We start from the raw sequence: 55,479 nt of genomic DNA, 5'->3' as shown, positions 1-55,479 counted from the left end.
GGAGAGCGCCCGGGTCGCCGTCCAGGTCGACGTGATCCCAGCGCAGTTCCCTGGCCTCCTCGGTGCGGATCCCGACCGTGAGGCTCAGCACAATGTAGGCGTTGAGCCGCGACCCACGGGCAGCGTCAAGCAGCGCAAGTGACTGCTCCAGGGTCAGCGACCGGCTCGGCCGCCCGGCCGCCCCCTTGGGCGGATCGGTGAGCGTGGCCACGTTCCGCCCCACCAGGTCGTGCGCCTCGGCGTACCTGATCGTCCGGGCGAGCGAGGTCTTGGCGATCTGCAGGTACCGGGTCGAGAGATGGCCGCTGAGCGCCTCGAGCCCGGTGCGCACGTCGCCGGCCGTCAGCTCCCGCAGCGGCCTATTGCCGATCTGTCCCATGAGCGGCTGCAGGGCCTCCCGGTACACCGAATGGGTGCGCTCCGACCGTCCGGGCAGGCCGCCCTGAAGCCAGTCGTCGACGGCCTGCCGGACGGTATAGACAGCGGACGTGCGCAGGCCGCGATCGAGCTCGGCGTGCAGCGCCTTGAGCTTGTCCCGAACTTCGGCCTTGGTGCGTCCGGTGACCTTGCGCCGGTTCCGCTTGCCGTCCGGCCCGAAGCCGAGCGAGACGGCACCGACGTACCGGTTCTTGGCGGCGTCGAAGTAGATCGCGTCCTCGCCGTGCCCGCGACGGCGCGCCGTTGAGTCAGCCATGACAAGGAGCGTAACCCTTTGGCTCCCCGTTTGGCTCCCCGTGCGAAGCCCGAATCGCCCGAAAGGGCCTCTGAACTGGAGCCGGTGAGCGGATTCGAACCGCTGACCGTCCGCTTACAAGGCGGATGCTCTGCCAACTGAGCTACACCGGCGTGACACAGCGCCCCGCGGGCGCCGAATCCCTGCCAGGTTACCGTTTCCCGGCCGATGCCGGTGACGGGTTGCCCGGCGTTAGACTCGCGGGGTGCCTGGGGACGACGTTCGTGCGCTTGTCTCGGAACTCGTGGCGGCGGTCCACCCTTGCGACGAGCGTGAAGCGGCCGACCAGGCCGACATTCTCGCCTGGGTGGCTTCGGGGAAGCCACTTTTCAGGACTGCGTCGCCCGCCACGCCGCCGAAGCATCTTGTTGTCTACTTCATCCCCGTCGACACGGCCAACGGCTGCCTGCTCCTCGGAGATCACCGCAAGTCAGGCCTGTGGCTGCCGCCCGGCGGTCATGTCGAAGAGGGAGAGGACCCGCACCAGGCCGTGGTCCGCGAGACGCGTGAGGAACTCGGCATTGCGGCGCAATTCCATCCCGCATTCGGCGGCGGAAATCCGTTCTTCCTCACGGTCACGCCGACCAACAACGCTAGCAGCCACCTCGACGTGGACTTGTGGTTCGTCTTGCGCGCCGAACGCGATGCGCCGCTATTTCCTGACCCCAGGGAGTTCAAGGGGGCCCGCTGGTTCGGGTTTGACGAGCAGTGTGACTGGCCGGCCAGCACCTACGACCCGGAGATGCGCCGTTTCGCGGGCAAGCTGAAATGCGCGATCGGCGGAATACCGGCGTTATACCGCTTCCGCGCGTCCCTTGGCGCCGGCTGTCTCAAGTGCGAGATACCCGCGCGTCTTCTTTCCGGCGATCGCGGCCACCGCGCCGGCGAAGACGCCGGTCCAGGTCACGGTGAGCGTGAGCCGCACCCCGGCCGGCGTCTGCTCAAGGCGATGGCTGGCCACGGTTTCAACGCCAGGGGTGTGCGCGACCCAGGTGAACTCGGCGCCCGCAGTGAGGTCGGTGACCTGCCAGACCAGGTTCGGCAGGCCGGGCTGCTTGATCCTGGCCCGGCTTCCGAAGCGCAGCGGGCCGTTATCAAGCCGCTTCACCGTCGTCATGGACTTGGTCCATTGCGGCCAGGATTCCACATCAGCGATAACCTGCCACACGCGTTCCTGGGTGGCTGAGATGTCAATGGAAAGGGTTTCTGATGCCACGAAACAAGGGTATCCCGCCACCTCGGCGTGCCCCGTGGCCAGGCCCGGCCGACAACATATACTGACTTTGGGTTGGACAAATCGGTCCAAAGAGGATGATCAAATACCCCGAACTCGGGTATATGTTCTTTCGGATCTCGGGCACGCGTCGGAAAACGCCTAGCCGACGCGCTTGAGCGCCAGTTCCCTGATTCCGGCCGGCATCGCGTCGGCCGCGAGGAGTCGGGGAAGCAGGGCCGGCGAGGTAGTCAGCGCACGGAAGGTGAGCGCGACGGTGACGTCGTGCGCCGGCCGGTGCTCGATCGCCACCGGATCTCCGCCGGAGATCAGCCCGGGCGAGACGACCCGGAGATATGCCCCTGGCACGGCGGCCTGCGTGAACCGCTTGATCCAGTCCGACCTTGCCAGCCACCCCTGGAAGGTACCGCAGGGAATCCGGGGACAGCTGACCTCAAGGACAACGGAGGCGCCGATCCGCCAGCGTTCGCCGATCAGCGCGCCATTGACGTCAAGTCCCGCCGTGGTGAGGTTCTCGCCGAACATCCCGTTCGGCAGCGAACTGCCGAGCGAGGCCGCCCACGTGTCGAGGTCCTCCCTGGCGTACGCGTAGACAGCCTGGTCGGTGCCGCCGTGGTGCTTCACGTCGTACACCCGGTCACCCGCGAGCCCGACGGCGCCCGTTCCCTTGGGGCCAGGTTCCGTCACCATCACCGGTCCGCTGACGGGCTGCTTGTCAATGCCGGTGGTAGCGACCGGCTTCCACGGATTCGGCCGCGGCCTGCCGACATTCACCGAGAGCACCCGCATGCGCCCACCGTAGACCGCACCGTCCGGTGTTGGCGAAGGGTTTTCGCCGCCCTAGGAATTCACCCAGAACGGGTTCGGCTTACTCGGCCGGCCCGCCGCTGACGCGCCACGGCGGGCCGGCCAGCCACGCGGCAACCTCAGTCGACGGGGAACGGCCGCTTCGCGACCGTCGCGCGGATGGTGGTCTGCGTGTGCCGTTCCACCAGCGGTTGCCTGAACCGCCGTCCGGCTCGCCCCAGGTCAGCTCGACCTCGTCGCCGTACGAGACGTCGGCCTCGTCGATCATGGCCAGGGAGATCCAGCCGCGCACGTTGGAGGAGTAAATGGCGAGGGGCGAAACGCCGATGAGCCGGCCGTCCTTGTCCACCCGGTCGGCATGCGCGCCGCCGTAGAACGCGGCGGGCATCTCGATGTACTTGAACCGCTTGTCACCCTGCTCGTACAGGCTGGCGAAGATCTTCGCGACGTCGTCGCGATTCCATAGCAGCCACACCTTCTGCCGGTGCGGTTGCGGCGCCATGCGCTCAAGGGCCTCGCGGCCGATGAAGTCGTGGTCGAACTTGACCGACTTCCCGTAACCGAGATCCCACGGCGTGACGTACAGGTCCTCCACCCGCTCGGGCACGTAGCTGCCGGCCAGCGCCAGGTTCGCCTCGAAGCCCCGCTGCGGCAGCCACTCACGGTAGGCCTTCATCTTCGCCCCGGTGTAGATCGCGGGCACGGTGTTGGCGACCCAGCCGGACTCGGTCGCCACCGACGCGTAGGCGCGGGCGCCGATCTGGCGCAGGCCGTACTCGGCACCGGCCTCGAGGATCGTGTCCCGCACGCTCTCGAACTCCGCGTACGGTCCGAAGAACTCCAGGCCAGGAAACCCGGACATGCGGTGGTTCAGCGCCGTCACCTGGTGCGACCCGACGTTGAACCTGCCCATGTGGAAGAACGGGATCTCCGGCATCGGCCCGCCGTTGATCTTCTCGAAGATCTCACCGGCGGACGGCCCCTGCAACTGCAGGCGGAACATCTCACGGCCCTTGGGGTTGTTCGCCGTCCGCGGGTCCAGCCGCACGGTCACGTCGTAGGAGCCGCTTTCCGCGTGGTACTGCACCCAGTTCAGCGCCGGCGGCCGCCCGACCAGCCGGACATGGTTTTCCTCCAGGCAGAACAGGATGGCGTCGCCGATCATGTAGCCGTCGTAGCTGACCGCGACGAACTGCTTGGCCTTCATCGCGCCGAAGCCCTTGAAGCTGTTCGCGCCGAGGTCGGCGAACAGCCGGTAGGTGTCAGGCCCCTGGACGGTCAGGTCGTTCATGTGGTGGGACAGGTCCATCAGGGCGGCGGTGGTCCGCCAGCTCTCCTGCTCGTCCCGCCAGTTGGTGAACTCGGACTTGATCGGCAGCGGGAACCCGCCTGAGCCGCCGCGCAGCAGCGCGAGCGGACCGCCCGCGGCATTGATCGCGTCTTCAAGACTGGGCATGCTCTCTCCTTCATGGGCGGTGTTCTCCTGCCTGCCTGGCGGTGCCGGCGGGCAGTGCCCCCATGCTAGGAGCTTGGCAACCGCTTAACAAGCAATTGACAAGTGATTGTTTTCGGTCGCACAGTGATACGCTCCTGCCCATGGCCGACCGACAGGCCAGGGAGGCCCTGGCGAGCGCGCCGCAGGCACCGGCGCACGCCTGGCCAGGCGACAGCGTCGGCTACCTGGTCTGGCGTGCCCACCTGGTGTTCCGGCGCGCGTTCGACGACGGGCTCGCCGAGCTGGATGTCACGATGGCGCAGGTCGGACTGGCCGCCGAGCTCATGGAGCGCGGCCCGCGCACGGTCGCCGACCTGTCGCGCGTTATCGGGCTAACGCCGCAGGGCGCCGCACTCGCGATCGGGCACCTGCGCAAGATCGGCTGGGTCACCGAGAGTCAGGCGCGCGGCCGCGGCCGGTCCATCCTGCTCGAGATCACCGACAAGGGCCGCGACGGCTATCTGCAGGCCGCGCGCGTCGTCGAACGTGTCGACCTAGCGCTGACAAGCGGCATCACGGACGCGGAAAAGAAGCGCACCTCGGCGGCCTTGAAGGTCATCGCCAAGTCGGCGCCATAATCCCCGGAGGGACGCCCCCCCAACCCCCCGGAGAAGGACGCGTATAACCGGCCGGCGCGCGCACCGGCGATCTCATAGAGGGCGATCGACGCCGCGATGCCTGCGTTGAGCGACTCGTTGCCCGACACCATCGGGATGGACACGAGCATGTCGCAGGCCCCGGCGACCACCCGGGACAGCCCGCGGCCCTCGGAACCGATGACGAGCACCATCGGGCCGTCCGCGATCGACATGTCGTGCACGTCGGTCGTGCCCTCGGCGTCCAGACCCGCCACGAAGAAGCCGGCCTTCTTGTAGGCCTCAATAGCCCGGGTCAGGTTGACCGCCTGCGCGACGGGCAGCCGGGACAGCGCACCGGCCGACGCCTTCCACGCCCCGGCGGTCACCCCTGCCGACCTGCGCGTTGGCACGACGATGCCCGTCGCGCCGAACGCGGCAGCCGAGCGCACGATGGCACCGAGGTTCCGCGGGTCGGTCACGCCGTCCAGGGCAACGATCAGTGGCGGAGTCGCCCCAAGCCGTTCGGTGAATTCCTCCGGGTGCGCGTACTCGTACGGGCGCACCCGCAATGCGACACCCTGGTGGATCGCGCCGCCCGTCATCCGGTCGAGCTCGGGCACGCCCGCCTCGAGCACCGCGATGCCCGCGTCCGACGCCAGTTGCACGGACTCCGCGACCCGGTCGTCCTCCTGCGCCCGGCCCGCGACGTACAGGACCATGGCCGGGATCCCCGCCCGCAGCGACTCCACGACGGAGTTGCGTCCCGCGACCATCTCCGGCCCCTCGCCGCTGCCTCGCGGTCCCTGGCTCTCATAAGACGATTCCGAACGGTTGCGTGTTTCCCCGCCCCGCCCCGTTCCTCGCTGGCCCGGCCGGCCACTCGCGGCGGCCGCCGACCTGGACGCCGCCCTCTGCGCGGGATGGCCCGGGCGCATGTGAGCGGGGGGCGTGGGGCCCTTGCCCTCGAGCTTGTCGCGGCGGAAGCCGCCGGTGCCCGGGCGCGGCTTGCCTCGCTTTGAGAAGCCGCCACCGCCCGCCGCCCTGCCGTCCTGCCCGCCCTTTTTCTGCCCGCTCATCGCCTGCTCCGCCGCTTGATCACGTTCACTCCTCGCGAGCGCAGCTCGCCTCCGGGGGTCCGGGGGGTCGTCCCCACCGGTGGCATGGTGTCCTGCGCGTTCATCGCGCCTGGTCCGCTGCTCCCCGCGCCTTAAAGGGTAGTTGCCGCGGCGCACTGTCGCGTGCGGCGCGACGATCCGGTGCACGTCGAAGCCTTTTTGATCTTCCTTGATCAGGCGAAGCATGCGACATCTGGACGGAATGGTCCGCTCCGACACACCACGCCAACGCGGGAAATCGTTCCAATCTATTACGAACACCGATAGCGTGGTCATCGCGTAACAGGGAAATTAATCGCGAAGGCCCCCGGCAGGGTCCCTCCTGGCAAACGGAATGACGTCCCGATGAACAGCCCCCTTCCGGCGCCGGAATCCGCACCGGCACCACCCCGCCGCAACTGGACTCGCCTCCTGGTGAACCTGCTTGTCGCGCTCGTGGTGGTCGCCGTGGCCGCGGCGACCTTCGTCTTCTCGTATTCGGGCGTGCACGCGATCGCGCTGCTCGGCGGCGTATCTACGCAGCTCGCCCGGTATTACCCAGGGCTGTTCGACGCCGTGCTCGTCATCGCCTGCGTGGCGGCGGTCACGCTGCGCGACGGACGCTGGTTGGCCCGCCTGTGGGCGTGGCTGGTGATCGTCGTCCTGCTAGCCGCGATCGCCGTCACCGACGTGCTGCATGCCATGAACTACGCGCTTCGGCCACGGCCGACCGAGGGGATCGTCGCGGCGGCCCCCGTGGCGGCGGTACTGCTCGCCTTCAGCCTGCTGCTCACCATGCTGCGGCAGTCCAGGTCGCAGCCGCAGCAGGCGGCCGGTCCCGCTGACCGCCAGTCCCGTCGCGGCGGCCTGGAGTCTGTTCCTGGCACGCTCGATATCCCCGGACTGTCGCTGCCCCTGTCCGCGGCCGAGGCGTCCACCGTGGAGATCCCCGCGCTCGCCGCCAGCGGGCAGCTCCGGCCGCCCGCGCCGCCGATTGCCCTGCCCGCCGCCTTCACGCCACCGCCGCCGGTCGCCGAGGCCGCCATCCCGATGCCGGCTCCGGAGACGGACAGCGTGCCCGACATCGCGCCTGACACCGCGCCAACCCGGGAGGAGCCGGTGGTCGCCGACGCCGGGGAGGCGGAACCGCCGACGGTGCTCACGCCGGCTGCGGCGGGAGCCCCGCCCGTGCCGGAGGCCCCGCCCGTGCCGGAGGCGGCGCCTGTTCAGGAGGCGGCGCCTGTCCAGGAGGCACCCGCGGCGGAGCCGACGCCTGTTCAGGAGGCGGCGCCTGTCCAGGAGGCACCCGCGGCGGAGCCGACGCACCCGGAAGCCGGGTCAGCTGAGGCGCCAGACGCCGCAGAGACCGCAGCGGCCGAAATGGCGGCGTCGTCCGCGACGGCTGAGCCACCGACCGTGCCCCTACCCGTGCCGGCCAGGACGCCGGCGGGGATCAGGTACGCGGGCGGCGCGGCGCCGCGGACCGGGCGACCCGACTACTGGGACTCCGAGGAGGCTGGTGGTCCCTACGCGGGCCAGGTCTACCCGGCGCACGAGGAGCAAGCGGACGCCGACGGCAACGGTCACAACGGCGACAAGGGTGCAGACAAGGGTGACGCCGACGACTCCGTGAGCGACCAGCCTCCGGGCCGCAGGCAGCCTCCGGAGCTCGATGACGACGCACCGCCATTCGCGACGGCCCCGGTTCCCCGGCTCAACCGGGTCCGCTCGATGCCCGCCCCGCCCGCAGACGACGAGGAATAGCCGCCGGGCGAACTCTAGGCCGGGAGCACCAGGGCGGTCGCCATCGCGGCGATGCCCTCACCGCGTCCGGTAAGTCCGAGACCGTCGGTCGTGGTGGCGGACAGGGATACCGAGGCCCCCGACAGTGCCGCACTGAGCACGGAAACGGCCTCGGCTCTGCGCGACCCGATCTTCGGCCGGTTCCCGATCACGTACACCGCCACATTCCCGATGACGTAACCCGCCTCGGCCACCAGCCGGGCGGTCTCCCTGAGCAGCGCGACCCCTGGCGCACCCGCCCACTCGGGCCGCGACGTGCCGAAGTTGGCACCGAGATCCCCGAGCCCCGCCGCGGACAACAGCGCATCGCAGGCGGCATGCGCGGCGGCATCCCCGTCAGAATGCCCAGCGAGCCCCGTCTCCCCCGGCCACTCAAGCCCGGCAAGAAACAGCGTCCGCCCCTCAGCAAAGGGGTGCACATCCACCCCAAGCCCCACCCGCGGCATCTTCTCCACGCCCAAACCCTACCGAGAAGACCCGCCGACCCCGCGTCACCCCTTAAAAAGAGAGACCCTGCCCGCCCCAGCCCCACCAAGGATCATTGTTAAGCCCCAGGTAGAGCGTCAAGCCCCCCGGCGCGTGGCCGAAGGCCCATGCGCGCTGGTTTCACTCGAAGCCCCGGAGACGGCGATGGGCCGCCGGGGTGATTTCCTCGCGGCCTTCCGAAGGAGTGCGGCGAGAAATCGACCCCGGCGGCCCATCCACCGCCAAGCTTTTGACTTGAGAACATCCCTACGAAGCAAGAACCTCGTCCAGAAGCGCCTCGGCCTTGTCCTCGTTGGTCTTCTCGGCGAGCGCGAGCTCGCTCACGAGAATCTGCCGGGCCTTCGCCAGCATCCGCTTCTCACCGGCGGAAAGCCCGCGCTCCTTGTCCCTGCGCCAGAGGTCCCTGACTACCTCGGCGACCTTGTTCACGTCACCGGAGGCAAGCTTCTCCAGGTTGGCCTTGTACCGACGCGACCAGTTCGTGGGCTCCTCGGTGTGCGGTGCGCGAAGCACCTCGAACACTCGCTCAAGCCCTTCAGCGCCTACCACGTCCCGCACACCGACGAGTTCCGCGTTGTCCGCGGGGACTCGCACGGTAAGGTCGCCCTTGTCGACCTTCAGGACCAGATAGGTCTTCTCCTCGCCCTTGATCGTACGGCTCTCAACGGCTTCGATGCGAGCAGCCCCATGGTGGGGGTAAACGACGGTATCGCCGACCTTAAAAGACATCTGGCAAGTACCCCTTCCGCTGAAGGCTATCTTACCACGGCCGAGACCACCGATAAAATGCCCTTGCCGGCAAATATGCAGGTCAATACGCTAATTTCGAGCACAGCAAGTATGCTCAACTGGCATCTACGACGGTTGGCACGGCCGACTACGCGCCCATAACCGGGTGCACTGCCACCGCGCTGACCCGCCGCCTAGGCCCCGGTCCCGGTGCGTCGTCGCTAACGATCCATACCCAGTCTACCTGAGGGATCCAGCAGACCTCCGGAAATCACCGGGCACGAGGTCCGCGCGCACCCCGGACGGGCTCATACTTGACTGAAAGGGTCAGTGGCCGCGGCCACCGACAGAAGAGGTGCCAGTGAGCTTCGCCAGCGAACCGGGGCGGGATGACGGCAACCTGCCTCCGGTGAACATCGTGATCCCCGACGATGCGCGGGAACTCGATCGCGACGTGCTCGCTTACCATCGCGAACAGCGTGCGCGGCGTCGACGGCAGCGGGCACTGCGGCTCTTCCGTCCGTTCCGGGTGCGGGACGCCGGCGGGCAGGCAGCGATCATCCCGCTCATCGCGGCTTGCCTGGCCATCTCCCTCATCGGCGGCGTGCTGCTGTCGGTGGTGACGATGAGCCCCGCGCTGGCGCCCACGGTCAGCGCCAGCCGGCCGGCGACGCCGTCGGCGGTACCGTCCGCCAGCGTGAAGACGCTGCCCGCGGGCGACATTCAGCTCGACGGCCGGACCGCACCGGTCAACTCGCTGGCAAGCTCGGTGGTCGCGCTCATCCCTGCAGGCTGTCGCTGCGACGCGAGATTGAGCCGTCTGTCCCGGCAGGCAGCCGCGGCCAAGGTCCGCGTGTACTTCGCGGGGACCGGGCCGGTGATCCGCGAGCTGACCGGCTACACCAAGAATGACGGCGACGGCGTGGCGATCGGTGCGGCGGACAGCGGCAACGTACTCGGCGCCGCCTATCACCCGGGCAGTCAGCTGACCGTTCTTCTCGTCTACCGGGACGCCTCCGCCAGGGTCTACCGGGGCCTTTCCGGCAACTTCCAGCTCACGTCGGCCATGGGGAAACTGGCCCAGGCCGGCACCGGTCCAGGTCCGGCGTCTTCGGCCGCCCGCTGACCCGCCCCGCGACGCCTGACCCCGGAAAGCCAGCCCCCGCGTTTTGGTCATTCCGTGGACCGATACGATTTCTACCGCCTGTAGTGGACCGCGAGGCCACGTGGCCGTACCGGGAGTGAGATCACCTCCCGCACCACTGAACGAGGAGGCATCCGCCGTGATCCGCGCAAGCTCACGGAAGACCGCAGCCGGCCGCCTGCTTTTCTGTGGCGGCGTCCTGGCCTTGCTGATTCCGGCCGTCGCCGGCTGCGAAGCCGGCAGCGACGCCCCGACACTGCAGTTCCACTCCGCGTCCTCGGGAGCGCACACCGTCCAGAACGGAATCCAGATCACCAACGTGTTCGTACTCGGCGGGCCGAGCACGCCCACGATGGCGTCATCGCTGCCGCCCGGCTCGTCGGCCGGCCTGTTCCTCTCGCTGTACAACGGCGGAAGCCGGTCGGACACGCTAGAGAGCGTCACGGCGCCCGGCACGGCCGCGAGCGTCTCGCTGCCCGGCGGCTCTGTCGCGCTCCCCGCGGGCGCCACGCCGGTCAACCTCACCGGGCCGCAGCCGGAAATCGTGCTCAACAACCTGAAGACGACGCTCACCGGCGGCTCCAACGTCACGCTGTTCCTGCAGTTCCAGCGCGCGGGCCAGGTGCGGCTCGTGGTTCCGGTGATGGCCCAGTCCTTCTACTTCGAGACCTACTCGCAGGCGCCGAGCACGGCGCCCTCCACGCCGGCTGCGTCGGTGTCGGCCACCCCGTCGCCGACCGGCACCTGACGGGCACAGCAGCAAACGCCGCGGCCCCCGCACCAGGCTGACCTGGTGCGGGGGCCGCGGCGTTTGACGGTCCTGGCTGGCCTCAGCCCGCCGATTCGAACTTGTAGCCCAGCCCGCGCACGGTCACGATGTGCCGCGGCTTGGCCGGGTCGGTCTCGATCTTGGCGCGCAGCCGCTTGATGTGCACGTCGAGCGTCTTCGTGTCGCCCACGTAGTCGGCGCCCCACACCCGGTCGATGAGCTGCATCCGGGTCAGCACCCGGTCCGCGTTGCGCAACAGCACCTGGAGGAGCTCGAACTCCTTCAGCGGTAGCTGAACCTGGTCACCGCGGACGCTGACCACGTGGCGTTCCACGTCCATGCGCACCGGCCCCGCCTCGAGCGTGGCGTCCGCGACTTCCTCGACGTCGCCGCGCCGCCTGAGCACGGCCCGCATCCGGGCCACGAGTTCCCTGGAGGAGAACGGCTTGGTGACGTAGTCGTCGGCGCCGAGTTCGAGGCCGACCACCTTGTCGATCTCGCTGTCCTTGGCGGTCAGCATGATCACGGGCACGCTTGACCGCTCGCGCAGCGAGCGGCATACCTCGCTGCCCGGCAGGCCGGGCAGCATCAGGTCAAGGAGCACCAGGTCGGCACCGGTCCGGTCGAAAGTTTCGAGCGCGTCCGGGCCCGTCGCGCAGACAGCGACCTCGAAGCCCTCCTTGCGGAGCATGTAAGAGATCGCGTCGCTGAACGATTCCTCGTCCTCGACCACGAGCACGCGTGTCACTGAACTCCCCTCCTGAGGGGTAGGGCGGATGGGCGGGATCGGGCGCGGAAGGGATTATGCGCGCGTCCGGTCGGCGCTAGAGCCGTCATTGTCGCTCCGCAGTGGTAGCCACAGGGTGAAGGTAGAGCCCGCGCCCTCCACGCTCCGCACGGTGACGCGGCCGCCATGGGCGACCGTCACGTGCTTCACGATGGCGAGCCCGAGGCCAGTGCCGCCGGTGGCCCGCGAGCGGGCCGGGTCGACGCGGTAGAACCGCTCGAAGATCCGTTCCAGGTCACGTTCGGGTATGCCGATGCCCTGGTCCGTCACGCTGATCTCGACACCGCCGTCACCCGGCTTCTTCACGCACACGACGACCCGTGTGCGTTCCGGGCTGTACACGACGGCGTTCTCGAGCAGGTTCCTGACCGCGGTCACCAGCAGGTCTTCCTCGCCGAGGACGCTCAGTCCGCGCACGCCGATCGAGGCGAGGGTGATGCCGCGGGCGTTCGCCTTCATCCGGCACCGGTCGAGTGCCTCGGCGACCACCGCGTCGATGGGAACAGGCACCGGGTCGGGCACCGGCTCGGCGGCCTGAATCCTGGACAGCGTGATCAGGTCCTGCACCAGGAAGGTCAGCCGCGCTGCCTCCTGCCGCATCCGGCCGGCGAACCTGCGCACTGCCTCGGCGTCGTCGGCCGCGTCCTCGATCGTCTCCGCGAGCAGGGCGAGCGCCCCCACCGGAGTCTTGAGCTCGTGGCTCACGTTGGCGACGAAGTCCCTGCGGACCTCTTCCACCCGGTGCCTGTCGGTCTGGTCCTCGGCGAGCACCAGGACGAGCCCGCCGCCGCCGACGGTCCCGGACAGCGGAGCCACCCGGACCGCGAAGGTAGTTGTCCGCCCGCCGAAACGGGGCACAGGCACCTCGAACTCGGCCTCGCGGATCTCCCCGTCCCTGCGCACCTGCCTGGCAAGCGCCGCGAGCTCACTCACCATGAGCCGGTCACCCTTGACGATGCCGAACGCGCGGGCCGCGGCGCTTGCCCGGAGCACCCGGTCTTCGCTGTCGACGACAACGGCGGATGATGAGAGTACGGAAAGGACTGACGCGATACCTGGAGGCAGCTTCGCCGGCTGCTGCGCGGCCCTGAGCCGAGCGCTCCTGGGCTGCCGCACTCCGTTCCCCGCGCGGGTCCTTATCGCCATACCACGTACCTTGCCTGCGGGGATTTACCTCGCGGCGGTGGCGCGCACGGGTGTGACCAGTCCATACTCACGTATCTGATGGTATGCGGACCTTCCGGGGCGTCCACAATCGGCAGGTTGTCGGAAATTTCACTCTTTTCGCGATGTTCACCTTGCCGACAATTTCCGGCTACCTTCCTGGCGCGGTCCATTTACCTTCTCTCCGATTTCAGCGGCCCTGGTTCTTTACGGCCTCTGCGGCGGCCTTGGCCGCCTCCGGGTCGAGGTACCTGCCGCCGGGCACCCGGGGCGCGAAGGCGTCGTCGAGTTCGTAGAGCAGCGGTATGCCGGTCGGGATGTTCAGCTCGGCGATCGCCGCGTCGCTGATCCCGTCCAGGTGCTTGACCAGGGCGCGCAGCGAGTTGCCGTGCGCGACCACGAGCACGGTCCTGCCCGACGCGAGGTCGGGAACGATGGCGTCGTACCAGTAGGGCAGCATCCGCACCACGACATCGGCAAGGCACTCGGTGCGCGGCATGAGCTCGGGCGGCAGCGTCGCGTACCGCGGGTCGCCTACCTGGGAAAGCGGGTCGTCATCGGCAAGCGGCGGCGGCGGCACGTCATATGACCTGCGCCACATCATGAACTGCTCGTCGCCGAATTCCTCGCGCGTCTGCGCCTTGTCCTTGCCCTGGAGCGCGCCGTAGTGGCGCTCGTTCAGCCGCCACGAGCGGCTGACGGGCAGCCAGCTAAGCCCGGCCGCCTCGAGTGCGCCGTTCGCCGTCGAGATCGCTCGAGTGAGCACCGAGGTGTGCACGATGTCGGGCTGCAACCCGGCCTCGAGCAGCATCCGGCCGGCTGCCGCCGCCTCCTGGTGGCCCTTCTCCGCGAGCCCGACGTCTACCCAGCCGGTAAACAGTCCCTTAGAGTTCCATTCACTTTCACCATGACGCAGCAGCACGAGGGTTCCCATGTGGGCCAGCCTAATGGGCGCTCTCCCGCTGCCCATAGCGTGTCCGCCAGTACCGGCCGGCAGCGCGGGAACACGAACAACCCCGGCGCGGTTGGTTACATCTGTGTCCAGCCTGCCGAATGGCCTTCCGCAACGGGTCGCCACGCTCAGCGTCCACACCTCCCCACTCGACCAGCCGGGCACGGGCGACGCCGGCGGCATGAACGTTTACGTGGTGCAAGTCGCCAAGCGGCTGGCCGCTCGCGGCACCGAGGTAGAGATCTTCACCCGCGCCGTCTGCCGGGACACGCCGCTGCTCGCGGAAATCTCCCCTGGCGTCCTTGTCCGCAGCGTCCCGGCTGGCCCGTTCGAAGAGCTGGACAAGCAGGAGCTGCCCGGCCAGGTGTGCCAGTTCACCCTCGAGGTGCTGCGCGCGGAAGCCGCGTCGGAGCCCGGCCGGTACGACCTGGTGCACGCGCATTACTGGCTGTCAGGCAAGGTGGGTGCCGCGGTCAAGGAACGCTGGGGCGTCCCGCTCGTGCAGTCCATGCACACCCTGGGCATGGTGAAGAACGCCGCGCTTGCCAATGGCGACGCCGCGGAGCCCGACGAGCGGATCCGCGGCGAGCTCGAGGTGGTGGCGGCGGCGGACCGGCTGATCGCAAACACGGCCGAGGAGGCGCGCCAGCTGACGCGCCTGTACGGCGCCGACCCGGCCAAGGTGCAGACCGTCAATCCGGGCGCGGACCTGAGCGTATTTACCCCTGGCGGCCCCCATGGCAGGGCCGAGGCACGCCGCAGGCTCGGCATCGCCGCGGATGCGGCGGTGCTGCTTTTCGTTGGCCGGGTGCAGCCGCTCAAGGGACCAGACGTGGTGCTCAGGACGGCGGCACGGCTGCTCGAGGCGGATCCAGGGCTCAGGAGGACCCTCCAGGTCGTGCTCGTCGGCGGTCCGAGCGGCCGCCAGGAACGCGCCGATCCCGACCGGATGCGCGAGCTAGCGGCGCACCTGGGGATCGCGGACATCGTCCGCTTCGAGCCGCCGTGCCCGCAGGCCGAACTGGCCGACTGGTATCGCGCGGCGACGATCATGCTCGCCCCCTCGCACTCGGAGTCATTCGGTCTCGTCGCGCTCGAGGCGCAGGCCTGCGGAACCCCCGTGGTGGCGGCGAGCGTCGGCGGGCTGCGCACCGTGGTCAGGGACGGTGACTCGGGCGTGCTTGTCGACGGCCACGATCCCGGGGACTGGGCCCGCATCCTGCGACGCCTGCTCGGGGCACCGCAGCGGCTTCATGAGCTCTCGGCGGGCGCGCTCAGGCACGCGTCCGCCTTCGGCTGGTCCGCGACGGTGGACGGGCTAGTCAGGGTGTATACCGGTGCCATGGATGAGGTAGCCGCGCGAGTCGGGGCGTAACCCCCGTGACGGCCGACGAAGCTTCCGCCTGTGCCGCCGTCCAGGCAGCCCTTGACGCGCTTGGCCTGTCCTACGAGCGTCCAGAGCCGGCCGCCTTCCTCGTCCGTCTGGAAGGTCAGCACAAGCTCGCCACCATGACCTGGCTCATCGCCGGGCAGCACAGCCTGCAGGTCGAGGCGTTCTTCTGCCGCCAGCCCGACGAGAACCACGCGGGCTTCTACCGGTTCCTGCTCGAGCGCAACGCCCGGATGTACGGGGTGCACTTCGCACTCGACAGGACCGGCGATGTCTACCTGACCGGACGCCTGCCGCTTGCCGCGGCGACTGAGACCGAGATCGATACGCTGCTCGGCTGCGTGCTCACCTATTCCGACGAGACGTTCAATGAGGCGCTTCGCATCGGTTTCGCGTCCGCCATCATGCGAGAATGGGCCTGGCGGGAGAAAAGGGGTGAGAGTCTCGCAAACCTGCGGCCCTTCGCGTCCCTTGTCTCCCGGGAACTCGATCCCCGTTCCGCGTCTGATGCCATCAACGCCGATGGCCAGGCAGACGTGAGCGATGAGAAGAAGAATCCGGCGTGACAACGATGGACGAGGCCGCACTTAACGTGCACCTGCACACCATTGGCGTGCACACGCTGCTGTGCGTCTTCTTCGCGCTGCTCACCGCGGGCAGCAACGCCTGTGCCGCGGTACTTCAGCGCAAGGCGGCGGCCCAGGTACCGCCCGAACGATCCATGCATGTGTCGCTGATCGCCGACCTGATCAGGCGCCGCGTCTGGCTGGCCGGCATCGGCATGGTCGTCGTCGCCGCGGTGGCCCAGGCGGCGGCGCTCGCCACGGGGCCAATCGCCCTCGTGCAGCCGATCTTCATCATCGAGCTGCCGCTCACGCTCGTGCTCGCCGCCCTCGCGTATCACAACCGCAGTGCGCTGCGGCGATTGCCGTGGGCCGCTATCGGCACGGTGACGATCGCGCTCGGCGCCGGGCTCGCCATCGCCCAGCCGAGCGGCGCCGTCGATTCCGCACAAGACACGAGCTGGATGATCGCGCTCATCGTCACGGCCGCCTTCGAGGCCGTGCTGATCGGCGCCGCCACCAGCGTGCGGGGCGAGCTGCGCGCCGCCCTGCTCGGCCTGGCCGCCGCCTGCGGTTACGCGCTGACCGCCGCGCTGATGAAGAACGCGATGTCCGACCTCGACCAGGGGGCGGTGGAGTTTTTCACGAGCTGGCACATCTACGCGGTCGCCGTGGCGGGCGTCGGGTCGCTGTTCCTGCTGCAGAACGCGCTCCAGGCGGGCAGCCTGGTGGCCTCGCAGCCGATGCTCACCGTCGGCGACGCGCTGATCAGCATCAGCTACGGCGTGACTCTCTTCAGCGAGCAGCTGCGCGTCGGCTGGTGGCTGGTCCCTCAGATCGTCGCGCTTGCCTGCATCATCGTGGGCTGCGTGCAGATCGCGAAGTCGCCCCTTGCCGCTGAGGCCACCGGACTGGTCACGGAAACCGCGTCGCCGGTACTCTTATGGTGTGAATAGGCTTGGCGACCTTGAGCGTGCCATCATGGAAGTTCTCTGGCGGACCGATACATCGCTTACGGTAAGACAAGTCAGCAACGGGCTCAACCAGAGCCTGGCTCACACCACAGTCATGACGGTGCTTGACCGGCTGGCGAAGAAGGGCTTCGCGCGCAGGGAACGGGACGGCCGCGCCTGGCGGTACCGCCCCGCTGCGACCCGCGAGGCCTATGTGGCCGAGCTGATGCTGACCGCGCTCGCACAGACCGGGGACAGGGACGCCGCGCTCGCCCGGTTCGCGCAGAGCGTGTCCGGAGCGGAGGCGGAGGTCCTCCGTGACGCACTGTCGGGCCTGGAGCGGGAGCGCCAGGGGAGCGAGACCGAGGGAGACAGCGGAGTCGGATTATGGGGGCACTGGCCGACGCGGTACTTCTGGCCGCGGTCGCCGTGGGAAGCGTGCGATGCGCGCGCGGCATGCTGCGCGCGCGCTGGCCGCGCAGGTCTCCGGCGGCCGCGATTTTGCTGTGGCAGGCCCTCGGCCTAGCCGGCGGCCTCGCCGCGGTCGGCGCACTCCTCGCGATCGGCGCGAGCGGCCAGCCCACACGACAGGGAGTCGCCGGCGGCCTGGCCTCGCTCGCCAGGCGGCTCGCCTACGGTCAGCTTGTCGCACCCGGTCAGCCGCTCGCTCTCACCTGCATCAGGCTCACTGCCCTAGTCGCCGGATTCGCCCTGCTCACCGCGCTGTGCGGCGTTCTGGTGATGGCATTCGCCGACGCTGTGGCCGCCCGACGGCGGCAGCGGGAACTCCTGGCCCTGCTTGCGCACGGCGATCCCAAGGTGCCAGGCGCGCTGGTGATCGACTATCCGGCGGCAGCCGCGTACTGCCTGCCGGGCATCCGCTCGCAGATCGTGGTGAGCGTCGGCACCCTTGACCTGCTCGCACCGGCCGAACTGACCGCGGTACTCGCGCACGAGCGCGCCCACCTGCGGGCCAGGCATGACCTGGTGCTGATCCCGTTCACGTCACTGCGGCGCGCGCTGCCGAAGTCCCGGGTGATCGCAGAGTCCTATCGGACGGTCGCGCTGCTCGTCGAGATGATGGCCGACGATCGCGCCCTGCGCGTCCGCGGCCTGCTGGCACGGGAACTCGCCACCGCACTGCTCCGCTTCGGTACGGCGGGAAGCGACGGCGCCCCGCCGGGAGCCCTGGCCGCCGCCGAGGGCGAACTGACCGCCAGGGTCAACCGGCTGCTCGCACCGCCGCCGCCGCTTCCGCGCGCCGCCCAGGCCACTGTCGTGCTGGCCGCCGCCGTCCTGGTAGCTACGCCCCTGCTGCTGCTGGTAATCCCGTAGCCCGGTTACCAGGGGCCGTACGGTCCAGCCGAGGAACGATTGCCGCGCTTGCTGTACTCGCGGACCTTAGGCCGGACTCCGGCCAGGTAGACCGCCGCGGCGACGAACGCGAGGACCGACAGGAAGCCGACGGCACCGCCGTAGGCGGCCGAGTACAGCCCAATCACGAACGCCACACCCAGGATGATCAGCCAGATCGGCTTGGTCAGCCGGCCCGCCGCGTTATCGGCCATGGTCGCCGCCGCCGCGAACGCCGACTTGGGCCTGATGATCGCGTCGATGAACGCCCATGCCTCGACGACGAATGCCGCCATCGCGAGCGCCACGAAGAAATAGTTGAGCGGGCCGTATACCCCGCTGCCCAGAACTGACTCCACGGAACTAAGTTACCTCCCCCCGCTGTCACGCGGGCTCGCCGTCGGCAGGCTGGCCGCCGGCAGGCTCGGAAGTGCTCGCCGACCAGGCGTTATCGGCTGGAGCGGACGTCTCCTCCGGCGCGGGTGTGTCCCTGACCACCGCGACGACCTCGGCGGAGTGCGAATCGCGGCTCTCCCTGCGGAATGACTCGTAGATCTCGATAAGGACCTGCTTCTGCCGCTCGGTGAGCTGCGGGTCGGTGAGCAGGGCCGAACGGACACCAGAGTCGCCCGGGCGGTCCTCGAGAATGCCCGCCTGCACGTAGAGGGCCTCGGCGGAGATGCGCAGCCCCTTGGCGATCTGCTGCAGGATCTCGGCACTCGGCTTGCGCAGCCCGCGCTCGATCTGGCTCAGGTAGGGGTTGGAGACACCCGCCTGGTCGGCGAGCTGGCGCAGCGAGATCTTCGCCTGCTCGCGCTGCTGCCTGATGTAGTCACCGATGCTGTTCATGTTCGCCATAACTTTCATGCTAGCTCGGCTGCTTGCAATTGCAAACCCACTGCAAGCACTACACGCGCCCGGCGGTCAGATGACGGGGACCGACGAAAGGTGCGTCCGCGCGAAGGAAAGCGTCTCCGCGAGGTCGGCGAGCCTGTCCTCGGCAGTCGCGGCGCGCCGCGTGTTCACCTCGGCGACGACCATGCCGCGGTAGCCGGTGGCGGCGACGCCGCGCAGCAGCTCGGCACACGGCTGCTTTCCGCGCCCTGGGACCAGGTGCTCGTCGGGAACCGGGCCGCTTGACACGCCGGTGCCGTCCGCCAGGTGGATGTGGGAGAGCCTGGCGCCGAGGTCGTTGGCCATCTCGATGGCGTCGGACGCGCTCGCGGCGGTGTGCGACAGGTCGAGGGTCACGTTGGGCACGTCGAGCCTGATCGGATCCCAGTGCGGCGCGTAGCCGGAGACCTCGGTGGCACCGGCACGGATCGGGAACATGTTCTCCACCGCGAAGGTGACGTCGGTCTCTTCCGCCATTCGCCTGATGCCCTCCTCGAAGCCGCGGGTGTACTCCCGCTGCCAGCGAAAGGGCGGATGCACCACGATGGTCTTCGCGCCAAGCCGCTCGGCGAGCTCCTTGGCGCGGACCAGCTTCGCCCACGGCTCGCGGCCCCACACGAGCTGGGTGAGCAGCAGGCCGGGCGCGTGCACCGCGAGCACTGGTACCTGGTGATAGTCGACGAGCCTGGCCAGGGCGTCCCCCGACTGGCTCACCGGGTCCGTGTAGACCATCACCTCGAGCCCGTCATAGCCGAGCCGCGCGGCGGCGGCGAACGCGTCGGTGGTCCGCTCCGGATAGACGGACGAGGTGGAAAGCACGACGGGAATCGCTGGCAGTCCTGGCAACGCCTTCGTCCCTCCTCCGTGCGGCAGTCGTAGACCCAGCTTATTCCGCAATCCGAATGTCGGTGCCCGCCGATATGGTGCGGTCATGGCAAAGTCGACGGCGGCCTTCCGGTGCTCCGAGTGCGGCTGGCAGGCGGCGAAGTGGGTCGGCCGGTGCGGCGAATGCCAGGCATGGGGCACCGTCGAGGAGACGGCGGTGCCCCGCCTTGTCCGGGCCGGGATCAGGGCCGCGGGCTACGCGGGCGCGGGAGGCGGCGCACGGCTCGGCGGCGGCCCGGTTTCCACCGCGGCGACGCCGATAGGCCAGGTCGACGCGGCGCACGCCGCCGCGCGGCCGACCGGCCTCGACGAGCTTGACCGGGTCCTCGGCGGCGGACTCGTTCCCGGCGCGGTGCTGCTCATCGCGGGCGAGCCCGGCGTGGGCAAGTCGACACTGCTGCTGGAGGCGGGTGCGCTTGTCGCCGCGTCGGGTCCGGTGCTCTACATCACCGGAGAGGAGTCCGCCGCCCAGGTGCGGCTGCGCGCGGACCGGATCGGCGCCGTGCACGAGAACCTCTATCTGGCGGCGGAGACGGACCTCGACGCGATCATCACCCATGTGTCGGCGGTCCAGCCGAGGCTGCTGATCATCGACTCGGTGCAGACCATCGCCGCGGGCGACGTCGACGGCGTGCCGGGCGGCGTGACCCAGGTTCGCGAGGTGGCGGCCGCGCTGACCGCGGTGGCCAAGGACAAGGCCATGGCGACCATCCTGGTCGGTCATGTCACCAAGGACGGCTCGGTCGCGGGCCCGCGCACCCTTGAGCATCTGGTCGACGTGGTGCTGCACTTCGAGGGCGACAGGCACTCGCGGCTGCGGATGGTCCGCGCGATGAAGAACCGCTACGGCCCGACCGACGAGGTCGGCTGCTTCGACCTCGGCGAGTACGGCCTGATCGGCCTGGCCGATCCGAGCGGCCTGTTCCTGTCCAGGCACCGTGAGCCGGTGCCAGGTACCTGCGTCACCGTCACCCTGGAGGGGCGGCGGCCGCTGCTCGCCGAGGTGCAGGCCCTTGTGGGCCACTCGGTGCTCGAGGTGCCGCGCCGGGTGACCTCGGGACTCGACGCGTCACGGATCGGCATGGTGCTCGCGGTGCTGCAGCGCCGTGCCGATGTCAAGGTCGGGAAGTCGGACATCTATGCGGCGACCGTTGGCGGCGTAAGGCTCACCGAGCCGTCGGTCGACCTGGCCGTGGCACTCGCCATCGCGAGCTCAGTGGCCAACCTGTCCCTCCCCCAGGGGATGATCGTGGTCGGTGAGGTGGGCCTCGCCGGAGAGGTGCGCAACGTCGCGGGCGTGCCCCGTCGGGTGGCGGAGGCCGAGCGGATGGGTTTCCGCCAGGCGATTGTGCCCGCCGGTTCTACCGGCGGCTCCTCCTCCGGGTCCGCGGTGGAGATCATCGAGGTGGAAGACGTGCGAGAGGCGCTCAAGGCGGCCTTCCGCGGCTAGGCACGTTGCTTGGCGATCTTGAAGGTGCGGACCGGGCTGGACTGGCCATGGCTCTGGGCAACGGCCCGCAGGGTGCCGGTGAAGCCGGCTGGCAGGGAGCCCGCGCAGCCCGCCGGCCTCGCTGCCTTGCGATTCCAGGTCACGGTCAGCAGCTGTGGCACGCCGAGCGTGAACCGCACCGGCTTGGCAGCAGGCGGGTCGCATGCGGCCGAGTTCCACACCACGTGACCCTGACTGGTGACGATCACCTGCACCGCGCCGGAACCGTAGGTCAGCGTGCAGCCGGGCGCGGCGGTTGACACGGCGTAGACGTTGAATCGCGGCCGCGCCTTCTGGTCATAGCTCGCCTGGCCGGTGAACAGGCTGAGCACGATGTCGGCGGGCGCGCAGGCGGCACCCGCGTTGCCGTCCGCGGTGGAAGTGGCAGTCGCGAGCTTCGCCGAATCCGCCGGCGAGGGGCTCGGCGAAGGAGACGGCGTGGGACTCGACCACGCCGGCCCGTACGCGGCCGGAGGCAGCGACTGACGGGTGGCGGCGGCCGCCATGGACTCCGGCGCCGTGGCCGAGGTGCTGTGGGCCTGGCGAGCTCCGGGAAGCAGCCAGGCGCATACCCCGAGCGCGACCACCCCGGCGCAGAGAATCAAGAACCTGCGCCGCCAGTAAGCCCCGTAATCCGTCAGGTCCCAGGCGCCCTCATCCGATGCGTCGCTGTCCTTGCCAAACCCCTCATCATCACGCTCCGCATCCATCCACATCCACTAAGTATGCGATCCCTCACGCCTAGCCCTCGGTAGGACGCGCCGGCCCCTCGCGCGCTCCGCCGTCCGCCGCCAGGCGGACATCGGGGGGTACGGGGGGTCGTCCCCCCGGGAGAAATGCGGCTGGCTAGCGCGCGATACGATGGCGCCTTTTGCGATCGCGCGCTAGCCAGCCGGGGGGTACGGGGGGACGACCCCCCGGAGACAGGCCGTTCCTGCGGACCCGATACGATCGCGTCCTTTGCGATCGGTCCGCAGGAACGGCGATAATTTCCTCATGTCCTCGCCTTACGCCGACCGGGTGCTCGGCTGGTACGCGCAGCACGCGCGCGATCTTCCGTGGCGGGCGCCCGGCGTGTCGCCGTGGGCGGTGCTGGTCAGCGAGATCATGCTGCAGCAGACACCAGTCAGCCGGGTACTGCCCGCCTATCAGGCTTGGCTCGCCCGCTGGCCCACGCCAGCGGCACTGGCCGCCGACGCGCCAGGCGAGGCTGTCCGCCAGTGGGGCCGGCTCGGCTATCCCCGGCGTGCGCTGCGGCTGCACGAGACGGCCACGATCGTGACGAAGAAGTACGCGGGCGAGCTTCCGACGACGCGGGAGCAGCTGCTCGCGCTGCCCGGCATCGGCGCGTACACGGCCGCCGCGGTAGCCGTCTTCGTCTTCGGCGGCAGGCACGCGGTCCTCGACACGAACGTCCGCAGGGTCCTGGCCCGGGTGGAGACCGGACGCGAGTTCCCGGGCGCCCAGCCGTCTGCCGCCGAGTACCGGCTAGCGGAATCGCTGCTGCCGCAGGACGAGGCGGTGGCGGCGCGCTGGTCGGTCGCCGTCATGGAACTGGGCGCGCTGACTTGTACCGCGGCGGCGCCGCGCTGCGAGGAGTGCCCGGTGACCGCGGCCTGCGCCTGGCTCGCCGCGGGCCGGCCCGCGGCTCCCGTGCGCCCGGCGGCGCAGTCTTACGAGGGCACTGACAGGCAGTGCCGCGGCCGCCTGCTCGCGGTGCTGCGAGACTCACGGGAGCCGGTCACGCAGGCCCGCCTGGACGCCGTGTGGCCGGACGCGGTACAGCGCGCCAGGGCCCTCGACGGCCTGGTGGCGGACGGCCTCGTCGACCCGCTGCCCGATGGCCGCTTCGCCCTGCCCGCCTGAATCCGCCGGGCTTGAATCCGTCGGGCCCGCCCGCCGCACCCGACCTCGGCGCGGGACAGCGGAACGCGAAAGCGGGCCGGGGACGTGATGTCCCCGGCCCGCTTCGCGTTTGCGGACTGAGCCGTTAGCCGACTGCCTGGGCGGTACCCGGGCCGTCGCCCGACGACGAGCTGGTCGGGTTGGTCCCGCTCACCGGCTCGCTCGCCGTGGCGGCGACCAGCGCCGCCGCGTCGGGCACCGAGTCGGGCTTGGGCCGGCTGCTGAAGGTGAACTTCGCCTCCTCGCCGGTGCCTTCGGTGTCGACCGTCACGATCGTCCCCGGCCGGAGCTCACCGAACAGGATCTTCTCCGACAGCATGTCCTCGATCTCCCGCTGGATGGTCCGGCGCAGCGGCCGCGCGCCGAGCACCGGGTCGTACCCGCGCTCGGACAGCAGCTTCTTCGCCGCAGGCTGGAGCTCGATGCCCATGTCGCGGTCCTTGAGCCGGTCGTCGAGCTTGGCCATCATCAGGTCGACGATCTCGAAGATCTCGCTCTGATCCAGCTGGTGGAACACGATGATGTCGTCGACGCGGTTGAGGAACTCGGGCCGGAAGTGCTGCTTGAGCTCCTCGCCGACCTTCGTCTTCATCCGATCGTAGGACCCGCGGCTCTCGCCGGCCCGGGCGAAGCCCACCGACACGCCCTTGGAGATGTCCTTCGTCCCCAGGTTCGTGGTCATGATGATCACGGTGTTCTTGAAGTCCACCATGCGGCCCTGCGCGTCGGTGAGGCGCCCGTCCTCAAGGATCTGCAGCAGCGAGTTGAAGATGTCCGGGTGGGCCTTCTCGATCTCGTCGAACAGGACCACGGAGAACGGCTTGCGGCGGACCTTCTCGGTGAGCTGGCCGCCCTCCTCGTAGCCGACATAGCCGGGCGGGGAGCCGAACAGCCGGGAGACCGTGTGCTTCTCCATGTACTCGGACATGTCGAGCATGATCAGCGAGTCCTCGTCGCCGAACAGGAACTCCGCGAGCGTCTTCGACAGCTCGGTCTTGCCGACGCCTGACGGGCCGGCGAAGATGAACGACCCGCCGGGCCGCTTCGGGTCCTTCAGGCCGGCGCGGGTACGCCTGATGGCCTGCGACAGCGCCTTGATGGCGTCGTTCTGCCCGATGACCCGCTTGTGCAGCTCGTCCTCCATGCGGAGCAGCCGCTGCGACTCCTCCTCGGTGAGCTTGAAGACGGGAATGCCTGTCGCGGTCGCGAGAACCTCAGCGATGAGCTCCTCGTTGACCTCGGCGACGACATCCATGTCGCCGGCCTTCCATTCCTTCTCCCTGGTGGCCTTCTTGGCAAGCAGCTGCTTCTCCGTGTCCCGGAGCGCGGCCGCCTTCTCGAAGTCCTGGGAGTCGATGGCCGACTCCTTCTCCTTGCGGACCTGGGCGATCTTCTCGTCGTACTCCCGCAGGTCCGGCGGAGCCGTCATGCGGCGGATCCGCATCCGCGACCCGGCCTCGTCGATCAGGTCGATCGCCTTGTCCGGCAGGAAGCGGTCGCTGATGTAGCGGTCCGCGAGCTGCGCCGATGCCACCAGGGCGCCGTCGGTGATGGACACCCGGTGGTGCGCCTCGTACCGGTCGCGCAGGCCCTTGAGGATCTCGATGGTGTGCGCGATGGTCGGCTCCGCGACCTGGATCGGCTGGAAGCGGCGCTCGAGGGCGGCGTCCTTCTCGAGATACTTGCGGTACTCATCGAGCGTGGTCGCGCCGATGGTCTGCAGCTCACCACGGGCGAGCATGGGCTTGAGTATGGACGCCGCGTCGATCGCGCCCTCGGCCGCGCCCGCACCGACCAGGGTGTGGATCTCGTCGATGAACAGGATGATGTCGCCGCGAGTGCGAATCTCCTTGAGCACCTTCTTCAGCCGCTCCTCGAAGTCACCGCGGTAGCGGGAACCGGCGACGAGCGCGCCCAGGTCGAGGGTGTACAGCTGCTTGTCCTTGATCGTCTCAGGGACCTCGCCCTTGACAATCTTCTGCGCGAGCCCCTCGACCACCGCGGTCTTGCCGACACCGGGGGCGCCGACGAGGACCGGGTTGTTCTTGGTGCGGCGGGACAGCACCTGCATGACCCGCTCGATTTCCTTCTCCCGGCCGATCACCGGGTCGAGCTTGCCCTCACGCGCGCCCTGGGTCAGGTTGCGGCCGAACTGGTCGAGCACGAGCGAGGTGGACGGCGCCGCCTCGGTGCTGCCGGCGGCGGCCGATGTCGGCTCCTTGCCCTGGTATCCGTGGAGCAGCTGGATGACCTGCTGGCGGACCCTGTTCAGGTCCGCGCCAAGCTTGACAAGGACCTGAGCGGCAACACCGTCGCCCTCACGGATCAAGCCAAGCAGGATGTGCTCGGTTCCGATGTAGTTGTGACCGAGCTGCAGCGCCTCACGCAGCGAAAGCTCAAGCACCTTCTTGGCACGCGGGGTAAATGGAATGTGCCCGGACGGCGCCTGCTGGCCCTGGCCGATGATCTCCTCGACCTGCTGCCGCACCGCCTCTAGGCTTATCCCAAGCGACTCGAGCGCCTTGGCCGCAACACCCTCGCCCTCATGGATGAGACCGAGGAGGATGTGCTCCGTGCCAATGTAGTTGTGATTGAGCATCCTGGCTTCTTCTTGCGCCAGGACAACAACCCGCCGCGCCCGGTCGGTGAACCTCTCGAACATGTCGTCGCTCTCCTCACAGCGGGGATCCGGCAGGTTTCGGCGTTCCTGCCTGCTCCGCATGGTAGCCGCGTGCCCGACCCTGTACGTAACGCGATTATGCGCCAACTACAGGAAACGTTCCCCGGACACACCGCCTTCACCCCATCCAACAGCCTCAAATGGCGACGTAGTTCCAAGTACGCCACCAGCGAACGGGGCTGGCTACGCCCCCAGCGAACAGGGGTTCTGCTGCGGGAACGGCCGCGTGCGGCGCCGGGCAGTCGGTGACCGGAGGGGAGGACCGCCTCCGGACCACGGACCGGCGACCTGACTTGCCTCGCGGCGAGAAGCCGGGAGGAGCGTGGCGACTGGCGCAGGAGGTGGAATCGCGGTCCGCCGTATGGTCTATCCCGGAAGAAGAGAGCCGGATTGCCGTCTAGTGCGCCGCCTCGTACTCGGCAACGATGTTCGCGGGGATCCGGCCGCGCTCATTCACCTTGTGCCCGTGAGACCGGGCCCACTCGCGGATTCGTGCGCTCTGCTCGCGCCCGGCCCCGTTGCGCTGCCGACGGCGGCGAACCAGTGCGCCACCGGATTTGCGTGCGTGTTCCACATACTGGGCCAGTTCGGTGCGCAGCGCGCCCGCGTTGCCTGAACTCAGGTCGATCTCATAGGCGACACCGTCGAGTCCAAAGCTCACGGTCTCAGTTGCCTCACTACCGTCGAGGTCGTCGACCAGTAGCACCTGTACCTTCTGCGCCATGAAGTTTCAGCCCTTCCGCGGAGAGACCATTTTCGGATGCTAAACATATACCCAGGTCTTGACCCAGACAATTCACGGGTACGCACTTTCCGCGACGCCGATAGGCGAGCGCGAACTGCATGACGGGCCACCCGCTCGGGAAGGTTCACATCTTGTGCCGGCTAAGTGACGTATCGAACAATGCACACACACTTGGCATATCGCCCAGACGTGGACGCGGATGTGTGCAAACTCACGAGAACGCCGGCGCAAGCTGCCGTACGCAAGTGCGTATAGCCCAAGCCGACTCTAGAGAAAAAATGCTCAGATGCGACGAAATGTCAGCTTCCGCCTTGCTGGCGGTCCTGGCTGCGCTCCGCACTTGCCGTTGCCTCTCGGCTGCGCTGTCGGCGCTTTGGCGCCAGTTCCTTGCGCACGAGTACCCACGCGCCGACCAGAAAGGCGGCACAGACAATCGCCGGCGCGGCAAGCGCGGCGAGATCCTGCAACATGTAATGCACTGTACCCGCAGCCGCATGGCGGCCTGTTGGCCGCCGGGTGCCGCCACTGCATACGCCGGCCCGGCCGCGAACGCGGCACGCCGCGGCGAGCGGGGCGGGCCGGATTGCCGATTACAGTCGAAGCAGCATCCGGGTGTTTCCGAGTGTGTTCGGCTTCACGCGATCCAAGTCAAGGAACTCCGCCACGCCGCCGTCGTAAGAGCGGAGCAACTCTGCGTACACCTCAGGCGCCACCGGCGTGCCACTGATTTCGGTGAAACCGTGACTCGCGAAGAAGGGCACGGCGAAGGTGAGCACGAAAACGCGCGACACGCCAACGTCCCTGGCGCGGTCAAGCAACTCATCCACGATGAGGTGCCCGATGCCCGCGCCACGCCTGCGCTCGTCGACCGCGACCGTCCTGATCTCCGCCAGATCGTCCCACATAACGTGCAGCGCGCCGCATCCGGCAACGGCGCCGTCCGCGGTGGCCTCGGCGACGGTGAACTCCAGGATGTCCTCGTAAAGATTCACCGTGGGCTTGTCGAGCAGCCGTCCAGAGGCGACGTTCTCATCGATCAGCCGCCGGATTACCGGTACGTCTCTGGTGCGCGCATGCCTCACTATGTACTCCATCGCGGCATCACTGTAGCGCTTAAATACAATCGCGCGGCAACGCTGGGTATCGGCGCGGGAACACAGAAAATGTTTCGCCCGGCGATCAGTCCGTCACAACGCGGCGTCTCCGCAAGGGCCCCTTACCACAATCAGGCAATCGGCGCGACGGAACGGTTGCACCGTCAGAATGGCAAAACTTCTCCCGAGTCGGTGGTGAGCGGGATCTGTATCTAATATCGTCCATCGACGTGCGTATAGTCTCTCGGCGAGTAGTGCCGCTAGCCGTAGCTGCGGCCACCGTGGCCGTCCTGCTGCAGGGCGGCGCAAGCGATGCGCAGACGGTCCGCTCCCAGCCAACCCTCACCCAGCTGGTCGCGCAGGCGAAGAAGCTGACGAACGAGGTCGACTCGCTGGGCCAGCAGTATGACGGACTGCGCATCCAGCTGACCCATGCCAAGTCCGAGGTCCGCATCGCGGAGCTGGCAGCCGTTAGGGCCCAGCGGGCGATGGAGGGCAGCCAGAAGGCCGTCGCCCAGCTCGCCGCCATGGGCTACATGAACGGCGGGATGGACCTCACACTCCAGATGCTCACCAGCGGCAACCCGGAGCATATTCTCGGTCAGGCGTCCACCGTCGAGCAGCTGAACGCCGAGGCGGGCATGCGGCTGAGCACGCTGCAGAAGGAGCAGATCGCCGCCGCGCGTGCGCAGGTGACGGCCAAGGAGCAGATCGCCACCGCGGCCCAGCTCCAGTCGGAGATCAACAGCAAGGTCAAGACCATCCACGCCAAGCTCGCCCTGCTGAACAGTTCGGCGATGACGCAGGCGATGGCCATCTTCGAGAAGACGGGCTCCTACCCCGACGTAGTGCTGCCGGAGGCCACCACCGTCGGCACCACGGCGCTGCGGGCCGCGCTGTCGCAGCGCGGCAAGCCCTATGTCTGGGGCGCCGCCGGCCCGGACTCCTATGACTGCTCGGGCCTGGTCGTGTGGGCGTTCGCCCAGGAAGGCATCTCGCTGCCGCACTACACCGGGTCGCTGTGGAACTCCGGCATGCACGTGTCGCAGGCCGACCTGGAACCCGGCGACTTGGTCTTCTTCGGTGCCGACATCGGCCACGTCGGCTTCTACGTCGGCAATGGCCTGATGCTCGACGCGCCAGACACCGGGGCGGTCGTCCGGGTCGAGCCAATCTGGTGGAGTTCCTACGTGGGCGCCGTCCGCATCGCCTGAGCCCGCGAGCATCGCCTGAGCCCGTGAACCGGGCTCAGGCGCGAGGCCCAGGCGAGCGAGACGAAGGCTTAACCGCCCGGCCTGACGAACGGGAACAGGATCGTGTCCCTGATGTTCTCGCCGGTCAGCATGATCATCAGCCGGTCTATGCCCATGCCCATGCCGCCCGACGGCGGCATCGCGTACTCCAGGGCGAGCAGGAAGTCCTCGTCGAGTTCCATCGCCTCCGGGTCGCCGCCCGCCGCGAGCAGAGACTGCGCGGTGAGCCGCTCCCGCTGCACCACCGGGTCCACCAGTTCCGAGTAGCCGGTGCCGAGCTCGGTCCCGAACGTGACCAGGTCCCAGCGCTCCGCCAGCCGCGGTTCGCTGCGGTGCTGCCTGGTCAGTGGCGACACCTCGACGGGGAAGTCGCGGTAGAACGTCGGCTCGACGGTCTGCTTCTCCACTAGCCGCTCGTACATCTCCAGGATCACCTGGCCCCGGTCCCACGACGGCTGGAGCGGGATGTCGAACTTCTCGCAGTAGGCGATCAGCGCGGGCAGTTCGGTGTCCGGCGTGATCTCCTCACCGAGCTTCAGCGAGATCGCCTCGTGCACCGTGAGCGACCGCCACTGCCCGCCGATGTCCCACTCGGAACCGTCGGCACGGCGGATCACCGTGGAACCGAAGGCGGCGACCGCCGCGTTCTGCACCAGCGTCTGGGTGAGCTCGCCGATCCCGTTGTAGTCCGAGTACGTCTGGTACGCCTCGAGCATGGTGAACTCGGGGTTGTGCGTGGTGTCCACGCCCTCGTTCCTGAAGATCCTGCCGATCTCGAATACCGACTCGATCCCGCCGACGACCAGGCGCTTCAGGTAGAGCTCAAGCGCGATGCGCAGGTAGAGACGCGAGTCGTACGCGTTTCCGTGGGTGATGAACGGCCGCGCGTTGGCGCCGCCGTGCAGGCCGGTGAGCACCGGCGTCTCGACCTCGAGGAACCCGCGGGAGATCAGGGTGGACCGCACTGACTGCACGACCGCGGAGCGCATCTCCGCGAGTTGCCTGGCGCGCGGGTTGATGATCAGGTCCACGTACCGCTGCCGCACCCTCGACTCTGGGTCGGTGAGACCGGCGTGCTTGTCCGGCAACGGCCGCAGCGACTTCGCGGTGATCGCGAACGAGTCGGCTAGCACGGAGAGCTCACCCGACCTTGAGGTGATCACCTCGCCTGTCACGCCGACGTGGTCGCCGAGGTCGACGTCTCGCTTCCACCGGGCCAGTTCCTCCTCGCCCACCTTGGCAAGCGAGATCATCACCTGGATGTCCCCTGTGCCGTCGCGCAGTGTCGCGAAACACAGCTTCCCGCCAATCCGGAACAGGATCACCCGTCCCGTCACGCCCACGGTCTCGCCGGTGGCGGTGTCCGCGGCGAGCGCCCCGTGCCTGGCCCGCACCTCGGCGATGCTGGCGGTGCGCGGGTAGCTCACCGGGTACGGCTCGATGCCCGCCTCAAGCATCCGGGAACGCTTCTCCAGCCGGACACGTACCTGCTCAGGAATGTTGTCGTCAGCAACCACGACCGAAGGTTACCGGGGATCGCTCGCTGCGGTCACATCGGTTTCCCGCGCGCCCGCGCCGTGGTTTCGCTCCCAGACCAGCCGCAGGCCGATCAGCGTGAGCCACGGCTCGTGCGCGTCGATGAACGGCACCTCGCCGATCACCAGCGGCGCGAGTCCGCCGGTAGCGATCACCGTGACGGCGCTCGGGTCTTCAGGTGACAGTTCCGCTGCCATCAGCCGCGCGATCCAGTCCACCTGCCCGGCGAACCCGTACACGATCCCCGACTGGAGCGCCTCGACCGTGTTCTTGCCGACCACCCGCGGCGGCCTGGTCAGCTCGACCTTGAGCAGCTGCGCCGCGCGCCGCGACAGCGCGTCCACCGAGATCTCGATCCCCGGCGCCAGCGCACCGCCCACGAACTCGCCCTTCGAGCTGACCGCGTCGAAGTTCGTCGAGGTGCCGAAGTCCACCACGATGGCGGGCCCGCCGTACAGGTGCACCGCGGCGAGCGAGTTCATGATCCGGTCGCTGCCGACCTCCTTGGGGTTGTCCATCCGGATCGGCACCCCGGTCTTCACGCCAGGCTGCACGATCACCAGAGGCAGCTTCGGGTAGTACCTGCGGCACAGCTCCCGCATCTCGTGCAGCACGGACGGCACCGTGGAGCACAGCGAGATCCCGTCAAGGTCCGTCTCCTTGACCACGGTCGACTGCGCGAGCAGTCCGTGCAGCAGCGCCGCGATCTCGTCCGCAGTCCTGTCGGGCACCGTGGCGATCCGCCAGTGCTCGATGATCGTGTCCCCGTTGAACACGCCGAGCACCATGTTGGTGTTCCCGATGTCAATCGCCAGCAGCATGCCGCTCCGTCCCGAATTCGATAACCACATTGTCGATAAGCCGGGTGCTTCCGATTCGCGCGGCAATGGCGAGCACGGCAGGCCCGTGAAAATCTTCATCATCCCGAACGGGTTCGTAACTTCGCGCGTCGGCCAGTGCGAGATAGTCCACGGCGAAGAGGGCGCCCTCGTCGGCAAGCACCCGTCCCGCGGCGTCAAGCACAGCGCGCGGACCACCGCCGGCGGTAGCCGCACCCGCCGACAGTGCCCGGTACAGCGCCGGCGCCGCCATCCGCTCCTGCTCGGACAGGTACTTGTTCCTGCTCGACAGCGCGAGCCCGTCCGCGGCCCGCACCGTCGGGGCCGCCTCGACCTCGATGCCGAGCCCGAAGTCGGCGGACATTCGCCTGACGAGCACCAGCTGCTGCGCGTCCTTCTGCCCGAAGACGGCGATGTCGGGACGGACCAGGCTGAACAGCTTGATCACCACGGTGAGCACCCCGCGGAAGAACCCGGGCCTGAACTCGCCCTCGAAGATCTCGCCCGGCGGCCCTGGATCGACCGTGACCAGCTGCTCCTGCGGGTACATCTCGCCGACCCCGGGAGTGAATACCAGGTCCGCGCCCTCGGCCTCGCAGGCCGCGAGGTCGTCTTCGAGGGTGCGCGGGTAGCGGTCCAGATCCTCGTTGGGGCCGAACTGGAGCGGGTTCACGAAGATGGAAACCGCCACCGCGCCGCCTGGTCCGGCGAGTTCCCTTGCCCGGCGCAGCAGCGCGCGGTGCCCGTCGTGCAGCGCACCCATGGTGGGAACGAGCACGAGGGGTGCCCCCAGCTTCTCCCGCGCGGCGGTGAGCTCGGCGCGGGTGCTTGCGATGATCATCGTTGGTCTCCGAGTACGTCGAGCAGCCGCTCCGCGTCGCTCGCGCTGAGCATGCCCGCGGCGAGCGCCCGGTCCGCGGTCAGCCGCGCGAGCGCGAGATAGGCGGGGAGTGCGCCCGGCTCGGCGGCCGCGATGGCGGCCACGTGCGCGGCGACGGTGCCGTCGTCGCCGCGGGCCACCGGCCCGGTGAGCCCGGCGTCGCCGAACCGCAGTGCGTTGTCGAGCGCCGCGCCGAGCAACGGCCCGAGCATCCGGTTGGGCGCCTCAGCTCCGGCGTCCCGTAGCAGGGTGGCGGCCTCAGCGACGAGCGTCACCAGGTGGTTGGCGGCGAAGGCGAGCGCCGCGTGGTACAGCGAGCGGTTCTCCTCGTCGATGAACACCGGCTCGCCGCCCATCTCGATCACCAGTGCCTCGCCTGCAGGCCGCAGCGGCTCCGGGGTGGTCACGCCGAAGCAGACGCCCTTGATCCTGTCAACGTCGTCCTCCCGGCCGGTGAACGTCATCACCGGGTGCAGCGCAAGCGGCAGCGCGCCTGCCCGGGTGGCGGGGTCCAGGACGCGGATGCCGTGCGCGCCGCTCGCGTGCGCGATAAGCCGGCCGGCGAACGGCGCCCCGGTGGCTGCGAGCCCCGCGACGAGACCGCCGAGCACGTCGTCGGGAACGGTCAGCAGCACCAGGTCCGCGTCTGCGAGAACCCGCGCCGGCTCGGTGAGCCTGGCCCGCGGAAAGTGCTTGGCGACCCGCTGGCGCGATGGCTCAGAGACGGCCGCGGCGGCGGTTATCTCGTGGCCGGCCCGCGCGAGCGCGCGCGCCAGCGCGGTCCCGGCCCGCCCGGGGCCGATGATCCCTATCCGCAGCCGAGCCGGATGCTCGCTCGTTCCAGTCTCCACAAGTACCGGACAGCCCCCTCATAGCCGGGCCCTCTTACCCTGGCCCCTCACGCCTGGGCAACGCCCTGACAAGGATAGCCACCCGCCCGGTGCTGCTCCGCCCTCTCTCGTCGTCGCCGCAGAGCCAGATCGAATTGGCTCTGTGGCACACAGCGCCAATAGAGCCGACCCTGTGTGCCACAGATCCCGAATAAATTGGCCCTGTGTGCCAGAAGGCTTGAGGTGATGCAGCGGCTAGGGGTGGTACGGGGACTGGTGTGGCGGGGGCGGCACCTCATCGTCGTGACCGTCGGGCTTCTTCGGCACCCGGCAGCAGTACTCGAGGAAGAGCGCCGCGGCCAGCAGCACGATGCAGGCGCCGAACGAAAGGCTGGCGTCGACCAGGTCATCGCGCGGCGTCGGGGCGCTCGCCATCCCCGACAGGTAGATCATGAACCCGGCGCAGATCCCGGCGAGCAGCGCGGCAGTCTGTGAGCTGGCCTTGGCGAGCGCGACCATCCGCGCGACGAACAGCGGCGGCGCGGGCCGTGTCCCGCGCTTTCCCTGGATGCGTGCCCGCAGGTCACGGCCCATCCAGGCCTCCGCGCCCGCGGCGATGAGCAGGGCGGGCACGCCCGTCCAGGTGAGCGGCGGCAGCCTGGCGTACACGGCGGTAAGCACCGCCCAGGTCACGGCGGCGGCGATCACCAGGATGACGCCGAGTGTCCATGGCCGGGTGGGCTTCATGATCCAGCCTCCTGTAGCACGAGAGGGACAGCGGAGCGGCGGATGCCCGCCTGGCCGACCGCGGCGGCTAGGTCCGCGACCGCGCCGTGTCCCGGCAGCACCGCGTCCGGTTCGGCGTCATGCCACGGCGCGAGCACGAAGGCGCGCTCGTGTGCCCGCGGATGCGGCAAAGTGAGCTCGGGGTCGTCGCTGCGCTCGCCCGCCACGGTGATGATGTCGATGTCGAGGGTGCGCGGCCCCCAGCGCACCAGGCGAACCCGGTCGAACGCCGCCTCCACCTCATGCAGCCTGTCAAGCAGCTCGCGTGACGGCAGGCTGGTGGTGACCAGCAGCACGGCGTTCAGGTAGTCCGGCTGCTGCGGCCCGCCCACCGGCGCGGTCTCGTAAACGGGTGAGGCCGCCACCACACGGACGCCGTCAATCCGCTCGATGGCGTCCACCGCCCCCTGGAGGATGTCCCGCCGTTCGCCGAGATTGCTGCCCAGAGCGAGCACCGCGGCCCGCTGCTCCCCGTTCATGACCGCTGTGCAGAGCGGTAGGCGGCGGCAACCCGGACGGCGTCGGCGTTGGCGGGCACCTGGTGCACCCGCACGCACCACGCCCCGGCCGCCGCGGACAGCGCGGTGATCGCGGCCGTCGCCGCGTCGTTCTCCAGGAACGGCCTGCTGGCGCCCTCGTCGTCGAACAACTTGCTGAGGTAGCGCTTGCGGGATGCGCCGACGAGCACGGGGAAGTCACGGCCGCCGATGCTGGACAGCTCGCCGAGACTCGCGAGCAGCTGCCAGTTGTGCGCCTCAGGACCCGACGCGGCCGGATTCTTGCTGAACCCGAGGCCGGGGTCGAGCACGATACGCGACGGCTCGACGCCCTCCGCGATCACCGCCTCCACCCGCTGCGCCAGTTCGTCGTGCACCTCACGCACCACGTCGGCGTAGATCGCCCTGGTCTGCATGTCATGACTGTGCCCGCGCCAGTGCATCACGACGTACGGTGTGCCCGCCTTCGCCACCAGCCTGGGCATGTACGGGTCGGCGAGTCCGCCGCTGACATCGTTGACCAGGCTGACGCCGGCCTCAAGCGCCCATTCGGCCACCTGGGCGCGCATCGTGTCGATGCTGACGACGGCGCCCGCCCTGACCAGCTCGGTGATGACCGGCCGCACCCGGCGAAGTTCCTCGTCGGCAGGCACCCGCTGCGCGCCTGGCCGCGTCGACTCGCCGCCGACGTCGACGATGTCCGCGCCCTGCGCCACGAGCTCGAGGCCGTGCTCGATGGCGGCCGCGGCCCCGAACCACTGCCCGCCATCGGAGAACGAGTCGGGCGTGACGTTCACGACACCCATGACCAGGCATCGGCCGGCCGGCGGTGCCCCGGCGAGACCAGGCAGATTGACCATAACGGGAATGTTAGCCAGTCCGCGGCCGTGAACGAGGGGATCGTCCCCCCGGGCTAGGGTTCTCTGCGCTGGTGAACGCGGCGCCTGAGCTTGCCGATTCCCAGGGCGCGAGCGGCGCGCCTGGCGTGCCGCCTTATCCCGAGCCTCGGCCAGACCAGGAAGGCCTCGGCCTCGAGAGCGGCGAACGCGATGCGCGGCGCGTCCCTGCCACCGGGGAAGACAAAGAAGCGCGGCTCCCACACCGGGGAGAATTTCGCGTTGAACTTGTACAGCGACTCGATCTGGAACCAGCGGGAGAGGAAGACGAGCAGCCCGCGCCAGGCCTTGAGCACCGGGCCCGCGCCGATCCGCTCGCCGCGCTCGAGCGCGGCGCGGAACATGGCGAAGTTGAGCGATACCCGCTTGATGCCGAGCGCGGGCGCGGCCTTGATGGCCTCCACGATCAGGAAGTCGTTCAGCCCCGCCTGCGCGGTCTTGTCGCGCCGCATCAGGTCGAGCGACAGCCCGTCGTTGCCCCAGGGCACGAAGTGCAGTATGGCCCGGAGCACCCCGTTCTCCTTGGCGGTCACCAGGACGCAGGCCTCGTCGCCAGGAGCGCCAAGGCGGCCGAGCGCCATGGAGAATCCCCGCTCGACCTGAGTGCCCCGCCACAGGTCCGCCTCCCTGATGATCCCGTCGAGCTCCGGCCGCGGTATGTCGCCGACCCGGCGGACCTCCGCGGCGTACCCGTTCTTGGCGACGCGGTTCACCATCTGCCTGACGTTGCGCATCTGGCGTCCGGCGAGGCTGAACTCGCCCACGTTGACGATCGCCTCGTCGCCGAGCTCGAGGGCGGTGAGACCGCCCTCCCTGCACCACACCTCGGCGCCCAGTTCGCTGCACCCCATCACGGCGGGCCGCCATGCGTGGCGTTCCGCCTCGGTCAGGAACGCGCTGATGGCGCCTGGCCATGCCTCGGAATCGCCGAGCGGATCGCCTGAGGCGAGCATCACGCCCGCCACCACGCGGTAGCAGATTCCCGCCTTGCCCGACGCCGACCAGATCACGCTCTTGTCGTCGCGCAGCGCGAAGTAGCCGAGCGAATCGCGGTCGCCGTACCGGTTGAGCAGGTCCCTGATGCGGACCGCGTCCGCCGCGGCCAGGCGCGCCCTGGGCTTGGCCGAGCGCAGGAACAGGTAGATGGTGGCGACCAGGGTGAACGCGCCAAGCGCGCTCGTCAGGATGTGGTACAGGTCGGCGCGCCCGTCCACGGCCCACTGGACGCGCCCGTAGACGCCGAACAACTCGTAAAGCACGTCCTGGAACCGCTCGGTGAATGTGTAGGTCCCGGCGAGCGGGCCCACCGCCAGATAGCCGAGTCCGATGGCGAAGTCCATCACGACGAGGACGACGAAGACCTGGAGCACGGTACGCCGAGACCGCGGGTCGCCGACCGCGTAGAAGTCGCCGTGCCGCCAGAGCAGGACGCCAAGTAGGACGATTCCCACGAATGCGGAGATCGAGAGCAGGTGCGGGAAATGCAGGAAGTGAACGACGATGTTGAATGCGAGCAGCGCGATTACCGCCTGCCACGCCGACCGCTTGCGTCGCCGCAATCCCCTGGCCAGCATGAGCAGCAGCAGGCCGATGATGACGTCGGAGGCGCGCGCGGCGTTGGTTAGCGACCCCGGCACTACCTCACTGAACTTGTGCAGCCGTTCATGCCAGTCGGGCTTGAATACCGCGAGTACGTCGGATACGCCGATGAGAAAGGTGAGCAGGGCGGCGACCACGGGAATCCAGGTCAGCCGCGTGCTGCTCTTGATGGCCGGCGGGCCGGGCTTGATGTCCCGGTCCGAGCGCTCGGCGGAAGTACTCTCGGTCATGTGCAATCTCTTGTCAGGCCCCGGATCACGGTGCAGCAGCGTAGTCATGACCGTCCCGCCATGTGCCGCTTCCCGGATCCGCTGAGAATTTTCCTAAATCCCACGGCAACGTCGCACCGCGCGGGACGGCGGTGTGCCGCCACTGCACGTTCCCCACACACGGTACCCCCAAGGGTTCCCCGATGGACTAACGACTAGTAAAGACAAGTCGGCAATTAATAATACGGACAGGACAACCCACTCGGTTCGCTCAATAAGCGCCGTTTTCCGCTGCCCCGTCACAGCCCGATTAAACCCTGACATATCGGCCGGGCCAAATACGGAGGACACCTCCGGATTAACGCTCTGCTACCTATTTCCGAAGAGCAGCGACATCGCCTCGGCACGGGTCCGCGCCTCCTTGCGGAAGATGCCGCGAACGGCGGAGGTCACGGTCTTGGCGCCCGGCTTGCGCACGCCGCGCATGGACATGCACAGGTGCTCGCACTCGAGCACCACTAGCACGCCGCGCGGCTCGATGATCCGCATCAGGGCGTCGGCGATCTGGCAGGTCATCCGCTCCTGCACCTGCGGCCGCCGCGCGTAGACGTCCGCCAGCCTGGCCAGCTTGGACAGGCCGGTGATCTCGCCCTTCTCGTTCGGGATGTAGCCGATGTGCGCCTTGCCGAAGAACGGCACCAGGTGGTGCTCGCACATGCTGTAGATCTCGATATCCCGCACCAGGACGATCTCGTCGTGCTCGGAGTCGAAGACGGTGGTGAGCACGTCCTCGGGACGCTGGCGCAGGCCGGCGAACTGCTCGGCGTACATCCGCGCGACGCGCGCGGGCGTGTCCGCGAGCCCGTCCCGCTCCGGGTCCTCGCCGACCGCGATCAGGATCTCCCTGACCGCGTGCTCGATCCGCGCCTGATCGACGGGCCCCGTCGCGGAGCCAGGGGACAGCCGCCCCGCCTGCGGCCGATCGAGCTCGAACTGGTCAGCCACAGGCTTATCGCTCATCGCCACGCCCTAATCGTTCTCTGACGAGCCGCCGTCAAGCCCGTAGCCGAGCGCCTGCCCGTTCGCCGGGCCGGGGATGCCGTCGAGACCTGAGCTCGCGGATAGCGCAAGCTCCTTCGGCGACATGACCGGCGGCCGGTCCGACGGCAGCCGCTTGCCGTAGCCCGTGTAGGTGCCGCGCACTGAGCGCCTCTGGACGGGGGCGAACACCTCGAGCACCTGCTTGCGGGAGAGCGTCTCGTGCTCAAGTAGCTGGAGCACCAGGTTGTCGAGGACGTCGCGGTACTCGACGAGCACCTCCCACGCCTCATCGTGGGCGGCCTCGATCATCCGCTTGATCTCCTCGTCGATCGCCGAAGCGATCTCCTCGGAATAGTCCCTGGCGTGCGAGCGGTCCATGCCGAGGAACGGCTCCGCGTCGCCGCTGCCGAACTTCCGCGCGCCGAGCCGCTCGCTCATGCCGTACTCGGTGACCATCGCCCGGGCGATCTGCGTCGCCTTCTCGATGTCGTTGGCCGCGCCGCTAGTCGGCTCGTGGAAGATGATCTCCTCCGCGGTCCTGCCGCCGAGCAGCATCGCCAGCTGGTCCTGCATTTCGGCGCGGGTGGTGAGGAACTTGTCCTCGGTCGGCAGCGCCATGGTGTAGCCGAGTGCCCGGCCGCGGGGAATAATCGTGACCTTGTGCACCGGGTCGGCGTTGGCCATCGCGTGCCCGACCAGGGCGTGGCCGCCCTCGTGGTAGGCGATCAGCTTCCGTTCCTTCTCCGACAGCAGCACGCTCTTGCGCTCGGGTCCGGTCATCACGCGGTCGATGGCCTCTTCGAGCGCGGCCATGTGGATCTGCTTGCCGTTGGTGCGCGCGGTCAGCAGTGCCGCCTCGTTGATCACGTTGGCCAGGTCCGCGCCGGTGAAGCCGGGGGTTCGCCTGGCGATGATGTCCAGGTCCGCGTCGGGTGCGATGGGCTTGCCGCGCGCGTGCACCTTGAGGATGCCCTTACGCCCGGTCAGGTCCGGCTGGGCCACGACGATCTGCCGGTCGAAGCGGCCCGGGCGCAGCAGCGCCGGGTCGAGGATGTCCGGCCGGTTGGTGGCGGCGATCACGATCACGCCGCCCTTGGTGTCGAAGCCGTCAAGCTCGACGAGCATCTGGTTCAGCGTCTGCTCGCGCTCATCGTGCCCGCCACCGAGGCCCGCGCCACGGTGCCGTCCCACGGCGTCGATCTCGTCAACGAACACGATCGACGGAGCGTTCGCCTTCGCCTGCTCGAACAGGTCGCGGACGCGGGATGCGCCGACGCCGACGAACATCTCCACGAAGTCGGAACCGGAGATCGAGTAGAACGGGACGCCAGCCTCGCCCGCGACCGCGCGGGCGAGCAGCGTCTTGCCGGTTCCTGGCGGCCCGTAGAGCAGCACGCCCTTGGGGATCTTCGCGCCGATCGCCTGGAACTTAGCGGGATTCTGCAGGAACTCCTTGATCTCCTGGAGCTCCTCGATGGCCTCGTCGGCACCGGCCACGTCCGCGAAGGTGGTCTTCGGCGTGTCCTTGGTGATCAGCTTGGCCCGCGACTTGCCGAAGTTCATCACCCGGGAGCCGCCGCCCTGCATCTGGCTGAGCAGGAAGAAGAAGAACAGCGCGATGATCAGGTAAGGAATGAACGTCTCAAGAATCGAAAGCAGCGCGCTCGACTTGGGGATCTGCACGTCGTAGCCGCCGGGCAACTGTCCCTTGTCGTACTGGGACTGCAGCAGGTTCTGCAGCTGGATGCCCTGGCCGTTAATGAAGTCGGCCTCGTACTGCTTGCCGTCATTCGCGGTGACCTGGATCGTCTGGTTCTTGTCAGTGAGGACGGCGGACTTGATCTGACCCTTCTGGATCATCTGGACGATCTGCCCGGTGTCCTTCTGTGTGTAGCTGCTACCGGAGTTGGCCCAGCCCAGGGTGATCGTGATGACAAGCACCGCAAGCAGCACCAGCAGTAGCGGTCCGCGGAAAAAACGCTTCAATTCCATTGTGAGCGACCCCCTCGGCCCGGGGCCGTTCCCTCCTGACCAGCCTCACGTCCCGCCGACCACCGGCGGCACTGCCTGCGTGCCATGCTTTATTCCCTCACACCGCCGGCCCGCAAGGCCGACCGTGCACAACGCACAGTGATTACCTGACGGTACATCAACGCTTTCTTCAGCGGGATGTGTTCCCCCCGTACACCTCGGGGGCCAGCGTCCCGATGAAAGGAAGGTTACGGTAGCGCTCGGCGTAGTCCAGCCCGTAGCCAACCACGAACTCGTCGGGCACGTCGAATCCGGTGTACGCCACCTCGATGTCCATCTGCGCCGATGACGGCTTGCGCAGCATCGCGGCGATCGCAACGGAGGCGGGATCACGCGACTTGAGGTTGCCCACCAGCCAGGACAGGGTCAGGCCGGAGTCGATGATGTCCTCGACGATCAGCACGTGCCTGCCGCTGATGTCCGCGTCCAGGTCCTTCAGGATGCGGACGACGCCGGACGACTTGGTGCCCGAGCCGTACGACGACACGGCCATCCAGTCCATCTGCACCGGCAGGTGCATGGCGCGGGCCAGGTCGGCCATCACCATGACCGCCCCCTTGAGCACGCCGACGAGCAGCAGTTCGCGGCCGGCGTAATCGGCGTCGATCTGCGCGGCCAGTTCCTCGGTCCGCTTGCTGAGCTGCTCGGCGGTGATGAGCACCTCTTTCAGCGCGGGCCCCATGTCACCAGCGTCCACGTTCCCGCTCCCTTCATCAAGTCACAGGCCAGTCGAAAGCACTGCCAGTCGGAAACAATTCAGCCGAAGAGAATCAGGCCGGACCGGCGCTGTGCCCGGACGCCGCCCGGTAGGTCAACACCGCGCTGGCCGTGCCAGGCGGTGACCAGTTCCTCGATGCTCGCGACGTGCGCCGCGGTCAGCGCACCCGCCGGGCACCCCGCCGCGAGGGCAGCCGAGCGCAGCACCCGGGTCCGCACGGCCGCGGGCAGCGCCGCGAGCGAGGCTGCGGACAGTGGGGAGTCACCACGAACCCGTTCGGCGTCTGCGATCTCTTCCAGCACCTCCGCATCATCCCGCAGCTGGCCGGCGGTCCGCGCCAGGGCCTCCGCCACTCCGGGACCGAGCGCGTCCTCGAGCGCGGGCAGCGCGTCGAGCCTGACCCGGACCCTGGCGAACCGGCGGTCAGAATTATGCGGGTCCGTCCACGGGCTGAGGCCGAGCGCCGCGCACGCCGCGTCGGTGACCGTCCGGCGCACGCCGAGCAGCGGCCGCAGGAAGATACCGCGCCGCGCCGGCATGCCCGCGAGCGACCGCGGTCCCGAGCCCCTGGCGAGCCCGAGCAGAACCGTCTCCGCCTGGTCGTCGAGGGTGTGGCCGAGCAGGACGGCGTTCGCGCCGAGGTCCGCCGCCGCCTTCTCGAGCGCGGTGTACCTGGCCGCGCGCGCCGCCGCCTCCGGGCCTCCAGGACCGTCGACGGTCACGGTCACCGCGCGCACCGGGTCGAGGCCGAGGCCGCGCAGCGCCGCCGTCACCTCCGCCGCACGGTCCGCCGAGCCCGGCTGCAGGCCGTGATCGACGGTGACCGCCCCCGCCCGCAGGCCAGCGCGCGGTGCCACGAAGCCGAGCGCGGCGGCGAGCGCCAGCGAATCGGGGCCGCCAGAGCAGGCGGCGAGCACCAGGTCTCCGGGCGCGAGGCCGTCAACCGCGGCGCGTACCGCGTTGCGCACCGAGGCCACGGCCGGGGACAGGGCGCCGCCCACGGTCAGGCGACCCGCTCAAGCCATTCGCGCGGGTTGCTGATCTCGGCACGGGTGGGCAGCGTATCCGGCGAGGTCCACACCTTGTTGAACCCGTCCATCCCCGCCTCCGCCACCACCGTGGCGACGAACTGCGAGCCCTGCTCATACTGCTTCATCTTCAGGTCGATGCCGAGAATGCGGCGCAGGATCTGCTCCATCCGGCCGGTCGAGCCGCGCCGCTGCGAGAACTTCTCCCTGATCTCGGCCACCGACGGGACCACCTGCGGCCCCACCGCGTCCATCACGTAGTCGCCGTGCCCCTCGACCAGGGTCATCACGGCGGTCAGCTTGTCGAGCAGCGCCCGCTGAGCCGGCGTCTGCATCGCCTCGACGAGGCTCTCGCCGTCGCCGCCGCGCACCGCGCCCGCGACCGCGCCCGCGGCCGACCGCAGCCTGTCGATGATCGCGCCCGGGTCCAGGTCGGAGGCGAGCAGGAACTCGGTCATCATGCCCTGGACGTAGCCGCGCAGCCACGGCACCGAGGTGAACTGCACCCGGTGCGTCTCCTCGTGCAGGCAGACCCAGCGCCTGAAGTCGTGCGGGTCGACGCCGAGATCGCGCTCGACCATGACGATGTTGGGCGCGACAAGGGTGAGACGGCCGACACCCGGGGAGCTGCCGTTCGCCGCCGCGCCGTTGAGTCCGTTGGCGGACGGCGTGCCGCCTCCCTCGCCCGGCGGCAGGAACAGCTCGTACTGGCCGAGCACGCGGGAAGAGAGGTAAGCCAGGATCAGGCCCGCCTGCGCGCCGGTGACCCGGGAGCCGACCGTTCCGATGACGGAACCCGCCGCGGGCACGGCATTGCCGCGCTCGGCGAGCTTTTCCGCGAGCGGTTCGAGCACCACCCGGAACCCGCCCACGTTCGCCCTGATCCAGCCCGGCCTGTCAACCACGGCGACCGGCCCGACGGAACCCTGGCTGGTCAGCCCGGTCACCTCGCGTACTGGCTGTTGGACAACGGCGGTCAGGCCGCGCAGTTCCGCTACCACCGCGCGGGCGTCCGCGAGGCTTACCTGAGGCCCTTGCTTGGCGAACCGGACGCCGGTGGAGATCGCGGTGTCCCAGTCGATCATCTGTGCGCTGCTCACGTTCCTACCGTACGTGCTCGCCGGAGTGAGTGGCAGAGGCCACCCAGTGCCTGCCGTGTCGCGCCTGCCGCGTGCGCCCGCGGTGTCGCGTCAGCGGCAGCCGCACGTGGCGAGCCCGGCGGCCGCCGCGTCGATGTCGTCTGCCGCCTGCTGCAGCTGCAGCGCGGTCGGCACCTGGGGTGCCATGATCGCGAAAAACAGCAGCCTGCCGTCCTTGTCGTAGGCGAGGCCCGCCAGCGTCGCCACGGTCGCCAGGTTGCCGGTCTTGGCTCGCACGACGCCGCGCGCCGACCCGCGGGCGATGCCGCCGATTCCGCCGAAGACGCTGCCGCCCTTGGACAGCGTCCCGTTGAAGCCGGCGACAGGCAGGCCGGTGATGGCGCCCGACAGCCTCGGCGTGCGCGCGGCGACCGCGATCGCGCGCACCAGGGTCTGCGGCGCGATGCCGTCCTGCGGCGACAGGCCGCTGCCGTCGACCAGGCTGACCGGCGTCGTGATGCCAAGCCGCCGCAGTTCGCGGACCTCGGCGGCGGCCGCGCCGGTGAACGTGGCGGGCATGCCGAGTGCGATCGCCACGTGCCGCGCCAGGTTCTCCGCGATCACGTTGTTCGACTCGAGCAGCATCTGCTCGGCGATCTGGACAAGCGGCGGCGAGCTGACGCGCGCGAGCACCCGGGCGGACGCCGGCGCGGTGGCCCGCTCCGGTGCGCCGGTGACGGTGATGCCGTTCTTTTCTAGCTGCGCGGCGAATGCGCTCGCGGCCATGCCCGCCGGGTAGGTCGTCCGCGGCCGGAAGTTCACCGGGTCGTCCTTGTCCTGAGGCTCGCCGCCGGTCGTCAGCCGTCCCTGGTCGACCTCGAGAGAGACGACCGGTGTGACATTTCCCGTGGAGACCAGCCCGTAGGTCCATCCCGCCGCCATGTCGGACCCGGTGTACAGCGAGGTGTCATACCCTAGCCGGACGGACCGGTGCCCCTGTGACTTGAGTGCCTTAGCGGTGCTCGTCGCGAGCCGGGCGAGAGTGGCCGGCTGCGGGTAATCGGAGGAGGGGTATCCATGCACGGCCAGCGTGGGGTCGCCGCCTCCCGCCAGCACGATGCTGCCGCCAACCTGGCGGACGACGGTGCTGAAGCGCGCGTCGGGCCCGAGCGCGGCGAGCGCGGCCACCGCCGTCAGCACCTTGGTGGTGGACGCGGGGGTGGCGGTCGCGGTCGCGTTGGCCGAGTAGAGCACTCGCCCGGACGCCGCGTCGGCCACCTCAATGCCGACGTTTCCGCCGGTATCGGCCGCGGGCAGCGCCGCAGAAAGCATGTCGAGCAGTCCCTTGGCGGTGGGCATCCCGGCGGCCTGCGCCTGGCCCCCGGCCGTCCCCGCGGGGGCCAGTACCGATGTGGCCTTGATTACAGGCGCCGCGGCGGTCAGCGGGACATGCAGCCGTGCGAGACGCGGCGGCAGCATGTGCGCCACGACCAGCCCCGCGGCGAGCGTGAACACGTTTACCAGGGCGAGCGTAGCCAGGGCCGTGATCCGGGTACGGCGCACGAACATACCTTTCACGGGATGCGGGTGTGCACAGCTTAGAGCGCGCACCGCGGGCTGTCGTCCTCCCCGGAGGACCCGCCGTCCTCGTCCGCCGCTGCGACGGGCGACAATGGAGTAAATCAGAAAACTAACGCGTGGAGTGATTCATGAACGTCGAAGTGGTTATCGAGATCCCCCGAGGTCAGCGGAACAAGTACGAGGTCGATCACCGGACCGGCCGGATCAGGCTTGACCGCATGCTGTTCACCTCGACCAGGTACCCGGCCGACTACGGGTTCATCGAGGACACCCTGGGCGGAGACGGTGACCCGCTTGACGCGCTCGTGCTGCTTGAAGAGCCGACATTTCCCGGTTGCCTGGTCACCGCGCGGGTCATCGGGATGTTCCAGATGACCGACGAAAAGGGGCCGGACGACAAGGTCCTTTGCGTCCCGGCGAGCGACCCGCGGATGGCCCATCTGCAGGACATCACGGACGTGCCTGAGTTCGACCGGCTGGAGATCCAGCACTTCTTCGAGGTCTACAAGGACCTGGAGCCCGGCAAGTCCGTCGAGGGCTCGCACTGGGCGGGCCGCGACGCGGCCGAGGTTGAGGTGGAGCGCTCCCGCAAGCGCTTCGTCGATCACGAGTCGCTCTAGCTTCAGGCTTCAAACACCAAGATCACTCTGAACGGGTGCGTGCGCCGCCTTCCCGGCTCGCACGCACCCGTACGCGTGCTGGCCCGCTTCCGCGGTTATCGCGGCCGCCCGTGCGGCGATCGCGGCGTGCACGTCGCGCAGCAGGTCGCCGCCCAGGTCCGCGAGACCGCCAGAGACGAGGACGGCGGTCCTCGCGGCCGTCGCCGCCAACGCCAGCTGGCCATCGGCGGCGAGCAGGGTCATCGCACGGACGGCGGCGGCCGCCCAGTCCGGTGCGGCGAGCTGCAGGTAGCGAGGCGCCGCGACAAGCCAGCCGGGTTCCCGGGTGACGACCGCTTCCGGGGGGTACGGGGGGTCGTCCCCCCGGGTGACAACCGCCAGCCGCTCGAGCACGCCCGCCGCGAGTTCCAGCCCGGCCTCCGTCTCGGCGAGTCCGTCGCCGTGCTGGCCGCTGGCAAGCAGGCAGCGGCCGAGGTGAAAGCGTGCTCTTGCCAGGCCGATGTCCCGCTCCTCCTGGTCGGCGGCGGGCGCCTTCAGGTACATGCCGACGACCTCGCGGAGCAGCCCGATCGCGTCGCCCGTGTTTCCGGCCGCGTCAGACGCGAGGGCGATCCTGGTGAGCACGTCGATCCGCGGCACTTCGTATGCGGCGGGGTCGGCCTCCGCGAGTGCCGCGTAATGCCCGGCCGACTCGGTAAGCATGGCGATGGCCTGCCAGGCGCCGCCGCCGTAGCGGGCGTGCGCGCATAGCGCGGCGGCGAGTTCCGGCGCGTGCAGTGCTGGATCCGCCGCGTCGGCGCACAGCTTCCTGCTGATGAGCAGCGCCTGCCCGGAATGGCCTGCCGCCTTGTCGTGACTGCCCTGCAGCCCGGCCCTGATCGCCTCGCCGAAGTGGAAATCGTAGCGGCGCTTGAGTGTGTCGAAGCGGTCCGGCTTACCGCCGGACACAGCTGGCACGACGCGGGCCGCCGTGTGGCGGTCCTGCCGCCCCTGACCCGCCATGAACATACCGCGAACCCCTCACAGGGAAATCAAGCCCTTAGAAAGATCGTGACATAACAGCCGGTAACAGGCAATACACGGATTGAAGCGGAATGTCCGTCTAAAAATTACGGCCGTGACAGTCGCTATTTCTTGAGCGCAAAGCAATTCCGTGGTGCTGCTGTGACGCGGGGATGCGGCCGGTTAGCCGGCCGCGGCGTCAGCCTCCGCCTTCGCGGTGCTCGCCACGAGGTCAAGGAAGCCCGAGGTCTGGCCGAAGGTCTCGCCGACCGTGTGGTCGGCCAGCAGGTCCTGGTAGGCCTCGTAGCGGCTCAGCTCCCACTCCTGGCCGCGGGGCGGCAGCGTCTCAAGCGCGGGCACCGGAAGCGAGCGCCAGTTCCACTCGGTGATCGGCGCGTCGCCGCCCGCCTCCTCATCGGGGCACGGCTGGATGAAGTCGGCGTGATCGGCGTAGTAGCCCATCCGGTTCCGCACGAACCGCAGCCCCGCCAGCATGGTCTCGAGCGTACGGCGCTGCGCGGCAGGCATTCTGGCAAGGGCCTCGTCATACTCGTCCGGGTAGTACCTGACCAGGGTCGCGTCCACGATCGTCACCCACCAGACGGCCTCGCCGATCACCGCGAACGCCTCGGCCCGGTTGCCCGCCTTGGTCCTGCCCAGCCGCCCCGTAGTGTCCTGCATGGCCGTGATGGCCCAGCCGAGCGCGCTCGTCTGGGTGCCCTGCCGACGGCGGGTCTCCCAGTTCTCGCTGCCCCACTTCTGCTGGTCCCTGTTGACCCGGTTCCAGTTCTCGCGGTTCCACGCGACCCGGCAGCGAGCGGAACAGAAGCGGGCATGCTCACGCTTCGGCTCGAATTCCGAGCCGCAGCGCTCACATCGCCTAGTCTCCGCCATTTCGCCATGTTACGCGTAACATCGAAGGCCACCTAGGCGAGCTTGCGGAACTTCGAAAGAACAACTGGTAACCACGGGGCAACAGGAACCCCACGTGAGCAGCCGGAACGGTGTCAGGTAACCAGCCCGAGGCGGATGGTTGCGGCAGCCGTACGGCCATCGGCGGATGGTTGTCACAACCATGCGGGCGCCGCGCTCCCGGTCACCGCGCTCGCCATCGACAGGGACACGATCGCGACGACGGCCAACCACACCAGGCCGGCCGCGGCACGGTGACATCGTTGGCCCATCCATCCCTCGTGCGATCATTTGGCTACACAGCGTAGTCAAGGAGGACGGGAAAGCTAGGGAGATCCGTGCACCTTTATCGGCGTAGGCGGGAATACTTTGCTTGCCAGGCACGGAGCATGACGCCCCATGAGTCACACTTAGTAATGCAAGGTTGGCAGCAAGGAGGATCCGGTGGAGAACACCGAAGGAGTGCTGAGACGAGCACCCCTGTTTGACGCGCTTGACGATGAGGGCGCACGCGTGCTTCGCCGTCAGATGTCTGAGGTAAAGCTTTCCCGTGGTGAGCACCTGTTCATGGAGGGCGACGACGGCGACGCGCTTTACGTGGTGATCGAGGGCAAGATGAAGCTCACCCGGGCCGCGGCGGACGGGCGCGAGAACCTGTTGAGCGTCGTCGGCCCCGGCGAGATGTTCGGCGAGCTGTCACTGTTCGACCCGCGGCCGAGGACATCATCGGCGAGCGCGGTGACTGACGCGGCGCTCGCATCGCTCAAGCACGAGGCGCTGATCCCCTGGCTGCGCGAGCGGCCGGACGTGTCGCTGCACATGCTGCGCCAACTGGCACGCAGGCTGCGCCGCGCCAACGACGTCAATGCCGACCTTGTCTTCACCGATGTGCCCGGCCGGGTTGCCAAGAACCTGCTCGACCTCGCTGAGCGGTTCGGCAACCAGGAGTCTGACGGATTGCACGTGCACCACGACCTCACCCAGGAGGAGCTCGCTCAGCTGGTCGGCGCGTCGCGCGAGACGGTCAACAAGGCCCTCGCCGACTTCGCGGCCAGGGGCTGGCTGCAGATCTCCGCCCGCTCGGTCCTCATCCTCGACCAGGAGCGCCTGCGCAAGCGCGCCCGCTAGCGGGCGTGCGGCCGCCGGGTCACACCGTCCCATGAGATCGTGGGTCACTTGCGGCAGTCGGCACCTAGGGCAAGCCGGTCATTTCGGTGATTGTGGATCATTTGCGACGAATGCGCACTGCGACTACTAGCGCACAGCCGGGAACGGGGGGACCGACCCGGCTGGTCACGGTCCAACAGGTCATCGCGTAAGAAAGGGGGCGTGATAGTGCCCCCTTTCTTACGCGATGCGGAATCTGCTAGGGGACCACGGTGACCGGCCATTTGCCCGCCCGGACCAGGCGGGCTGCCTGGCCTGATGAGCCGAGCGCGCGGGGACGGCCGACTGTCGAGGAAGGGTCTGCCGGCTTTGCTTAACCGCCGGTGGGAGAAAGGGTGCAAAGCGGACCGGAATGTGGTCGCCGGTTAAGCAATGATGGGAAAAGTGGTCGGCGGTTAAGCAAAGAGATCTGATCGTCGCGGGCGTCCGCACCAGTGGGACAACTACCAGGCGGAGTCAGGCGCCGAGGTAGTCGAGCTGGGCGCGGACTGACAGCTCGGCGGCGGGCCACAGCGACCGGTCCACGTCCGCGTACACGATCGCCACGACCTCGGGAGGTGTGCGCGCTCCCGCGGCAAGCGCGGCGCGCACCTGCTCGAGCCGTTCCCTGCGGTGCGCGATGTAGTAGTCGAGCACCCCGGCCGGATCGCTGAGCAGCGGGCCGTGTCCGGGCAGCAGCACCCGCAGTCCGGCCACGTCGGCGAGCGCGCGCAGATCGTCAAGCGTCCGCAGGTAGTCGCCGAGCGACCCGTCATGGGCGATCACGGTGGTGCCCCTGCCGAGCACGGTGTCGCCGGTGAGCAGCGCGCCGTCGGCGTCGAGCAGCAGGCTGAGCGAGTCGGCGGTGTGCCCAGGCGTCGCGATCACCCGTAGCGTGCACCCTCCGGCGTCAAGCACCGCGCCGGCGGTGAACCCCTCGCTGCCGAGCCGGTGCGCCGGGTCGAGCGCGCCGACCGGGGCGCCGGCCAGTTCCGCGAACCTGGCTGCGCCCGCCGCATGGTCGGGGTGGCCGTGGGTGAGCACGATCTGCGACACCCGGCGGTCCGCCGCGGTTGCCTCGCCGAGCACCCGCCGCAGGTGCGCCTCGTCATCGGGCCCGGGGTCAACCACGAGCACGTGGGTCGAGCCCGGCTCGCCGATCACCCAGGTGTTGGTGCCGTCGAGGGTCATCGGCGAGGGGTTGGGCGCCAGTACCGACCAGGCACGCGCGGTGCCCATGCCGGTGACCGCCTTGCCGTCCGTACCCGGCCTGATCTCGCTCATAGGGGGTACCCCGCCTCGTCGGGGATGACCAGCCATGCCTCGCCGTCCTGGAGGACCAGGCGCGGCTGGACCGGCGCTATGGTCCGCGTGGTGCCGAGGATGTCCGCGACGCCGCCGCCAGCCGCGACGGTGGACGCGAAGTCGTTCAGAGTGGTCGCCGTCGGCGGGAGCAGCGACATCTCGCCGGACTTGGCCGCCGCGATAGCGCCAGCGGGGCGGACCCACGCCACGTGATCGGACTCCGCCTCGTGCCCGGTCGCCTGCTGGCCGTCGGGCAGCGCCGCCGCGAAGAACCGCGCGTCGAACCGGCGGGACTCACCTTCCGGCGTGATCCACCGGGTCCACGGGACGAGGAGGTCCGCTCGCAGCACGAGGCCGCGCCGACTGAACAGCTCACCGAGTGTCAGCGTGCCCGCGGTCAGCCCCGCACGGTCCGCGTCCCAGGACGGCCCCGATGGCGTGGCGGTCGATCCGTCGGGCGTCCCGGCAAGCAGCACGCCTGATTCCTCGAACGTCTCCCTGACCGCCGCGCACACCAGCGCCCGCGCCACCTCGGCCGACGCGCCGAGCCTGGCGCCGAATTCCGCCGGCGTCGGCCCTTGCCAGCCGATCTCCGCACCGTAGTCGGCGGGATCCACCGAGCCGCCCGGGAAGACATAGGCGCCGGGAGCGAACTTCATCGCCGCGGTCCGCCGCAGCATGAGCACCTCGACGTCCTGGTCAGCCCTGTCCCGGGGGGTGCGGCCAGGGGGGATGGGGGGCAGGTGCCCCCCATGCCTGGGAGCAGTCGTCCCCCCGGGAGACCTGAGCACCATGACCGTCGCCGCGTCGCGCGGCACGACGGGAGTAGCACGTCCCTGTTCAATATCGGCGAGCCGCGCGGCGGTCTTCTCGCCGAACCATTCCAGTTGTATCCGCACGCCTTCCCCGCCTAGTCGCCGACCTCGGCGATGAGCTCGACCTCGACCGGGGAGTCGAGCGGCAGCACCGCCATGCCAACGGCGCTGCGCGCGTGCCGCCCCGCGTCGCCGAGCACCTCGATGAGCAGTTCGCTCGCGCCGTTGGCGACCTGCGCCTGGCCGGTGAACGAGGGCGCGCTCGCCACGAAGCAGGTGACCTTGACGATCCGCTTGATGGCGTCAAGACCGCCGGCCACGCTCGCCGCGGCCGCGAGCGCGTTCAGCGCCGCGGTGCGGGCGAACGCCGCCGCCTCCTCCGGCGCCACGCCGTCGCCGACCTTGCCGGTGCCCCGGAGCTTCCCGTCCGCCAGCGGCAGCTGGCCCGAGGTGTAGACGTAGCTGCCGGTGCGCACCGCTGGCACGTAGGCGGCTACGGGCGCCGCCACCGGCGGCAGCGTCAGGCCCGCCGCCGCCAGCCGTTCCGACGGCGTGCCGCTCATTCCTTCGGCCGCTTCATGTAGGCGACGAGCTGCTCGGCGTTCGGGCCGGGCACCACGGCGACGAGCTCGTAACCATCATCACCCCAGTTGTCGAGTATCTGCTTGGTCGCGTGCGTCAGCAGCGGCACGGTCACGTACTCCCACTTGGTCATGCGGATCACACTAGCGTTCTGTAGCGGGAACTTCCTCGCCGGGCGCGAGCTCCGGCACGGCGGGAACATCGGGCACCGGCGGCACGTCGCCGATCGCGGGCACGCCCACGGGCGGAGCCACGGCGGCATGCGAGATCGCCGCCTCCGCGGCCGCAACCTCCGCGTCCCCGAGGTCCTGCGCTTCCGCGTCGGCCAGGGCGGTCGAACCCGTCGGCGCGATCGGCCCTGGCGCCATCTTCTCGAAGAACCGCAGTAGCTCGACGGGGACCGGCATGACGAGCGTGCTGTTCTTCTCGCCCGCCACCTCGACCACGGTCTGCAGCAGCCGGAGCTGCAGCGCTGCCGGGTCCTTGGCCATGACCGCGGCAGCCGCGGCGAGCCGCTTAGACGCCTGGTACTCACCGTCCGCGGTGATGATCCTGGCGCGGCGCTCCCGCTCCGCCTCCGCCTGCCTGGACATGGACCGCTTCATGCCCTCGGGCAGCGACACGTCCTTGATCTCCACGCGCTCCACCCGGATGCCCCACGGCTCTTCCGTCGGCTCGTCGATGATGCGCCGTAGCTCCCTGTTGACGATCTCGCGCTCGGCGAGCAGCTGGTCCAGCTCCGACTGGCCGATGATGGACCGGAGCGAGGTCTGCGCCTGCTGCGAGATCGCGTTCATGTAGTTCTGCACGTTGACGGTGGCCTTGATCGGCTCGATCACACGGAAGTACACCACCGCGTCGACCCGCACCGACACGTTGTCGCGAGTCATGCCCTCCTGCGCGGGCACAGTCATGGCGATGATCTGCATGTTGACCTTCTGCAGCCGGTCGCCGATGGGCCTGATGAAGGTCAGGCCTGGCTGCACCACCTCGGGCTGCACCCGGCCGAACCGGTACAGGACGCCCTTCTCGTACTGCTGAACTACCTTTATCGACCGCGAGACCGCGATCACTCCCGCGATCACCAGGAGCACGATGACAAGAATTACAGCCTCCACGCCGATTGCGCCTCCTCAGATAGCCGCGACCGTAAGGGCCTGCAATCAGCCTAATCCGCACGGGGGGTGTCCGGTGCATTACGGGCGCAGCCACGCACCCGTTCTGGATGAACCGTGATCTTTTTCTCGGCCATTCGCCGGATACGCCGCCGAACGGGCGACGCGCCGGCCTGCGCGGAACCGGAACGTACCGGTCGGCGGGCGGCGATAGCCTCCTGTAGAGCGCACGACAGGGCGCTCGCGATCACGACCAGGGACAGGGTATGGCGAGGGATACCGACTGGGATGGCGTGCGGCTGCACGTCGTGACCGGCAAGGGGGGCACCGGCAAGACCACCGTGGCCGCTGCCCTCGCACTCGCTCTGGCGCACGCCAGGCGCAAGGTGCTGCTGATCGAGACCGAGGGACGGCAGGGCATCGCCCAGCTGTTTGACAGACCGCCGCTCCCCTACGAGGAGCGCAAGATCGCCATCGCACCCGGGGAGGCGCACGACGGCCGCGATCCGGGCGGCGACGTCTACGCGCTCGCGATCGACCCGGAGGGCGCGCTACTCGACTACCTGCAGATGTTCTACGGCATGCGCAGCGCGGGAGTCGCGCTGAACAGGCTCGGCATGGTCGACTTCGCGACGACGATCGCGCCCGGCCTGTCCGACGTGCTCGTCACGGGGAAGGCCACCGAGGCGACGAGACGCAAGCAGCCGGGCACCCGGACCGGCTTCACCTACGACGCCGTCGTGCTCGACGCGCCCCCCACCGGCCGCATCGGGCGGTTTCTCAACGTCTCCGCCGAGGTATCCGGACTCGCGAAGGTGGGGCCGGTAAGGACACACGCGGACACCGTAGCCAACGTCATCAAGTCGCCGCAGACCGCAGTGCATTTCGTCTGCACGCTCGAGGAGATGCCGGTACAGGAGACACTCGACGGCATCGCCGAGATCCGCGCGGTTCCCGGCATGCAGGTCGGCGGCATCATGATCAACATGGCGAGGCCCGTGATGCTCAGCCGCGAAGAACTCAAGGTGCAGCCGGACCTGGCCGCGATGGCCGCGGCGCTCAGCGCGGCGGGCCTGTATGACGCGGAATCACTCGCCGGGTCCCTCGCCGATGAGCTCAGCGAGCATGCTCGCCTCGTTGAGCTCGCCGACCGCGAGCGGTCCGAACTCGAGGCGGCCGGCCCGCCGATCTACGAGCTGCCGCTGATGGTCGAGGGCATCGACCTGGCCGCGCTGCACAAGCTGGCCGCAGAACTGCGCGACCAGGGCGCGGCGTGAGCCGGACCCGCCAAAGGGCGCGCCCCTGTTCTGGACTGAGGAGCGACGACCGAGGAACGAGGGAGGAGCGACGAGGGAAGAACAGGGGTCCCGAGCGCCCGGCGGCGGAAGGAAGTACAGCTTGATGCAGAACCCGGAACTCGACATCGACAGGATCATCGAGGACAGGCGCACCAGGATCATCGTGTGCTGCGGTTCCGGCGGTGTCGGCAAGACCACCACGGCGGCGGCGATCGGCCTGCGGGCCGCGGAGCGCGGCAGGCAGGTCTGCGTGCTGACCGTGGATCCGGCTCGCCGCCTCGCCCAGTCGATGGGGCTGTCGTCGCTGGACAACACGCCGCGGCTTGTCGACGGCGTCGACGACGCGGCCGACGGCAGCCTGCACGCGATGATGCTCGACATGAAGCGCACCTTCGACGAGATCGTCGAGGCGCACGCGGACCCGGCGCGGGCCGCGCAGATCCTGGCCAACCCGTTCTACCGGTCGCTGTCGTCGAGCTTCGCGGGCACACAGGAGTACATGGCGATGGAGAAGCTCGGCCAGCTGCGGCGCTCCAACGAATGGGACCTGATCGTCGTCGACACCCCGCCAAGCCGGTCGGCGCTCGACTTCCTCGACGCGCCGGAGCGGCTCGGCCGGTTTCTCGACGGGCGGCTGATCAGGCTGCTCACCGCCCCGGTGAAGGCCGGCCGCCCGTTCGGGCGGGTGCTCAACGCCGGGTTCTCCGTGATGACGGGCGCGGTGACCAAGCTGCTCGGCGCGCAGGTGCTGCGCGACGCGCAGACGTTCATCACCGCGTTCGACACGATGTTCGGCGGCTTCAGGGAGCGCGCAGAGGCGACGTACACGCTGCTCCAGGCCCCAGGCACGTCGTTCCTGGTGATCGCGACCCCAGAGCCCGACGCGCTACGCGAGGCCTCGTACTTCGTCGAGCGGCTCGCCGAGGAGCGGATGCCGCTCGCCGGGCTGATACTCAACCGGGTGCACGCGGCGGGAGTCAGCCAGCTGAGCGCGGCGCGGTCGGTCGCCGCGGCGGAGACCCTGGAAACGATGATCCAGAACGAGGGCGAGGCTACCGCGTCACCGGCGAATTACCCAGCCAATGCGGCGGGCCTGACCGCGGCCGCATTGCGGTTGCACGCGGAGCGGATGAACCTGGGACTTCGGGAGAGGCGGGTGGCCGGGTCTTTCATGTCGGCGCACCCGGCCGTTCCCGTCATCGAGATACCTGCACTGCCAGAGGATGTGCACGACCTCGCCGGGCTACGGCGCATCGGCGGATGCTTCGGTCACACTGGCTGACGTGAGGGGGCCCGCCGCGCTTGGCGGGATCTGGTTTCGGCCGGCGTCGTTGCCGGCCTGGCGCACCAGCAAGCCGCTGCGGATCTGCCGGATTGCTATGGCAGCGGGGTCACGCGCTCGCGACGAGCTCGTCGATGCCCTGGCGCTCGTAACGGTCACGGGCCGTCTCGAGCAGTTCGCGCCACGACTTGACGTCGGGCCTGCGGCGCAGCAGAGCGCGGCGCTCGCGTTCGGTCATTCCGCCCCAGACGCCGAACTCAATTCCGTTGTCGAGTGCGTCCGCAAGGCACTCGGTGCGGACCGGGCAGCCCCGGCAGATGAGCTTGGCGCGGTTCTGGGCAGCACCCTGGACAAAAAGCTCGTCAGGGTCAGTCCCCTTGCAGGCGGCGCGTGTGGTCCAGTCGGTGATCCACATGTGCCCAACTCCTCTTGATCGCCGGGCACACATGTACCCGGGCGGTCTGCATTGACGGATTGCATGTCGTGCGGGTGTGCGGCCACCCAGGCACGGTTACCTGTTCGTGATAAAGGAACTTACGGAACAGGTGGCACTTCTGCCAAGACCCCGGTATGGCCATTTCAGAGATAGTCCTGATGGGCTATGTACAAGCCATCCCCTAGTCACCTATCGGTTCCGGCCGCACCCCCAGTGTGACGAAACGGGCAGCGTAATGGCCTATACCAATGATCGGATGCGGTAGTACCGAGCTCACCCGCGTACGCTATGACGCGTGCAGCTCTTGGACTGGATAGCCAGAAAGACAAGTTCTGTCGGACGCCTTATCTTGCTGTCGGCGCTCGGCGGCGTGCTGGCGGCAGCATTGGTGCTGCCCGTTGTTGCAGCCACTGGCATCGTGGTCAGGAACACCGCGG

The 55,479-nt window shown here is 69.0% G+C and carries 57 protein-coding genes, 1 tRNA gene and 1 pseudogene (2 of these 59 cut by a window edge); 18 read left to right on the top strand and 41 right to left on the bottom strand.

Translation table 11 applies throughout. The features are described 5' to 3' along the window. Together EAS64_RS39595 and EAS64_RS39590 are read right to left on the bottom strand one after the other, a co-directional pair. Positions 1-694, bottom strand: the 5' portion of a protein-coding gene (locus EAS64_RS39595) for a tyrosine-type recombinase/integrase (protein WP_145861779.1). It extends 470 nt beyond the left edge of the window; only the first 694 of its 1,164 coding nucleotides appear in the window; it begins with the start codon at positions 692-694; its stop codon lies off the left edge, out of view. Between the two features lie 76 nt (positions 695-770). Continuing rightward, positions 771-846, bottom strand: a tRNA-Thr gene (locus EAS64_RS39590). Positions 847-938: 92 nt separating this feature from the next. Here EAS64_RS39590 and EAS64_RS46515 point away from each other — a divergent pair. Further along, positions 939-1,430: pseudogene (locus tag EAS64_RS46515) on the top strand (NUDIX domain-containing protein); the annotation flags it as partial. A gap of 96 nt (positions 1,431-1,526) precedes the next feature. Here the strand turns inward: EAS64_RS46515 and EAS64_RS46510 are convergent. The 4 genes from EAS64_RS46510 to rlmB form a co-directional block, all read right to left on the bottom strand. Continuing rightward, entirely contained in the window at positions 1,527-1,880 is a 354-nt protein-coding gene (locus EAS64_RS46510; RefSeq protein ID WP_246116107.1) for an SRPBCC family protein, read from the bottom strand. 228 nt (positions 1,881-2,108) lie between these two features. Continuing rightward, the gene (locus EAS64_RS39575; protein WP_145861777.1) at positions 2,109-2,756 is read right to left on the bottom strand and encodes an MOSC domain-containing protein; all 648 of its coding nucleotides are present in this window, start codon (positions 2,754-2,756) and stop codon (positions 2,109-2,111) included. A gap of 79 nt (positions 2,757-2,835) precedes the next feature. Next, positions 2,836-4,230 carry a hypothetical protein gene (locus tag EAS64_RS39570; protein ID WP_222849947.1) on the bottom strand — a complete coding sequence of 465 codons (1,395 nt, stop codon included), beginning with the start codon at positions 4,228-4,230 and terminating at the stop codon, positions 2,836-2,838. A gap of 496 nt (positions 4,231-4,726) precedes the next feature. Further along, positions 4,727-5,923, bottom strand: a complete 1,197-nt coding sequence (gene rlmB / locus EAS64_RS39565) for a 23S rRNA (guanosine(2251)-2'-O)-methyltransferase RlmB (RefSeq protein WP_145861775.1) — start codon at positions 5,921-5,923, stop codon at positions 4,727-4,729. 384 nt (positions 5,924-6,307) lie between these two features. Here rlmB and EAS64_RS39560 point away from each other — a divergent pair, with 384 nt between their 5' ends. Beyond that, the gene (locus tag EAS64_RS39560; RefSeq protein ID WP_145861773.1) at positions 6,308-7,705 is read left to right on the top strand and encodes a DUF2637 domain-containing protein; all 1,398 of its coding nucleotides are present in this window, start codon (positions 6,308-6,310) and stop codon (positions 7,703-7,705) included. Between the two features lie 14 nt (positions 7,706-7,719). On the opposite strand, the gene ispF is transcribed toward EAS64_RS39560, so the two are convergent. Further along, positions 7,720-8,181: a 2-C-methyl-D-erythritol 2,4-cyclodiphosphate synthase gene (gene ispF / locus EAS64_RS39555; RefSeq protein WP_222849959.1), complete on the bottom strand. Its 462-nt coding sequence runs from the start codon at positions 8,179-8,181 to the stop codon at positions 7,720-7,722. 295 nt (positions 8,182-8,476) lie between these two features. Next, complete coding sequence (locus tag EAS64_RS39550; RefSeq protein WP_145861772.1) at positions 8,477-8,959, bottom strand: CarD family transcriptional regulator; 483 nt, start codon at positions 8,957-8,959, stop codon at positions 8,477-8,479. 361 nt (positions 8,960-9,320) lie between these two features. Between EAS64_RS39550 and EAS64_RS39545 the strand changes: the two genes are divergently transcribed. Then, the gene (locus EAS64_RS39545) at positions 9,321-10,085 is read left to right on the top strand and encodes a hypothetical protein (protein WP_145861770.1); all 765 of its coding nucleotides are present in this window, start codon (positions 9,321-9,323) and stop codon (positions 10,083-10,085) included. A gap of 157 nt (positions 10,086-10,242) precedes the next feature. After that, positions 10,243-10,851 carry a copper chaperone PCu(A)C domain-containing protein gene (locus EAS64_RS39540; RefSeq protein ID WP_145861768.1) on the top strand — a complete coding sequence of 203 codons (609 nt, stop codon included), beginning with the start codon at positions 10,243-10,245 and terminating at the stop codon, positions 10,849-10,851. 82 nt (positions 10,852-10,933) lie between these two features. Here the strand turns inward: EAS64_RS39540 and EAS64_RS39535 are convergent, their stop codons facing one another. The 3 genes from EAS64_RS39535 to EAS64_RS39525 form a co-directional block, all read right to left on the bottom strand. Further along, positions 10,934-11,620 (bottom strand): response regulator, encoded by a 687-nt coding sequence (locus EAS64_RS39535; protein WP_145861766.1) that lies wholly within the window; start codon positions 11,618-11,620, stop codon positions 10,934-10,936. 54 nt (positions 11,621-11,674) lie between these two features. Further along, complete coding sequence (locus EAS64_RS39530; RefSeq protein ID WP_145861764.1) at positions 11,675-12,805, bottom strand: sensor histidine kinase; 1,131 nt, start codon at positions 12,803-12,805, stop codon at positions 11,675-11,677. A gap of 208 nt (positions 12,806-13,013) precedes the next feature. Next, on the bottom strand, positions 13,014-13,757 hold the full coding sequence (locus EAS64_RS39525; RefSeq protein ID WP_145861762.1) for a phosphoglyceromutase: 744 nt from the start codon (positions 13,755-13,757) through the stop codon (positions 13,014-13,016). A gap of 103 nt (positions 13,758-13,860) precedes the next feature. On the opposite strand from EAS64_RS39525, the gene mshA reads away from it, so the two are divergent. The 5 genes from mshA to EAS64_RS39500 are packed head-to-tail and all read left to right on the top strand — an operon-like array spanning position 13,861 to position 18,016. Then, positions 13,861-15,150: a D-inositol-3-phosphate glycosyltransferase gene (mshA, locus tag EAS64_RS39520; RefSeq protein WP_246116096.1), complete on the top strand. Its 1,290-nt coding sequence runs from the start codon at positions 13,861-13,863 to the stop codon at positions 15,148-15,150. A gap of 5 nt (positions 15,151-15,155) precedes the next feature. Next, positions 15,156-15,731 (top strand): type III secretion system chaperone family protein, encoded by a 576-nt coding sequence (locus EAS64_RS39515; protein WP_145861759.1) that lies wholly within the window; start codon positions 15,156-15,158, stop codon positions 15,729-15,731. A gap of 5 nt (positions 15,732-15,736) precedes the next feature. Beyond that, positions 15,737-16,684, top strand: a complete 948-nt coding sequence (locus EAS64_RS39510) for a DMT family transporter (RefSeq protein ID WP_246116106.1) — start codon at positions 15,737-15,739, stop codon at positions 16,682-16,684. Between the two features lie 25 nt (positions 16,685-16,709). Beyond that, complete coding sequence (locus EAS64_RS47010; RefSeq protein ID WP_439333641.1) at positions 16,710-17,207, top strand: BlaI/MecI/CopY family transcriptional regulator; 498 nt, start codon at positions 16,710-16,712, stop codon at positions 17,205-17,207. Further along, positions 17,183-18,016, top strand: coding sequence for a M56 family metallopeptidase (locus tag EAS64_RS39500; RefSeq protein ID WP_342782115.1), 834 nt, complete (start codon positions 17,183-17,185; stop codon positions 18,014-18,016). Before EAS64_RS47010 ends, EAS64_RS39500 begins: the two co-directional genes overlap by 25 nt. Before the next feature lie 5 nt (positions 18,017-18,021). Here the strand turns inward: EAS64_RS39500 and EAS64_RS39495 are convergent, their stop codons facing one another. From EAS64_RS39495 to EAS64_RS39485, 3 genes are all read right to left on the bottom strand, one after another. Then, entirely contained in the window at positions 18,022-18,393 is a 372-nt protein-coding gene (locus EAS64_RS39495) for a DUF2516 family protein (protein WP_246116095.1), read from the bottom strand. A gap of 25 nt (positions 18,394-18,418) precedes the next feature. Continuing rightward, positions 18,419-18,892: a helix-turn-helix domain-containing protein gene (locus tag EAS64_RS39490; protein WP_145861756.1), complete on the bottom strand. Its 474-nt coding sequence runs from the start codon at positions 18,890-18,892 to the stop codon at positions 18,419-18,421. A gap of 66 nt (positions 18,893-18,958) precedes the next feature. Next, complete coding sequence (locus EAS64_RS39485; protein ID WP_246116094.1) at positions 18,959-19,774, bottom strand: sugar phosphate isomerase/epimerase family protein; 816 nt, start codon at positions 19,772-19,774, stop codon at positions 18,959-18,961. 85 nt (positions 19,775-19,859) lie between these two features. On the opposite strand from EAS64_RS39485, the gene radA reads away from it, so the two are divergent. Beyond that, on the top strand, positions 19,860-21,263 hold the full coding sequence (radA, locus tag EAS64_RS39480) for a DNA repair protein RadA (protein WP_145861752.1): 1,404 nt from the start codon (positions 19,860-19,862) through the stop codon (positions 21,261-21,263). Here the strand turns inward: radA and EAS64_RS39475 are convergent. Beyond that, positions 21,260-22,018 (bottom strand): hypothetical protein, encoded by a 759-nt coding sequence (locus tag EAS64_RS39475; RefSeq protein ID WP_145861750.1) that lies wholly within the window; start codon positions 22,016-22,018, stop codon positions 21,260-21,262. The two genes, radA and EAS64_RS39475, sit on opposite strands and share 4 nt — an antisense overlap. 280 nt (positions 22,019-22,298) lie before the next feature. Between EAS64_RS39475 and EAS64_RS39470 the strand changes: the two genes are divergently transcribed. Next, entirely contained in the window at positions 22,299-23,168 is an 870-nt protein-coding gene (locus tag EAS64_RS39470) for an HhH-GPD family protein (RefSeq protein ID WP_145861748.1), read from the top strand. Positions 23,169-23,292: 124 nt separating this feature from the next. Here the strand turns inward: EAS64_RS39470 and EAS64_RS39465 are convergent, their stop codons facing one another. The 4 genes from EAS64_RS39465 to EAS64_RS39455 form a co-directional block, all read right to left on the bottom strand. Then, positions 23,293-25,869, bottom strand: a complete 2,577-nt coding sequence (locus EAS64_RS39465) for an ATP-dependent Clp protease ATP-binding subunit (RefSeq protein ID WP_246116093.1) — start codon at positions 25,867-25,869, stop codon at positions 23,293-23,295. A gap of 415 nt (positions 25,870-26,284) precedes the next feature. Beyond that, positions 26,285-26,611: a histone-like nucleoid-structuring protein Lsr2 gene (locus EAS64_RS39460; protein WP_145861746.1), complete on the bottom strand. Its 327-nt coding sequence runs from the start codon at positions 26,609-26,611 to the stop codon at positions 26,285-26,287. A gap of 320 nt (positions 26,612-26,931) precedes the next feature. Next, positions 26,932-27,102 (bottom strand): hypothetical protein, encoded by a 171-nt coding sequence (locus tag EAS64_RS44240; protein ID WP_187366510.1) that lies wholly within the window; start codon positions 27,100-27,102, stop codon positions 26,932-26,934. 120 nt (positions 27,103-27,222) lie between these two features. Further along, a complete protein-coding gene (locus tag EAS64_RS39455; protein WP_145861744.1) occupies positions 27,223-27,726 on the bottom strand; it encodes an amino-acid N-acetyltransferase in 504 nt (167 codons plus the stop codon). A gap of 230 nt (positions 27,727-27,956) precedes the next feature. Between EAS64_RS39455 and EAS64_RS39450 the strand changes: the two genes are divergently transcribed. After that, positions 27,957-28,940: a C40 family peptidase gene (locus EAS64_RS39450; RefSeq protein ID WP_246116092.1), complete on the top strand. Its 984-nt coding sequence runs from the start codon at positions 27,957-27,959 to the stop codon at positions 28,938-28,940. 68 nt (positions 28,941-29,008) lie between these two features. Here the strand turns inward: EAS64_RS39450 and lysX are convergent, their stop codons facing one another. From lysX to dacB, 14 genes are all read right to left on the bottom strand, one after another. Continuing rightward, positions 29,009-30,436, bottom strand: coding sequence for a bifunctional lysylphosphatidylglycerol synthetase/lysine--tRNA ligase LysX (gene lysX / locus EAS64_RS39445; RefSeq protein WP_246116104.1), 1,428 nt, complete (start codon positions 30,434-30,436; stop codon positions 29,009-29,011). Positions 30,437-30,505: 69 nt separating this feature from the next. Continuing rightward, the gene (locus EAS64_RS39440; RefSeq protein ID WP_145861740.1) at positions 30,506-31,336 is read right to left on the bottom strand and encodes a type III pantothenate kinase; all 831 of its coding nucleotides are present in this window, start codon (positions 31,334-31,336) and stop codon (positions 30,506-30,508) included. After that, positions 31,320-32,195, bottom strand: coding sequence for a pantoate--beta-alanine ligase (gene panC, locus EAS64_RS39435; RefSeq protein ID WP_145861739.1), 876 nt, complete (start codon positions 32,193-32,195; stop codon positions 31,320-31,322). Before panC ends, EAS64_RS39440 begins: the two co-directional genes overlap by 17 nt. Continuing rightward, positions 32,192-33,085, bottom strand: coding sequence for a Rossmann-like and DUF2520 domain-containing protein (locus EAS64_RS39430; RefSeq protein WP_145861736.1), 894 nt, complete (start codon positions 33,083-33,085; stop codon positions 32,192-32,194). Before EAS64_RS39430 ends, panC begins: the two co-directional genes overlap by 4 nt. A 234-nt stretch (positions 33,086-33,319) precedes the next feature. Beyond that, complete coding sequence (locus EAS64_RS39425) at positions 33,320-33,811, bottom strand: DUF3180 domain-containing protein (RefSeq protein ID WP_145861734.1); 492 nt, start codon at positions 33,809-33,811, stop codon at positions 33,320-33,322. Beyond that, positions 33,808-34,329 (bottom strand): 2-amino-4-hydroxy-6-hydroxymethyldihydropteridine diphosphokinase, encoded by a 522-nt coding sequence (gene folK / locus EAS64_RS39420; RefSeq protein ID WP_145861732.1) that lies wholly within the window; start codon positions 34,327-34,329, stop codon positions 33,808-33,810. The genes EAS64_RS39425 and folK overlap by 4 nt, the downstream gene beginning before the upstream one ends. Continuing rightward, positions 34,326-35,207 (bottom strand): dihydropteroate synthase, encoded by an 882-nt coding sequence (gene folP, locus EAS64_RS39415; protein ID WP_246116091.1) that lies wholly within the window; start codon positions 35,205-35,207, stop codon positions 34,326-34,328. The genes folK and folP overlap by 4 nt, the downstream gene beginning before the upstream one ends. Before the next feature lie 53 nt (positions 35,208-35,260). After that, positions 35,261-37,072 (bottom strand): phosphatidylglycerol lysyltransferase domain-containing protein, encoded by a 1,812-nt coding sequence (locus EAS64_RS39410; protein WP_187366509.1) that lies wholly within the window; start codon positions 37,070-37,072, stop codon positions 35,261-35,263. Positions 37,073-37,420: 348 nt separating this feature from the next. Continuing rightward, complete coding sequence (gene folE / locus EAS64_RS39405; protein WP_145861728.1) at positions 37,421-38,071, bottom strand: GTP cyclohydrolase I FolE; 651 nt, start codon at positions 38,069-38,071, stop codon at positions 37,421-37,423. Positions 38,072-38,080: 9 nt separating this feature from the next. Then, positions 38,081-40,084, bottom strand: a complete 2,004-nt coding sequence (ftsH, locus tag EAS64_RS39400) for an ATP-dependent zinc metalloprotease FtsH (RefSeq protein WP_145861726.1) — start codon at positions 40,082-40,084, stop codon at positions 38,081-38,083. Positions 40,085-40,253: 169 nt separating this feature from the next. Next, complete coding sequence (hpt, locus tag EAS64_RS39395; RefSeq protein WP_145861724.1) at positions 40,254-40,820, bottom strand: hypoxanthine phosphoribosyltransferase; 567 nt, start codon at positions 40,818-40,820, stop codon at positions 40,254-40,256. Positions 40,821-40,879: 59 nt separating this feature from the next. Further along, positions 40,880-41,842, bottom strand: coding sequence for a tRNA lysidine(34) synthetase TilS (gene tilS / locus EAS64_RS39390; protein WP_246116090.1), 963 nt, complete (start codon positions 41,840-41,842; stop codon positions 40,880-40,882). Positions 41,843-41,844: 2 nt separating this feature from the next. Beyond that, complete coding sequence (locus EAS64_RS39385) at positions 41,845-42,954, bottom strand: zinc-dependent metalloprotease (RefSeq protein ID WP_145861860.1); 1,110 nt, start codon at positions 42,952-42,954, stop codon at positions 41,845-41,847. 105 nt (positions 42,955-43,059) lie between these two features. After that, complete coding sequence (gene dacB, locus EAS64_RS39380; protein ID WP_145861722.1) at positions 43,060-44,517, bottom strand: D-alanyl-D-alanine carboxypeptidase/D-alanyl-D-alanine endopeptidase; 1,458 nt, start codon at positions 44,515-44,517, stop codon at positions 43,060-43,062. Positions 44,518-44,657: 140 nt separating this feature from the next. Between dacB and EAS64_RS39375 the strand changes: the two genes are divergently transcribed. After that, the gene (locus tag EAS64_RS39375; RefSeq protein ID WP_145861720.1) at positions 44,658-45,149 is read left to right on the top strand and encodes an inorganic diphosphatase; all 492 of its coding nucleotides are present in this window, start codon (positions 44,658-44,660) and stop codon (positions 45,147-45,149) included. A 9-nt stretch (positions 45,150-45,158) separates the two neighbouring features. Here EAS64_RS39375 and EAS64_RS39370 read toward each other — a convergent pair whose 3' ends face one another. Together EAS64_RS39370 and EAS64_RS39365 are read right to left on the bottom strand one after the other, a co-directional pair. Continuing rightward, positions 45,159-46,106 (bottom strand): hypothetical protein, encoded by a 948-nt coding sequence (locus EAS64_RS39370; RefSeq protein WP_222849944.1) that lies wholly within the window; start codon positions 46,104-46,106, stop codon positions 45,159-45,161. Between the two features lie 228 nt (positions 46,107-46,334). After that, entirely contained in the window at positions 46,335-47,045 is a 711-nt protein-coding gene (locus EAS64_RS39365) for a hypothetical protein (protein WP_145861716.1), read from the bottom strand. A gap of 135 nt (positions 47,046-47,180) precedes the next feature. Here EAS64_RS39365 and EAS64_RS44235 point away from each other — a divergent pair, with 135 nt between their 5' ends. Both EAS64_RS44235 and EAS64_RS39360 read left to right on the top strand, forming a co-directional pair. Then, the gene (locus tag EAS64_RS44235) at positions 47,181-47,321 is read left to right on the top strand and encodes a hypothetical protein (protein WP_187366507.1); all 141 of its coding nucleotides are present in this window, start codon (positions 47,181-47,183) and stop codon (positions 47,319-47,321) included. A gap of 186 nt (positions 47,322-47,507) precedes the next feature. Further along, positions 47,508-48,191: a Crp/Fnr family transcriptional regulator gene (locus tag EAS64_RS39360; protein ID WP_281283386.1), complete on the top strand. Its 684-nt coding sequence runs from the start codon at positions 47,508-47,510 to the stop codon at positions 48,189-48,191. A 495-nt stretch (positions 48,192-48,686) separates the two neighbouring features. Here EAS64_RS39360 and EAS64_RS39355 read toward each other — a convergent pair whose 3' ends face one another. Genes EAS64_RS39355 through EAS64_RS39340 form a run of 5 tightly spaced genes read right to left on the bottom strand, consistent with a single transcriptional unit; the run spans position 48,687 to position 52,029 of the window. Then, positions 48,687-49,493, bottom strand: coding sequence for an MBL fold metallo-hydrolase (locus EAS64_RS39355; RefSeq protein WP_145861714.1), 807 nt, complete (start codon positions 49,491-49,493; stop codon positions 48,687-48,689). Further along, the gene (locus EAS64_RS39350) at positions 49,490-50,413 is read right to left on the bottom strand and encodes an NUDIX hydrolase (protein ID WP_246116089.1); all 924 of its coding nucleotides are present in this window, start codon (positions 50,411-50,413) and stop codon (positions 49,490-49,492) included. Before EAS64_RS39350 ends, EAS64_RS39355 begins: the two co-directional genes overlap by 4 nt. An 11-nt stretch (positions 50,414-50,424) precedes the next feature. Beyond that, positions 50,425-50,892 carry a RidA family protein gene (locus tag EAS64_RS39345; protein WP_145861712.1) on the bottom strand — a complete coding sequence of 156 codons (468 nt, stop codon included), beginning with the start codon at positions 50,890-50,892 and terminating at the stop codon, positions 50,425-50,427. Beyond that, positions 50,889-51,044 (bottom strand): Sp36 family protein, encoded by a 156-nt coding sequence (sp36, locus tag EAS64_RS44230; protein WP_187366506.1) that lies wholly within the window; start codon positions 51,042-51,044, stop codon positions 50,889-50,891. The genes EAS64_RS39345 and sp36 overlap by 4 nt, the downstream gene beginning before the upstream one ends. A gap of 10 nt (positions 51,045-51,054) precedes the next feature. Next, complete coding sequence (locus EAS64_RS39340; protein ID WP_145861711.1) at positions 51,055-52,029, bottom strand: SPFH domain-containing protein; 975 nt, start codon at positions 52,027-52,029, stop codon at positions 51,055-51,057. 263 nt (positions 52,030-52,292) lie between these two features. On the opposite strand from EAS64_RS39340, the gene bagA reads away from it, so the two are divergent. Together bagA and bagB are read left to right on the top strand one after the other, a co-directional pair. Beyond that, positions 52,293-53,303, top strand: coding sequence for an ATPase BagA (bagA, locus tag EAS64_RS39335; RefSeq protein WP_145861709.1), 1,011 nt, complete (start codon positions 52,293-52,295; stop codon positions 53,301-53,303). A 124-nt stretch (positions 53,304-53,427) separates the two neighbouring features. Next, positions 53,428-54,606: an ATPase BagB gene (gene bagB / locus EAS64_RS39330; RefSeq protein WP_145861854.1), complete on the top strand. Its 1,179-nt coding sequence runs from the start codon at positions 53,428-53,430 to the stop codon at positions 54,604-54,606. A 109-nt stretch (positions 54,607-54,715) separates the two neighbouring features. Here bagB and EAS64_RS39325 read toward each other — a convergent pair whose 3' ends face one another. Beyond that, complete coding sequence (locus EAS64_RS39325; RefSeq protein ID WP_145861707.1) at positions 54,716-55,021, bottom strand: WhiB family transcriptional regulator; 306 nt, start codon at positions 55,019-55,021, stop codon at positions 54,716-54,718. Between the two features lie 316 nt (positions 55,022-55,337). Here EAS64_RS39325 and EAS64_RS39320 point away from each other — a divergent pair, with 316 nt between their 5' ends. Beyond that, positions 55,338-55,479: the start of a transglycosylase domain-containing protein gene (locus tag EAS64_RS39320; RefSeq protein WP_145861705.1), read on the top strand. 2,192 nt of this gene lie beyond the right edge of the window; 142 of the gene's 2,334 nt are visible here — the first part of the coding sequence; it begins with the start codon at positions 55,338-55,340; its stop codon lies beyond the right edge, outside the window.

Origin of the sequence: Trebonia kvetii, from assembly GCF_007827045.1 — a bacterium.
GTDB lineage: Bacteria > Actinomycetota > Actinomycetes > Streptosporangiales > Streptosporangiaceae > Trebonia > Trebonia kvetii.
Note: the sequence above shows the minus strand (reverse complement) of the source record. Positions and strands in the feature narration are given on the sequence as shown.

Excerpts from the sequence above, each read along its gene's own strand:
- lysX (WP_246116104.1), bottom strand. The coding sequence starts at position 30,436 with ATGCTTGAGGCGGGCATCGAGCCGTACCCGGTGAGCTACCCGCGCACC.
- EAS64_RS39550 (WP_145861772.1), bottom strand. The coding sequence starts at position 8,959 with ATGTCTTTTAAGGTCGGCGATACCGTCGTTTACCCCCACCATGGGGCT.
- panC (WP_145861739.1), bottom strand. The coding sequence starts at position 32,195 with ATGATCATCGCAAGCACCCGCGCCGAGCTCACCGCCGCGCGGGAGAAG.
- bagB (WP_145861854.1), top strand. The coding sequence starts at position 53,428 with ATGCAGAACCCGGAACTCGACATCGACAGGATCATCGAGGACAGGCGC.
- EAS64_RS39410 (WP_187366509.1), bottom strand. The coding sequence starts at position 37,072 with ATGACCGAGAGTACTTCCGCCGAGCGCTCGGACCGGGACATCAAGCCC.
- EAS64_RS39425 (WP_145861734.1), bottom strand. The coding sequence starts at position 33,811 with ATGAAGCCCACCCGGCCATGGACACTCGGCGTCATCCTGGTGATCGCC.
- EAS64_RS39525 (WP_145861762.1), bottom strand. The coding sequence starts at position 13,757 with ATGGGAACCCTCGTGCTGCTGCGTCATGGTGAAAGTGAATGGAACTCT.
- EAS64_RS39530 (WP_145861764.1), bottom strand. The coding sequence starts at position 12,805 with ATGGCGATAAGGACCCGCGCGGGGAACGGAGTGCGGCAGCCCAGGAGC.
- EAS64_RS47010 (WP_439333641.1), top strand. The coding sequence starts at position 16,710 with ATGGAAGTTCTCTGGCGGACCGATACATCGCTTACGGTAAGACAAGTC.
- dacB (WP_145861722.1), bottom strand. The coding sequence starts at position 44,517 with ATGTTCGTGCGCCGTACCCGGATCACGGCCCTGGCTACGCTCGCCCTG.
- EAS64_RS39440 (WP_145861740.1), bottom strand. The coding sequence starts at position 31,336 with ATGCTGCTGGCGATTGACATCGGGAACACCAACATGGTGCTCGGCGTG.
- EAS64_RS39575 (WP_145861777.1), bottom strand. The coding sequence starts at position 2,756 with ATGCGGGTGCTCTCGGTGAATGTCGGCAGGCCGCGGCCGAATCCGTGG.
- EAS64_RS39325 (WP_145861707.1), bottom strand. The coding sequence starts at position 55,021 with ATGTGGATCACCGACTGGACCACACGCGCCGCCTGCAAGGGGACTGAC.
- EAS64_RS39375 (WP_145861720.1), top strand. The coding sequence starts at position 44,658 with ATGAACGTCGAAGTGGTTATCGAGATCCCCCGAGGTCAGCGGAACAAG.
- EAS64_RS39460 (WP_145861746.1), bottom strand. The coding sequence starts at position 26,611 with ATGGCGCAGAAGGTACAGGTGCTACTGGTCGACGACCTCGACGGTAGT.
- EAS64_RS39560 (WP_145861773.1), top strand. The coding sequence starts at position 6,308 with ATGAACAGCCCCCTTCCGGCGCCGGAATCCGCACCGGCACCACCCCGC.
- EAS64_RS39570 (WP_222849947.1), bottom strand. The coding sequence starts at position 4,230 with ATGCCCAGTCTTGAAGACGCGATCAATGCCGCGGGCGGTCCGCTCGCG.
- EAS64_RS39455 (WP_145861744.1), bottom strand. The coding sequence starts at position 27,726 with ATGGAGTACATAGTGAGGCATGCGCGCACCAGAGACGTACCGGTAATC.
- radA (WP_145861752.1), top strand. The coding sequence starts at position 19,860 with ATGGCAAAGTCGACGGCGGCCTTCCGGTGCTCCGAGTGCGGCTGGCAG.
- EAS64_RS39470 (WP_145861748.1), top strand. The coding sequence starts at position 22,299 with ATGTCCTCGCCTTACGCCGACCGGGTGCTCGGCTGGTACGCGCAGCAC.
- EAS64_RS39365 (WP_145861716.1), bottom strand. The coding sequence starts at position 47,045 with ATGGCGGAGACTAGGCGATGTGAGCGCTGCGGCTCGGAATTCGAGCCG.
- EAS64_RS39385 (WP_145861860.1), bottom strand. The coding sequence starts at position 42,954 with ATGATCGACTGGGACACCGCGATCTCCACCGGCGTCCGGTTCGCCAAG.
- folK (WP_145861732.1), bottom strand. The coding sequence starts at position 34,329 with ATGAACGGGGAGCAGCGGGCCGCGGTGCTCGCTCTGGGCAGCAATCTC.
- folP (WP_246116091.1), bottom strand. The coding sequence starts at position 35,207 with ATGGTCAATCTGCCTGGTCTCGCCGGGGCACCGCCGGCCGGCCGATGC.
- EAS64_RS39345 (WP_145861712.1), bottom strand. The coding sequence starts at position 50,892 with ATGAGCGGCACGCCGTCGGAACGGCTGGCGGCGGCGGGCCTGACGCTG.
- sp36 (WP_187366506.1), bottom strand. The coding sequence starts at position 51,044 with ATGACCAAGTGGGAGTACGTGACCGTGCCGCTGCTGACGCACGCGACC.
- EAS64_RS39510 (WP_246116106.1), top strand. The coding sequence starts at position 15,737 with ATGGACGAGGCCGCACTTAACGTGCACCTGCACACCATTGGCGTGCAC.
- EAS64_RS39465 (WP_246116093.1), bottom strand. The coding sequence starts at position 25,869 with ATGTTCGAGAGGTTCACCGACCGGGCGCGGCGGGTTGTTGTCCTGGCG.
- bagA (WP_145861709.1), top strand. The coding sequence starts at position 52,293 with ATGGCGAGGGATACCGACTGGGATGGCGTGCGGCTGCACGTCGTGACC.
- EAS64_RS39355 (WP_145861714.1), bottom strand. The coding sequence starts at position 49,493 with ATGAGCGAGATCAGGCCGGGTACGGACGGCAAGGCGGTCACCGGCATG.
- EAS64_RS44235 (WP_187366507.1), top strand. The coding sequence starts at position 47,181 with ATGGTTGCGGCAGCCGTACGGCCATCGGCGGATGGTTGTCACAACCAT.
- EAS64_RS44240 (WP_187366510.1), bottom strand. The coding sequence starts at position 27,102 with ATGTTGCAGGATCTCGCCGCGCTTGCCGCGCCGGCGATTGTCTGTGCC.
- rlmB (WP_145861775.1), bottom strand. The coding sequence starts at position 5,923 with ATGAGCGGGCAGAAAAAGGGCGGGCAGGACGGCAGGGCGGCGGGCGGT.
- ftsH (WP_145861726.1), bottom strand. The coding sequence starts at position 40,084 with ATGGAATTGAAGCGTTTTTTCCGCGGACCGCTACTGCTGGTGCTGCTT.
- EAS64_RS39490 (WP_145861756.1), bottom strand. The coding sequence starts at position 18,892 with ATGGCGAACATGAACAGCATCGGTGACTACATCAGGCAGCAGCGCGAG.
- folE (WP_145861728.1), bottom strand. The coding sequence starts at position 38,071 with ATGAGCGATAAGCCTGTGGCTGACCAGTTCGAGCTCGATCGGCCGCAG.
- EAS64_RS39475 (WP_145861750.1), bottom strand. The coding sequence starts at position 22,018 with ATGTGGATGGATGCGGAGCGTGATGATGAGGGGTTTGGCAAGGACAGC.